The organism is Photobacterium sp. HL06 (assembly GCF_059552575.1).
In genome coordinates, this window is record NZ_CM183914.1 from 1,669,131 (window position 1) to 1,726,801 (window position 57,671).

At 45.1% G+C, this 57,671-nt stretch carries 55 protein-coding genes, 1 pseudogene and 1 riboswitch (2 of these 57 cut by a window edge); of the genes and pseudogenes, 23 read left to right on the top strand and 33 right to left on the bottom strand.

What is annotated here, in order from left to right; all coding sequences use genetic code 11:
• The 13 genes from AC51G0_RS07935 to AC51G0_RS07995 form a co-directional block, all read right to left on the bottom strand.
• Positions 1-1,190, bottom strand: partial view of an ABC transporter permease gene (locus tag AC51G0_RS07935; protein ID WP_496301510.1) — the 5' portion only. Its footprint begins 547 nt before the window's first position; 1,190 of the gene's 1,737 nt are visible here — the first part of the coding sequence; it begins with the start codon at positions 1,188-1,190; the stop codon falls past the left edge of the window.
• 56 nt (positions 1,191-1,246) lie between these two features.
• Positions 1,247-2,428 carry an ABC transporter substrate-binding protein gene (locus tag AC51G0_RS07940; RefSeq protein ID WP_496301511.1) on the bottom strand — a complete coding sequence of 394 codons (1,182 nt, stop codon included), beginning with the start codon at positions 2,426-2,428 and terminating at the stop codon, positions 1,247-1,249.
• 4 nt (positions 2,429-2,432) lie between these two features.
• Positions 2,433-4,649 (bottom strand): dihydrolipoyl dehydrogenase, encoded by a 2,217-nt coding sequence (gene lpdA / locus AC51G0_RS07945; RefSeq protein ID WP_496301512.1) that lies wholly within the window; start codon positions 4,647-4,649, stop codon positions 2,433-2,435.
• Between the two features lie 11 nt (positions 4,650-4,660).
• Positions 4,661-5,260 carry a carboxymuconolactone decarboxylase family protein gene (locus tag AC51G0_RS07950; RefSeq protein WP_496301513.1) on the bottom strand — a complete coding sequence of 200 codons (600 nt, stop codon included), beginning with the start codon at positions 5,258-5,260 and terminating at the stop codon, positions 4,661-4,663.
• A gap of 161 nt (positions 5,261-5,421) precedes the next feature.
• A complete protein-coding gene (locus tag AC51G0_RS07955; protein WP_496301514.1) occupies positions 5,422-5,814 on the bottom strand; it encodes a hypothetical protein in 393 nt (130 codons plus the stop codon).
• Positions 5,815-6,080: 266 nt separating this feature from the next.
• Positions 6,081-6,671, bottom strand: coding sequence for a TfoX/Sxy family DNA transformation protein (locus AC51G0_RS07960; RefSeq protein ID WP_496301515.1), 591 nt, complete (start codon positions 6,669-6,671; stop codon positions 6,081-6,083).
• A 127-nt stretch (positions 6,672-6,798) separates the two neighbouring features.
• Positions 6,799-6,903, bottom strand: a riboswitch (cyclic di-GMP riboswitch).
• Between the two features lie 195 nt (positions 6,904-7,098).
• On the bottom strand, positions 7,099-8,106 hold the full coding sequence (purR, locus tag AC51G0_RS07965) for an HTH-type transcriptional repressor PurR (RefSeq protein ID WP_496301516.1): 1,008 nt from the start codon (positions 8,104-8,106) through the stop codon (positions 7,099-7,101).
• A gap of 411 nt (positions 8,107-8,517) precedes the next feature.
• Entirely contained in the window at positions 8,518-9,345 is an 828-nt protein-coding gene (locus AC51G0_RS07970; protein WP_496301517.1) for a heme ABC transporter ATP-binding protein, read from the bottom strand.
• Complete coding sequence (locus AC51G0_RS07975) at positions 9,342-10,379, bottom strand: FecCD family ABC transporter permease (RefSeq protein ID WP_496301897.1); 1,038 nt, start codon at positions 10,377-10,379, stop codon at positions 9,342-9,344. The genes AC51G0_RS07970 and AC51G0_RS07975 overlap by 4 nt, the downstream gene beginning before the upstream one ends.
• A gap of 39 nt (positions 10,380-10,418) precedes the next feature.
• Complete coding sequence (locus tag AC51G0_RS07980; RefSeq protein ID WP_496301518.1) at positions 10,419-11,252, bottom strand: heme/hemin ABC transporter substrate-binding protein; 834 nt, start codon at positions 11,250-11,252, stop codon at positions 10,419-10,421.
• Positions 11,249-11,671 (bottom strand): ExbD/TolR family protein, encoded by a 423-nt coding sequence (locus tag AC51G0_RS07985; RefSeq protein ID WP_496301519.1) that lies wholly within the window; start codon positions 11,669-11,671, stop codon positions 11,249-11,251. The genes AC51G0_RS07980 and AC51G0_RS07985 overlap by 4 nt, the downstream gene beginning before the upstream one ends.
• The gene (locus tag AC51G0_RS07990; RefSeq protein WP_496301520.1) at positions 11,668-12,354 is read right to left on the bottom strand and encodes a MotA/TolQ/ExbB proton channel family protein; all 687 of its coding nucleotides are present in this window, start codon (positions 12,352-12,354) and stop codon (positions 11,668-11,670) included. The genes AC51G0_RS07985 and AC51G0_RS07990 overlap by 4 nt, the downstream gene beginning before the upstream one ends.
• Positions 12,355-12,357: 3 nt before the next feature.
• Positions 12,358-13,122 (bottom strand): energy transducer TonB, encoded by a 765-nt coding sequence (locus AC51G0_RS07995; protein ID WP_496301521.1) that lies wholly within the window; start codon positions 13,120-13,122, stop codon positions 12,358-12,360.
• Between the two features lie 393 nt (positions 13,123-13,515).
• Here AC51G0_RS07995 and hutW point away from each other — a divergent pair, with 393 nt between their 5' ends.
• The 5 genes from hutW (at position 13,516) to AC51G0_RS08020 (ending at position 16,992) form a co-directional block, all read left to right on the top strand.
• Positions 13,516-14,877: a heme anaerobic degradation radical SAM methyltransferase ChuW/HutW gene (gene hutW / locus AC51G0_RS08000; RefSeq protein WP_496301522.1), complete on the top strand. Its 1,362-nt coding sequence runs from the start codon at positions 13,516-13,518 to the stop codon at positions 14,875-14,877.
• A 206-nt stretch (positions 14,878-15,083) separates the two neighbouring features.
• Entirely contained in the window at positions 15,084-15,533 is a 450-nt protein-coding gene (gene hutX / locus AC51G0_RS08005; protein WP_496301898.1) for a heme utilization cystosolic carrier protein HutX, read from the top strand.
• A 2-nt stretch (positions 15,534-15,535) separates the two neighbouring features.
• A complete protein-coding gene (gene hutZ, locus AC51G0_RS08010) occupies positions 15,536-16,093 on the top strand; it encodes a heme utilization protein HutZ (protein WP_496301523.1) in 558 nt (185 codons plus the stop codon).
• 181 nt (positions 16,094-16,274) lie between these two features.
• A complete protein-coding gene (locus tag AC51G0_RS08015) occupies positions 16,275-16,670 on the top strand; it encodes a hypothetical protein (protein ID WP_496301524.1) in 396 nt (131 codons plus the stop codon).
• Positions 16,671-16,800: 130 nt separating this feature from the next.
• On the top strand, positions 16,801-16,992 hold the full coding sequence (locus AC51G0_RS08020; protein ID WP_496301525.1) for a hypothetical protein: 192 nt from the start codon (positions 16,801-16,803) through the stop codon (positions 16,990-16,992).
• 364 nt (positions 16,993-17,356) lie between these two features.
• On the opposite strand, the gene AC51G0_RS08025 is transcribed toward AC51G0_RS08020, so the two are convergent.
• Positions 17,357-17,716 carry a winged helix-turn-helix transcriptional regulator gene (locus AC51G0_RS08025; RefSeq protein ID WP_496301526.1) on the bottom strand — a complete coding sequence of 120 codons (360 nt, stop codon included), beginning with the start codon at positions 17,714-17,716 and terminating at the stop codon, positions 17,357-17,359.
• A gap of 109 nt (positions 17,717-17,825) precedes the next feature.
• On the opposite strand from AC51G0_RS08025, the gene AC51G0_RS08030 reads away from it, so the two are divergent.
• Positions 17,826-18,236, top strand: a complete 411-nt coding sequence (locus AC51G0_RS08030; protein ID WP_496301528.1) for a GFA family protein — start codon at positions 17,826-17,828, stop codon at positions 18,234-18,236.
• Positions 18,237-18,343: 107 nt separating this feature from the next.
• Positions 18,344-18,715: a VOC family protein gene (locus tag AC51G0_RS08035; protein ID WP_496301529.1), complete on the top strand. Its 372-nt coding sequence runs from the start codon at positions 18,344-18,346 to the stop codon at positions 18,713-18,715.
• A 277-nt stretch (positions 18,716-18,992) separates the two neighbouring features.
• Here AC51G0_RS08035 and AC51G0_RS08040 read toward each other — a convergent pair whose 3' ends face one another.
• A complete protein-coding gene (locus AC51G0_RS08040; protein WP_496301530.1) occupies positions 18,993-19,559 on the bottom strand; it encodes an outer membrane beta-barrel protein in 567 nt (188 codons plus the stop codon).
• A 188-nt stretch (positions 19,560-19,747) separates the two neighbouring features.
• On the opposite strand from AC51G0_RS08040, the gene AC51G0_RS08045 reads away from it, so the two are divergent.
• The 4 genes from AC51G0_RS08045 to AC51G0_RS08060 are packed head-to-tail and all read left to right on the top strand — an operon-like array spanning position 19,748 to position 24,293.
• On the top strand, positions 19,748-21,397 hold the full coding sequence (locus tag AC51G0_RS08045) for a hypothetical protein (protein WP_496301531.1): 1,650 nt from the start codon (positions 19,748-19,750) through the stop codon (positions 21,395-21,397).
• 1 nt (position 21,398) lies between these two features.
• Entirely contained in the window at positions 21,399-23,009 is a 1,611-nt protein-coding gene (locus AC51G0_RS08050; RefSeq protein WP_496301532.1) for an ATP-binding protein, read from the top strand.
• Between the two features lie 31 nt (positions 23,010-23,040).
• Positions 23,041-23,724, top strand: coding sequence for a response regulator (locus tag AC51G0_RS08055; protein ID WP_496301533.1), 684 nt, complete (start codon positions 23,041-23,043; stop codon positions 23,722-23,724).
• A gap of 59 nt (positions 23,725-23,783) precedes the next feature.
• The gene (locus tag AC51G0_RS08060; RefSeq protein ID WP_496301534.1) at positions 23,784-24,293 is read left to right on the top strand and encodes a DUF6653 family protein; all 510 of its coding nucleotides are present in this window, start codon (positions 23,784-23,786) and stop codon (positions 24,291-24,293) included.
• A 234-nt stretch (positions 24,294-24,527) separates the two neighbouring features.
• On the opposite strand, the gene AC51G0_RS08065 is transcribed toward AC51G0_RS08060, so the two are convergent.
• Together AC51G0_RS08065 and AC51G0_RS08070 are read right to left on the bottom strand one after the other, a co-directional pair.
• Positions 24,528-25,901, bottom strand: coding sequence for a hypothetical protein (locus tag AC51G0_RS08065; protein ID WP_496301535.1), 1,374 nt, complete (start codon positions 25,899-25,901; stop codon positions 24,528-24,530).
• Positions 25,902-26,672: 771 nt separating this feature from the next.
• The gene (locus tag AC51G0_RS08070; RefSeq protein ID WP_496301536.1) at positions 26,673-27,638 is read right to left on the bottom strand and encodes a transposase; all 966 of its coding nucleotides are present in this window, start codon (positions 27,636-27,638) and stop codon (positions 26,673-26,675) included.
• 732 nt (positions 27,639-28,370) lie between these two features.
• Here AC51G0_RS08070 and AC51G0_RS08075 point away from each other — a divergent pair.
• Positions 28,371-30,296, top strand: coding sequence for a PKD domain-containing protein (locus AC51G0_RS08075; RefSeq protein ID WP_496301537.1), 1,926 nt, complete (start codon positions 28,371-28,373; stop codon positions 30,294-30,296).
• A gap of 167 nt (positions 30,297-30,463) precedes the next feature.
• Here AC51G0_RS08075 and nhaA read toward each other — a convergent pair whose 3' ends face one another.
• Together nhaA and AC51G0_RS08085 are read right to left on the bottom strand one after the other, a co-directional pair.
• On the bottom strand, positions 30,464-31,657 hold the full coding sequence (nhaA, locus tag AC51G0_RS08080; protein WP_496301538.1) for a Na+/H+ antiporter NhaA: 1,194 nt from the start codon (positions 31,655-31,657) through the stop codon (positions 30,464-30,466).
• A 271-nt stretch (positions 31,658-31,928) separates the two neighbouring features.
• A pseudogene (locus tag AC51G0_RS08085) lies at positions 31,929-32,033 on the bottom strand (transposase); the annotation flags it as partial.
• Positions 32,034-32,180: 147 nt separating this feature from the next.
• On the opposite strand from AC51G0_RS08085, the gene AC51G0_RS08090 reads away from it, so the two are divergent.
• Entirely contained in the window at positions 32,181-32,498 is a 318-nt protein-coding gene (locus AC51G0_RS08090) for a MazG nucleotide pyrophosphohydrolase domain-containing protein (RefSeq protein WP_496301539.1), read from the top strand.
• A gap of 43 nt (positions 32,499-32,541) precedes the next feature.
• A complete protein-coding gene (locus tag AC51G0_RS08095; RefSeq protein ID WP_496301540.1) occupies positions 32,542-32,889 on the top strand; it encodes an SH3 domain-containing protein in 348 nt (115 codons plus the stop codon).
• A gap of 310 nt (positions 32,890-33,199) precedes the next feature.
• Here AC51G0_RS08095 and AC51G0_RS08100 read toward each other — a convergent pair whose 3' ends face one another.
• The 5 genes from AC51G0_RS08100 to torC form a co-directional block, all read right to left on the bottom strand.
• Positions 33,200-34,501, bottom strand: a complete 1,302-nt coding sequence (locus AC51G0_RS08100) for a hypothetical protein (RefSeq protein WP_496301541.1) — start codon at positions 34,499-34,501, stop codon at positions 33,200-33,202.
• 140 nt (positions 34,502-34,641) lie between these two features.
• A complete protein-coding gene (locus AC51G0_RS08105; RefSeq protein ID WP_496301542.1) occupies positions 34,642-35,208 on the bottom strand; it encodes a hypothetical protein in 567 nt (188 codons plus the stop codon).
• Positions 35,209-35,409: 201 nt separating this feature from the next.
• Positions 35,410-36,063, bottom strand: a complete 654-nt coding sequence (gene torD / locus AC51G0_RS08110) for a molecular chaperone TorD (RefSeq protein ID WP_496301543.1) — start codon at positions 36,061-36,063, stop codon at positions 35,410-35,412.
• 216 nt (positions 36,064-36,279) lie between these two features.
• On the bottom strand, positions 36,280-38,811 hold the full coding sequence (gene torA / locus AC51G0_RS08115) for a trimethylamine-N-oxide reductase TorA (RefSeq protein WP_496301544.1): 2,532 nt from the start codon (positions 38,809-38,811) through the stop codon (positions 36,280-36,282).
• A gap of 75 nt (positions 38,812-38,886) precedes the next feature.
• Positions 38,887-40,053, bottom strand: a complete 1,167-nt coding sequence (gene torC, locus AC51G0_RS08120) for a pentaheme c-type cytochrome TorC (protein ID WP_496301545.1) — start codon at positions 40,051-40,053, stop codon at positions 38,887-38,889.
• A 200-nt stretch (positions 40,054-40,253) separates the two neighbouring features.
• Between torC and torR the strand changes: the two genes are divergently transcribed.
• Complete coding sequence (gene torR / locus AC51G0_RS08125) at positions 40,254-40,967, top strand: two-component system response regulator TorR (RefSeq protein WP_496301546.1); 714 nt, start codon at positions 40,254-40,256, stop codon at positions 40,965-40,967.
• A gap of 478 nt (positions 40,968-41,445) precedes the next feature.
• On the opposite strand, the gene panP is transcribed toward torR, so the two are convergent.
• The 6 genes from panP to AC51G0_RS08155 form a co-directional block, all read right to left on the bottom strand.
• A complete protein-coding gene (panP, locus tag AC51G0_RS08130) occupies positions 41,446-43,095 on the bottom strand; it encodes a pyridoxal-dependent aspartate 1-decarboxylase PanP (RefSeq protein WP_496301547.1) in 1,650 nt (549 codons plus the stop codon).
• Between the two features lie 162 nt (positions 43,096-43,257).
• Positions 43,258-44,238 carry a DUF2860 domain-containing protein gene (locus AC51G0_RS08135; protein ID WP_496301548.1) on the bottom strand — a complete coding sequence of 327 codons (981 nt, stop codon included), beginning with the start codon at positions 44,236-44,238 and terminating at the stop codon, positions 43,258-43,260.
• A 209-nt stretch (positions 44,239-44,447) separates the two neighbouring features.
• Complete coding sequence (locus AC51G0_RS08140; protein ID WP_496301549.1) at positions 44,448-44,960, bottom strand: hypothetical protein; 513 nt, start codon at positions 44,958-44,960, stop codon at positions 44,448-44,450.
• A gap of 260 nt (positions 44,961-45,220) precedes the next feature.
• The gene (locus AC51G0_RS08145; protein WP_496301550.1) at positions 45,221-45,328 is read right to left on the bottom strand and encodes a MetS family NSS transporter small subunit; all 108 of its coding nucleotides are present in this window, start codon (positions 45,326-45,328) and stop codon (positions 45,221-45,223) included.
• 2 nt (positions 45,329-45,330) lie between these two features.
• A complete protein-coding gene (locus AC51G0_RS08150) occupies positions 45,331-46,812 on the bottom strand; it encodes a sodium-dependent transporter (RefSeq protein ID WP_496301551.1) in 1,482 nt (493 codons plus the stop codon).
• 389 nt (positions 46,813-47,201) lie between these two features.
• Positions 47,202-47,804 (bottom strand): hypothetical protein, encoded by a 603-nt coding sequence (locus AC51G0_RS08155; RefSeq protein ID WP_496301552.1) that lies wholly within the window; start codon positions 47,802-47,804, stop codon positions 47,202-47,204.
• 146 nt (positions 47,805-47,950) lie between these two features.
• On the opposite strand from AC51G0_RS08155, the gene cydH reads away from it, so the two are divergent.
• Both cydH and AC51G0_RS08165 read left to right on the top strand, forming a co-directional pair.
• Entirely contained in the window at positions 47,951-48,040 is a 90-nt protein-coding gene (cydH, locus tag AC51G0_RS08160) for a cytochrome bd-I oxidase subunit CydH (RefSeq protein ID WP_496301553.1), read from the top strand.
• A 106-nt stretch (positions 48,041-48,146) separates the two neighbouring features.
• A complete protein-coding gene (locus tag AC51G0_RS08165; RefSeq protein ID WP_496301554.1) occupies positions 48,147-49,367 on the top strand; it encodes a patatin-like phospholipase family protein in 1,221 nt (406 codons plus the stop codon).
• Between the two features lie 82 nt (positions 49,368-49,449).
• Here AC51G0_RS08165 and AC51G0_RS08170 read toward each other — a convergent pair whose 3' ends face one another.
• Positions 49,450-50,355 carry a manganese-dependent inorganic pyrophosphatase gene (locus AC51G0_RS08170; RefSeq protein ID WP_496301555.1) on the bottom strand — a complete coding sequence of 302 codons (906 nt, stop codon included), beginning with the start codon at positions 50,353-50,355 and terminating at the stop codon, positions 49,450-49,452.
• A 450-nt stretch (positions 50,356-50,805) separates the two neighbouring features.
• Here AC51G0_RS08170 and AC51G0_RS08175 point away from each other — a divergent pair, with 450 nt between their 5' ends.
• From AC51G0_RS08175 to AC51G0_RS08185, 3 genes are all read left to right on the top strand, one after another.
• The gene (locus tag AC51G0_RS08175; RefSeq protein WP_496301899.1) at positions 50,806-52,068 is read left to right on the top strand and encodes an alpha/beta fold hydrolase; all 1,263 of its coding nucleotides are present in this window, start codon (positions 50,806-50,808) and stop codon (positions 52,066-52,068) included.
• A 117-nt stretch (positions 52,069-52,185) separates the two neighbouring features.
• A complete protein-coding gene (locus AC51G0_RS08180) occupies positions 52,186-52,548 on the top strand; it encodes a hypothetical protein (protein WP_496301556.1) in 363 nt (120 codons plus the stop codon).
• 368 nt (positions 52,549-52,916) lie between these two features.
• Positions 52,917-53,516, top strand: a complete 600-nt coding sequence (locus AC51G0_RS08185) for a GTP cyclohydrolase II (protein ID WP_496301557.1) — start codon at positions 52,917-52,919, stop codon at positions 53,514-53,516.
• 113 nt (positions 53,517-53,629) lie between these two features.
• On the opposite strand, the gene AC51G0_RS08190 is transcribed toward AC51G0_RS08185, so the two are convergent.
• Positions 53,630-54,001, bottom strand: coding sequence for a nuclear transport factor 2 family protein (locus AC51G0_RS08190; protein WP_496301558.1), 372 nt, complete (start codon positions 53,999-54,001; stop codon positions 53,630-53,632).
• A gap of 114 nt (positions 54,002-54,115) precedes the next feature.
• On the opposite strand from AC51G0_RS08190, the gene AC51G0_RS08195 reads away from it, so the two are divergent.
• Positions 54,116-55,039 (top strand): LysR family transcriptional regulator, encoded by a 924-nt coding sequence (locus tag AC51G0_RS08195; RefSeq protein WP_496301559.1) that lies wholly within the window; start codon positions 54,116-54,118, stop codon positions 55,037-55,039.
• Positions 55,040-55,335: 296 nt separating this feature from the next.
• A complete protein-coding gene (emrD, locus tag AC51G0_RS08200) occupies positions 55,336-56,544 on the top strand; it encodes a multidrug efflux MFS transporter EmrD (protein ID WP_496301560.1) in 1,209 nt (402 codons plus the stop codon).
• A gap of 85 nt (positions 56,545-56,629) precedes the next feature.
• Here emrD and AC51G0_RS08205 read toward each other — a convergent pair whose 3' ends face one another.
• Positions 56,630-56,956 carry an HI1450 family dsDNA-mimic protein gene (locus AC51G0_RS08205; RefSeq protein WP_496301561.1) on the bottom strand — a complete coding sequence of 109 codons (327 nt, stop codon included), beginning with the start codon at positions 56,954-56,956 and terminating at the stop codon, positions 56,630-56,632.
• 209 nt (positions 56,957-57,165) lie between these two features.
• On the opposite strand from AC51G0_RS08205, the gene AC51G0_RS08210 reads away from it, so the two are divergent.
• A protein-coding gene (locus tag AC51G0_RS08210; RefSeq protein WP_496301562.1) for a nucleotidyltransferase domain-containing protein crosses the window boundary here: on the top strand, positions 57,166-57,671 show its 5' portion. 268 nt of this gene lie beyond the right edge of the window; 506 of the gene's 774 nt are visible here — the first part of the coding sequence; the start codon lies at positions 57,166-57,168; its stop codon lies beyond the right edge, outside the window.

Below are 57,671 nucleotides of genomic sequence, written 5' to 3' on the forward strand. Positions count from 1 at the left end.
ATTAACCAGCTGGGAATACCACGCTGATATTTCTGGCGATATTCGAGACAGGTAATGGCCAGTACCAGCGCACAAAGGCTGCTGACCAAGGCGAAACAGATACTGTTGGTCGCGAGCTCAACCAGCGTGAAAGACTCCTGCTGCCAGAAACGGGTACTATATCGGCTGGGTAGTAAATCGGGAAAACGCCAACGTTGGGCAAATGACCAAAGCACCAATATCGGGATGACAAGCATCGGAACCAACACAAAGGGGGCGTAGCTAGGGAAGCGACGATTGGTGTTATTTGGCGAAGCTTCACTGAAACTTACGTATGATTTCAAGCGTTTCGGACCATTAATCTGCCATTGGCGGCAATGCTGCAGCAGGTACCACTCTACTGTGCGGATGATACCCAGTGCCAGCACGGCAAACACTAATAGCACGATAGCCCCAACCGCCGCCCGTGGCAGCAGCGTGAGCTCAGGTTCGTTAAACCATTGCCAAACCAGTACCGAAAGTGTTGATGGCCTTGCCGGGCCCAAAATTAAGGCGACGTCGACCACAGAAATACCATAGGCGGCAACGGCGAAGATTGGTAGTCGCATGCCTGGCAACCACTGGGGCAGTATGACTTTAAGCCAGCTTTCATTATGGTTATAACCCAACCCTGAGGCGACGGCCTGAAGCCGGTTTACTTTGATTTGTTGGAGAACAGAAATGCTCATCAGTAGTAGAAAAGGGGTTTCTTTTATTGCCAGGGCAAGCAGGAGGCCAATGCCATATTGATCCTTTATCAAACTGAACCAGCCATTGGTGTCAAACCCGGCTGATTCAAGGAGGCGAAAAAACCAACCTGTTGGAGCGAATATAAACGCAAAACCGATAGCAAAGGCGACGTGTGGCATGGCCAGCATAGGCGACAGAGTGTGTTCCACATGCTGCCAGCGGGGGCTATTCCAGTATTGCTTTAGGATCAGAAAGCAGAACAAAATTGCCAAGGCAGTACTGCCTAAGCCGGTAAACAGGGTGAGCAGTATGGACTCTGCTAATCCAGGCCATTGGGCAACAGTGACAAAGGCAGAAATATTGGGTGTCGTCAGCCCTAACGAAGGCAGCCAGGAAAATGCTGGAATCACAACCCCTAACACCCCAGGCACGAATGGCAGAGCGCAGAGGAGTAGGGTGAAAAGGTACAACAAACGAATCATAAAAAACCTAGTGAACAGGTATTAGCGCAAGTATCAGCGCTAATACCTGTGCAATTTTAGCTACCGTAGCGCTTTTGCCACTCTAGTTCCAGCGCTGTAAGCCAGCTAGGGTGAGGCTCGGGAATAGACTTAAACAGCGAGAAGCCCCGTGCCCCTCCGTTTGCCAGTGCACTTTGCTTCAAAACAGAAGGATCGCCCCAGATGGCGGCATTGGCCTTGCGGGCTTGTGCCTCTGGGCTCATCAAGAAGTTGATCGCAACCAAGGCGCCTTCTTTTGCCGATGCATTCCAGGGAACGGCCAAAAAGTGAATATTGGACAATGCACCCTGATTGAATGCATAAGTCTGTGCGGTTTCTACCAGGTTGCCATGCTCAATGGCCGCATTGGCTGCATTGGGGTTGAAGGTAATCGCCAGCAATAATTGTTGGTCATCCAATAGCTGGATTGTTTCGCTGGTGCCAGATGGGAAGCGCTTGCCTTGCTGCCAGGATACCGGGTGGAGTTGATCTAGGTACTGCCACAAGGGTGCGGTGACCTGGTCAAACTTGGCCTTTTCGGTTTTTGCATCGACTGGCTGATATAACGCGTCTTTGTTGTCAGTTAGCTCGATCAATGCAGCCTTGAGAAAACTGCTGCCGTGAAACTCAGGCGGTTGCGGATAGCTGACTTTCCCCGGAAAGGCTTTTGCCAGGCTAAGTAGCTCGCTAAAACTTTGCGGGGGGTTATTCAGCGTTTGCTTATCGTGGATAAAGACCAGCTGACCGACACCCCAAGGTGCTTCAAGGCCATTGGTTGGCTCGGTAAAGTCCTCATCGATAGGCAGCGATTTATCAACAAACTCCCAGTTTGGAAGTTGCTCAGTAAAAGGGCCGTAAAGTAGGTTGCTTTGCTTCATCGAACGGAAGTTTTCGCCGTTGATCCACACCATATCGACACTACCGCCGCTATTTTTTCCGGCGGTTTTTTCCGCCAGCAAACGCTGGGTGGTTTCTGCAATGTCGGCAACTTTGACGTGCTTTAGCGTAACGCCATATTGCGCCTGAAGCTGTCGGCCCGCCCAACGTAGATAATCGTTGATCTCCTGGCTGCCACCCCAGGCATTAAAATACACCGTTTGGCCCTGTGCTTTGTCAACAGTTTGCTGCCAGCTCGTGGCCGCTGGTGTCTCGGCAGAGGCTTGCACTGCCGGTAGGCTAGTGGCTAGCGAAATGGCTAACCCTAATAGCAGTCTCTTCATCTGATCAGATATCCCTTTCTTCTTTTAGTGTGGTATTGGAAGGTACTTCGTTTACCTTGTTGTTGTTTTCTTTGCGCATCCAGGTGTGGTATTTCTCTACCCAGGCGAGCAGGCCTTTGGGAGCATTGGCTTGTTTCCACACTCCAGCCGTATATTTCACCGCCTCGCTCATCGTCGGGTAAGGGTGAACAGTCCCTAGGATTTTGTTCAGGCCTAAACCATGGCGCATTGCGAGGGTAAATTCAGCCAGTAGCTCTCCGGCATTGTTGCCGACAATGGTTGCTCCGAGGATTTTATCCTTTCCTTTTGGCGTAATCACTTTAATAAAGCCATGATCTTCACCATCTGTGATGGCACGGTCAAGATCATCTATCCCATAAGTGACGACTTCATAATCAATACCTTGCGCCATGGCTTCTTTTTCATTGATGCCAACTCGGGCTACTTCTGGTGAGGTGTATGTCGCCGCCGGAAGCACCGAGTAATCGGTTTTGAATTTCTTAAACTGACCAAACAGGCCGTTAACCGCGGCATACCATGCTTGGTGAGCGGCAGCATGGGTTAATTGGAACGGTCCGGCAACATCACCGACAGCAAAAATATTTGGATATTCTGTCTGCAAGTATTCATTTACTTTTACGGTACCACGCTCTGTGGCCGTGATACCTAACTCTTCGAGGCCAAATCCTTGCACATTGGCAACCCGGCCCAGTGCCAGCATGACGGCATCAAACTCGACGATGACTTGTTTTTCATTATTGAAATCAAGATAGGCACGCTGGGCACGATTACCATCTTGGTCAGTCACGGATTCAAACCGCATTGCCCGGTGACCCAGCTTGATGTCTACGCCGTCATTTTGCAGGCTTTGCCTGACAAGCTCAGATGCCTCACTGTCCTCGCGGATCAGCAATTGGTCGACCATTTCAACTAAGGTTACGTCACTACCCAAGCGGCTGAAACTCTGGGCCAGCTCACAGCCAATAGGGCCACCTCCCAATACAAGCAGGCGTTTAGGTTGCGTTTTGAGCGACCAGATAGAATCGGACGTCAGGTAGTTGACCGTGTCTAGCCCCGGAATATTGGGTACCAGTGGGCGTGCTCCGGTGGCGATAACGATATTGCGCGTTGTGATGCGCTCGCCATTGACTTCGACTTCCCATGGCGACAGGATCCGCGCATCCCCTTTAATGCAGTTGACGCCCAGCTTGGAGTAGCGTTCTACTGAGTCATGCGGTTCAATTTTGGCAATGACGTTGTGAATACGTGCCATAACTTGTTCAAAATCTACCTCTGGCTTGCTCGTTTTAATACCAAACTCCTGCGCTCGTGAAATTTCAGCCATTGTATGTGCTGCACGAATGATCGCTTTTGAAGGAACACAGCCGGTATTTAAACAGTCGCCACCCATTTTATGACGCTCGATGAGTGTTACTTTGGCTTTTACCGCTGCGGCAATATAAGAGCTGACCAATCCACCGGCCCCGGCGCCAATCACAACCATATTTTGATCGAATCGTGTAGGCCGCTGCCAGCTCGCATACACACGGCGTTGGTTGATCATATTCATGACAAATTTGGCAACGAGAGGGAAAACACCCAGGAGTGCAAGGGAGATCAGAACTGGTGCCGAAATGATACCGCTTAGCGAGTCAATTTCGCCTAATTGGGTACCGGCATTGATATACACCATGGTGCCAGCCAGCATCCCGACTTGGCTAACAAGGTAGAACATACGGGTGCTAATCGGGGTTAACCCCATTAGCAGGTTGACCACAAAGAACGGGAACACCGGGATAAGGCGTAAGGTGAACAGGTAAATGGGACCATCTTTGGCAATGCCTGCATTAATCGGAGCCAGGCGGTGGCCAAATTTATTCTGGACCCAGTCCCGTAAAATGAAGCGGCTGAACAAGAAGGCCAAGGTTGCCCCGATAGTACTGGCGAAAGAAACCAATAGTAGGCTCCACCAGAAACCAAATAAAGCCGCTCCAAGCAGTGTCATAATGGCCGCGCCAGGTAGCGACAGGGCCGTCACAACCACATACAGGACAAAATATACCGTACTAGACAAGATTGGTTGTTGGGCAATGGTATCCTGCAGGGCAACCTGCTGGGCTTTTGCCTGCTCAAGGGTGAAGTACTGACCAAGATCGAAGGCAAACCACAGACCAATAAGGCTGGTTATCGTCCCGAGTAGTAGCAGTTTTTTTCTGTCCATGACTTCACCTTTTATTTATTGTCGGAAGGAGAGGCTAACGATTTCTCTCCGGACTTGTCCGTATCACCGGGCTGAATAGGCAGTGAGCAAAATCCTTGTGCCGGTACATCAAGCGCGGTATTGAATTTGGCTGATAGGTTCTGGAATGAGATTAATGCTGTTAGCTCAACAATCGCATCATCGTCATACCACTGTTTTAGCTGTGCAATCATTGCTTCGTCTACGCGCTGACCAGTGATGGTAATCGCTTCTACATAGGCCAGTACGGCACGCTCTTGCTGATCAAAAAGCTCGCTGTGCTGCCAGTTGGCAAGGGCCTTGATTTTCTCCACGGAATCGCAGCGCTCGGCTAATTTCATTCCATTGGCATCGACACAAAACGCGCAGTCATTGAGCTGTGACACCCGGACGCAGACTAAGGATCGGACAACGGGTGTTACGGGGGAGGACTTGCGATCGAGGTAGCCGAAAAATCCAGCGACAAGCCAGAATAGGGTAGGACGTCGCCCCCAGAGCAATGCCGGGTTTAGCACGTTGCCATAATGGCGCTTTTGCAGCCAAAGAAGTGGCTTGATAAGAAAAGAATAATGTTGTTTGGCTGGAATACGCACATGAGCCCCTTAATGATGCCTGTCTGGCTGTAATTTATGCTACAGCGAGTATATCAATCTAATCGATGCAATGATCGGGTAAAATACTAGATTGGTATGAGACAGAGACCGAATAACGGGCAAGAAAATTTCAGGAAATCGAAAAAATTCTTTAAATTCTATTAGTTGAGCGAAATATGAACAGCTTGGGTTTTCTGTTGTTTGGCCATATCCGGAACATCCGGTTGCGATAGTAGTATATAGCCGGATGCAATGACAGGTAGCATTGCTAGGAGCATGGTTTTACCAATATGGTAGTTGCGATACCAGTACTTTCTTGAGCGGATTTTCAGTAATAACCCCCAGAAAAGCAATAATAGGTTGAAACCTGCCGTGAGGGTAAGTGCATCGTCAAGGGCTGCCACCGGAGCAAGTTGCCTATAAACCATAAACAAGATTGCAAAGGGGGGGATCAGGCTAATTATCACCAGAGCACGCATGAGCTTTGGCCACTTGCAAAACTTGTCTTTGAACATCTGGTCTGCTTGTCCAGGAAAAGGCTTGGAACAGTGCATGACAACCTCCTGTGTGAACGACAGCCTCATTCTACTAATGCCGATATTGAAGAAAAGGATATTGATGCATTTATGAACAGCTTTGTGAGAGGTATCAATATTTGACGTTCTATGACAAAAAATTGTCATAAGAGAGGGCATAAATTTACAACGAAACCAATATGCTCGTTCGGCAATGTGCTTAATTTCACTGGTCTTGGGTGTGTATTTGAGTGCAGATAATAAAAAGAGGTGCATAGCACCTCTTTTTTATCGATGTCTCTAACCTATGGCAACTCAGATAGGAGCTCTGAGCGGCGTTGCTGAGTAATGACCGACCAATGCTGGCCACTTACGGCACCTTCTAAGGCCCATAGCAACTCGATATTGACCGACTCCTGGTGAGACTGCTGTAACGCCTTGTAAGCATTCAGGGCACCGGCTTCAAAGAGCTCGTCAACCGTAGTAATACCTGCTTTTTTCAGCATACGTTCGTTGGCTAAACGGAGGTTTGGTAAGTCTTTAATACGACTTGGGCCTGATTTGCTTTTGGTTTCTTTATCTTGTTTGGCGGCAGTAAAGGAACGCTTAGCTTGGCAAAGAATTTTATCGGGTTCACTCCACCATTCTTCTGGAATAGCGTAGTGCTTAGTTACAACAGGAAAGCCGCGCTTTTTATACACATAAGGTGTAAGCCCTGCTTTTTTAAATTCTTTTTCATTTTCGGCATTTGCACGAAGGTGTAACTTGTCATTTACCACGAGTGCAAACATAGTTTCACCCGCGAAAATGCCAAAGCCACCAAACATTGAGCGAGACTTTACATTCTCGAAACAACTGAATAATCGTAATGATTCTTTAAGTACTGGTTTGTCCATGCTTCTTCTCGGTGAAATATTTCTTGGGTCACCTAACAACAGAGCGAGGATTTCAGATTAGCAAATTTCACAAAAAAGTTATGTCAGGATAATGTCAGGATTCATGACATGACTTTTTGCTAGATCCATCGGCGACCCCGCTACCATAAGAGACTTAGTTGTTGAAAAACTAACCACTTTTAGGCCGGAAGCTTTGCGTCCCACCCTTTCGGGAGGTTTGCCTTGTTCGTGACTTAATAAGCATATCCCATATAATATTTTTGAACTTGCTCCCACTTTTAAAAGTGTGATATTGCTTCAATAAATATGTCTATGTTTTTAGTGGCAAAAAATATATTTGCCTCAAAATCAATGCATCACAACCGTCATTTAAGACATAAAAAAACCGATAAGTAATATCGGTTTCTATGGGTTGCGACTTGGTTGATTAGGCGTTCAAGTCTTTGACTGACTTGCGAACAACCAGTTCTGGTGCCATCTCAAAAATACGGCGTTCATGTTCTTTATCTTTGACTCGTTCCATCAGGATCTCAATCGCCGTTTTGCCCAGGCGGCGCTTAGGCTGGTGAATCGTCGTCAGGGGCGGAGAGAAGTACGGTGCCAAGTCGATGTTGTCATAGCCAATAATTGAAATATCATCAGGAACGCGTATGCCTGCCTGCTCGAAAGTACTGATCAGCGCCATTGCCATAATATCGTTAAAGCAGAAAATTGCTGTCGGGCGCTCTTTCATTTCAATGAACTTATTGGCGGCGATAACCGCTGACTCACACTCGAAATCACCTTCAAGCAGCCAGTCTTCATTGACACTAAGCTGCGCTTCACCCATCGCTTTATAAAAGCCCTTCAGACGTTCTTGGCAGGTCGATTTGTCTGAGTGGCCTGACAGGCAACCAATTTTAGTGTGGCCGTGTTCGATAAAGTACTTGGTTGCAACGTAGCCGCCGAGCTCTGCATTATCCTGAATTTTATCCGTATGCGGGCTTTCCGGGCCCCAGTCCATGATCACCATTGGTAAGTCTTTCTTGCGCTCAAGGAGTTCAAGCAGCTTCTCGTCCAAGTCAGAACACATTACCAATAGGCCATCTACACGCTTTTCAGCGAGCATGCGTAGATAGTCACGTTGCTTATCTAGGTTACCTTCAGTATTGCATAGGATCAGGGTGTAGCCTTGGCCATAGCAATGCTCTTCAACCCCATGGACCACTTCGGCAAAGAATGGATTGGTAGACTTGGTTACCAGCATGCCGATGGTGCGGGTTGTGTTACATTTTAGGCTTCGCGCAACAGCACTTGGCGCGTAATTTAGTTCATCTACGGCCGCTAATACTTTTTTCTGTGTTGCTTCTGCAACAAAGCGTGTTTTGTTGATCACGTGAGAAACTGTTGTGGTTGATACACCAGCCATACGTGCAACATCTTTAATCGTTGCCATACTTATTCTTCTAATAATTTAAGATCAGAGGTCAGAGCCGACCATTTCATAATCACTTGTAATTGAAAGTACCAAACAGAGTAATTATCTGACTGTATCCAGATAATTGTTCTGTTTGGTACAGCGTACAAAAACGCCAAAAAGCCGCTTCAGTCACGAGCGGCCTTGTTCTCTCGTCTTTCCCGACGTTGCATTGTGTAATCGCTTGCGTTCACATTCTACTGAGTGTAGCGCACAGTGCAACGTTTCTGTATCCCAACCCTGTAATTCTTGATAGATATCAACAAACTCACCGCAATTTTACAACAATTTAGTGCATATGACGTGCAATCTGGTTCGATGATTTTGCTTTCTGGCAAGTAAAAAACCTCAGCTTTTGGGCTGAGGCTGTCCTGCTAAAATAGGATTAACTTATACTGCTTTTGATAACTCTGCAGACGAGATCGCAGGCATCACAACAGGATAGTTATCGGTTGGGTGCTCGCCGATGTGTACGGGCCAGCCATAGACTCGGCTGATCGTGTCTTTCTGTAATGCTTGTCGGGGGGGACCATCAGCCTGGATCTTACCTTCATTGATAATAACAAGGCGATCAGCATATTGAGCCGCTAGGTTCAGATCATGGATCACTACGATCACGGCAGCCCCCGATTGCGCAAGGCCTCGGGCGACTTGCAGAGTTCTATGCTGGTGGGCGAGATCGAGCGCCGAGGTCGGTTCGTCGAGCATCAGCATACACTGCTTGCCTGCCTGGCTTAACTGGGTAAGCACCCGTGCATAGTGCACCCGTTGCTTTTCACCGCCGGATAGGGAAGGGTAGAGCCGATTTTTGAGCGACAGCACATCAACAAGCTTCATTTTCTCAGTGGCGATTGTTTTGGTTTGCACATTGGGTATTTGCAGTGGCAGGCTACCGAGCTCTACCACTTCTTGTGCGGTAAAAGCAAAACTCAAATTGCTGTGCTGTGGCAATACACCTAAGTGCTTGGCAAGCTTTGCCTGCTTGAATTCATTACGTGCTTTACCGAAGAAGGACACTTCGCCGCCTGCATCGATTTCCCCACACAGTACCTTGAGCAACGTACTCTTACCGGCACCATTGGGGCCCAGAAGGGCGGTTAGTTCGCCGCTGGCAATGGTTAAGTTGAAGTTGCTCAGCAGTGTTTTTCCACCCAACGTCAGGTGCAGCCCTTTGGCTTCGATAGCAGCAGGCTTGTTCTTTTCTGTTGCAGTGTTCATGACATTCTTCCCTTTTGGTTTATAAGTAGGAAGATAAAGAATGGTGCGCCGAGAATAGCTGTGATGATCCCGACGGGTAATTCTGCCGGGGCGGCGACAACACGAGCCAGCATATCGGCGATGAGTAGGATTAACGCGCCAAGTAGTGCCGACAATGGCAGCAATGTTTTGTGATTCGGCCCGGTAAGCATTCTTCCTAGATGGGGAATAATTAGGCCGATAAAGCCAATGACACCGGTTAATGAGACCGTGACACCGACCCCCGCGGCACAGAGCAAAATAAGCAGCCTTTTCAACCGCTGAACATTTACGCCCATATGGCGAGCTTCGGCTTCGCCCAGCAAGAAAGCATTTAACGCATTGGCATTGCGGTCGAACAAAAACAACAAGCTACCTAGGGTAACAAAAGCAAGTATGATCCCTGGCCATGTCGCACCAGCAAGTGAACCCATGCTCCAGAGAGACAAATCGCGCAGAGCCTGATCATCAGCATAGTAGTTCATCAACCCAAGGGCGGCACCTGACAAGGCGCCAATAGCAACACCGGCAAGCAGCATGACAGTGACAGAAGTGCCGTTTTTATCTGTGCCAAGGCGGTAGACAAGATAAGTACTGGCCGCACCGCCAATAAAGGCAAAAATCGGTACCGTTCCAAGAGTTAGCAGTTGCGGGAATGATGTTGCCAGCGGTGCAAAAACAACAATGGCAAGGGCGGCACCAAGGCTAGCGCCGCCAGACACGCCAATGATACCGGGATCTGCCAGGGGATTACGGAACAGCCCCTGCATGACCGCGCCGCAAAGGGCAAGTATTGCCCCAACCGCCATACACAGCAGGGTACGTGGCAGGCGGATCTGATGGATAACGATCTGAATGTGGGCCGGAAGATCAGATTGCCATGGCAAAAGCACCTTAACACTGTCAGAAAAGCTGATTGCCATCGGCCCGACAACCACCGAGGAGATGATAGCGATCGCAAGTAGTAAAAAGCCCAGTGGAAAAACAACACTAACAGGCATGCGGTGGATCTGCATAATTCTTGATTGCATAGATAGCCGTATCTAGGTTGAGGATCAGTTGTAGAACACGTTATTCAAACGCTCAGCTTCACTCAGGCTCTTCAAGCCAAGGCCGCCAATCAGCGCTGTGCCGTCAATGGTTGCCAATGCTTTGTTTTGACCTGCTGGTGTCGCAGATAATAGCGGTATCTTTTTCAGCAACTCATCAGCATTGCCGATTGTGCTCAATGTCCGTGAGCTGATCAGGATGATATCGGGTTGCATGTCGACCATGGCTTCGGTCGAAATCGGTTTGTAAGACTCAACAGCATCAGCAGCGGGGTTGATGGCCCCTGCAAGTTTGATCACGGTGTCGGCGGTGGTGTTACGGCCAGCAACGTTGGCCGGGCGGCCGTCATGGATCATGAGGAACAGAACTTTTTTGCGCGTTTGCTGTTTAGCCAAAGTGGCATTGATCGTGGCAACTTTTTGTTTCACATTAGCTTGCAACTGAGCCGCGTCTGCTTCTTTGCCTGTAATACGACCTATTTCCTCAATGCGAACTAATAGATCATTAACGGTTTCACCCGAGTTGAGGATATCGACATTGATCCCAGCTTGCTGGAGAAGCTCTAACGTCGTTTTCGGCCCCATTTCATTGGAGCCTAAAATCCGGGTTGGGTTGAGGGCAATTAGGCTCTCTGCAGAGAGCTGGCGGTGGTAGCCCAGCTTAGGAACCGAGCTGTCAACCATCGACTTGCTGGTAATATCAACGGCTGCGAGCTGTTTTTGTGCACCCATGGCATTGATAAGTTCGGTAATTGCAGCGCCAGCACTGATGATGCGTTCATTGGCCCAGACGGAGCTCGCTGTGATAAGTAATGCTGTAGCCAGAGCGATACGCTTCATGATTTGTCCTCTTCCATTAATAGTTGTGTTGCTTTTATTTCTTGCTGTTGCAAAAAGGCGAGTAATTTCAGCATGTTCTCGACTGAGCCTGCTTTGTCTGCACCAATAACAACAGGCTTGTCTGGGTTAGCCTTTACTTCTTTGAGTAAGGCCTGCGTGAATTCATCCCAACTCTCAACAGGGCGACCTTGTAGTGCCCAATATGGCACTTGTGCGGTCAGGTTGACGGTGACAGGATCCGATTCAGTAGTTTGCAAGGTCTGGGTTTCTGTCTGTGGCAACTCAACCTCAAGGGATTGCAATTTGACACTGGCTGTAAGCAATAGAAAAACCATCACAATGAAGATGATATCTAGCAACGGAGTAAGATCAGGCTTGAGTTCATCATCAAACTGGCTGCTGTTACCGACACGGATCATTGGGCAACCTCTTTGAGGCTGGTTGTGGATCCGGGCTTAGGTTGGTTGCCAGGGGCAAGATCTAAGCCTTCGAGCCAAAGGTTGCAATAATTTAAGGTGTGCTCGAGCTTGGCTGTTACCTTATCAGCCCAGAGCCCGAGTAGCTGCGCGGATGTAATTGCCGGTAAGGCGATAATTAGGCCAGCAGCCGTGGTGCGCATCGCCAGCCCCAAGCCATCAGCCAGATCATTGGGAGTTACAGCCCCCGTCGTTGCAGCAATCCCTTCGAACATGTCTATCAGGCCTAAAACGGTACCCAGTAAACCGAGCAATGGGCTAATCACCCCAATCAAAGTCAGCAGCCTGATGCCGGAACGCAGCTGTGTACGTTTCTGCTGAAGCCAGATCCCGGCGGCATCTTCACGTAGTGGTTTGTTGAAGTGGCGATGGGAGATAAGCATCGCCACACCCTTGTATAGCAGCGGCCGTTGATTGCTGAGGTCATCGGCAAGCCGATCGAGATCAGTGCCGTTGTTACGGTTCCGGCCAGCAAGCAGGGCATTGATTTTACTTTTACCAACACCAGTGCATAGCAGCACCTGAATGCACCTTTCCAACAAAATCATGACGGTCAGGGCAGAGCAGATAAGAAGTGGCCAGGTCATAAGGCCAAATTGATTTTGCAATTGTTCAATAGTGTCCATTGTTTAATCCAACTGAAAACGAACAGGAATTTGTACACGGTGCGCAATGGCTTGCCCGTCAACAATATGTGAGGAGAAATGCCAGCGCTTAATGGCTTCCAGAGCGGCTTTATCAAGCACTTGGGCACCAGAAGATTTCACTAGGCTGTGTTTGACTTGTTTACCTTTTGGGTCTAGCCAAACCTCAATCATGACTTGCCCTTCAATGCCCCGGCGCTTTGCCAGTTTTGGGTATTTAACCGGGCTTGGTCGGGTTGTAAATGTTGGACGGCTAACAAGCTTGGGAGAGCTATTTACCCCGGCTGCATCTTGAGTTTTCACTTCCGGCTTGGGTGTTGGCACCGGGCTGACCTTCTTAACGGTTTCGGATTTTGCTCTGGTAACTTCTTTGATGGGGGGAGCATGCTCTATGCTCTTTGCCTGTTCGAACTTTGGCTTTTTGCCAGGAGGTTTCGGAGCCGTTTTAACCACTTCTTTGGCTGGCTTCTTTTTTACAGCCTCTGGCTTTTTCTTCTTTACCAGCTTTTTAGCCTTAGTTTTTTGCTCAATTGGCTTAGGCTTGGCGACAGGAGCAGGTTTATGAACGCTATTTTTCTCAGCTGGTGGTTGCTGGGTTGGTTGAGGAGCAGAGACAAGGTTCAGTGAAACTCGAGTAGACTCGGCCCCGACTGGCATGGCCATAACGATTTTGTTTGGTACCGCTGACAAAAGAACACTGTGGATGATGATTGATGCAGCCCCTGCAATTGCGTATCGTTTTGTGTTCATTTCTTGTTACCTATATCAATGCTATTCATTACTCAGAAATAACTTGTATTTGCCAATCATAGATCTGACATATAAGTAAGTCGCTGATTTATAAGCTCAAAAAATAACTGAGCGATTTGTCAAAAAATACCGCCAGACAAGATGGTTTTTCATTATCCATGAATTGCGAATAATATCAATTATCATTTGCAATCTCATTTTTGCGTGATTATGATGCTCGCAAATAAGATTTATTATCATTTAGTGGCGCTTTTTCGCTTGGTGGTAATGAAAAATGAAAGTAGTCAGGCAAGTTGCTCAAAGCTGAATTCGACACCTGTTTAGATGATGGACTTGATATCCAGTAGAGATACTGGGTGAGGAGGAGCAAGCCTCTGCTAGCTCGTATTACCTATGAAAATAGAACGACAAATTGATCCCGAAAGCCTTGGTGCTGAGATTACAGGTAAAAATACACCTGATCCTTTGCGGTATTCATTTCAGAACAAACGTTCCGCGCATGCGGGAGGTATGGTCGCTATGGTGCCGGAAGAGGAGCGCCAGCTGAAGGCTATTGGTGTACTTCAAGCGCAAGCTACTGGTAAACGCTGCCTGTATATTCACATTCCATTTTGCCGTGTGCGTTGTACCTATTGTAATTTTTTTCAGTATGCATCGAGCCAGTCGCTAATTGATGCTTACTTTGAAGCCTTAATGAGCGAATTACTGTTCAAGGCGCAGCTGCCTTGGACACAATCAGCTCCCTTTCAGGCTGTCTATATTGGCGGGGGAACACCAACGGACTTGACATCCGATCAGATCACCCGCCTTGGTAAAATGGTGCGTCAGCATTTTCCGTTAACGACAGACTGTGAGCTAACTCTAGAAGGGCGTATTAACCGTTTTGATGATCGTATGTTTGATGCGGCATTAGAGGGTGGGTTTAACCGTTTTTCCTTCGGCGTACAAAGTTTTGATACCCAGGCACGCAGAAAGGCCAAACGGCTTGATGACAGGGAGGTTGTCCTTGAGCGTATTCAAACGCTGAGTGCAGCCAATGCCGCCCCCATTGTGATTGATTTGCTCTATGGCTTGCCGTATCAAGACTTAACTACCTGGTATCAGGACCTCATTGATTTTTTAGACAGCGGCGCTCATGGCGTTGATCTGTATCAGTTGATCGAAATGGGAGGGACCCCGATGAAAGACATGATTGAACAAGGGCGGCTGCCGGAACCCGCTGATACGCCGACCAAGGCAACGATGTTCGAAAATGGTGTGAATTTTATGGCCAAGCACCATCTTCGCCGATTGAGTGTGAACCATTGGGCTCGAGATAACCGAGAGCGCAGTATTTACAACAGTTTAGCCAAAACGTCAGCCGAGGTTTTGCCTTTAGGTGCGGGGGCTGGCGGTAATGTTGGCGGCTTTGGCTTTATGCAACATCGCAATTTAGATACCTATATTGCAGCCGTCAAGGCGGGAGAGATCCCGCTGGCGATGATGACGCAAACCTCCCCGCAGGCCGCATTGCATTCAGAGATTAAAGCTAGTTTTGACCGTGGCTTCCTGTCTGCCAGGGATTTTGTGACAAAGTTCCACCAAGATGTTTTTCATTATTGTCGCCCACTGTTTGCCATTTGGCAGCAGAACGGATTAGTTAACCTGAAAGGTAACTACTTGTCGCTGACACTGGCTGGTGAATTTTGGTCTGTCTCGTTGGCTCAGGCGATGATTGAGGTTGTGCAAAAAAGCCAACTGCCGAAAGCCGCCTAATATTTAGCTATAGCATTAACAAAGACAGAGCCATGGATATAGGGTTCTGGATAACGATAAAGCCATGCCGTTGGCAATATGAACTTCCTAACTAATCATTGTGAAACGGCGCTATCTGGAGAGTAATTGTGTTCGAGAAAATTTCATTTGATGCATTGAAGTCACAAGTTGCCGAGCAATTGGCCGCAGAGCCCAAATTGCATGCTATGGCCATTGCCGAGGTTCTCGATGTGACAGAAGGTGAAGTTGTGATGGCACTTCCGGAAGAGTTAGTGGTGCCTGTTCCAGGTGAGAAAGCAAAAGCTATCTTGGAAGATCTACCTTCTTGGGGCCCAGTTACCACGATTGTCCATTCTATGGGCTCGATTTTTGAGGTGAAGGCTCCGTTTCCCAAAGGAAAAGAGGCTCGAGGTTATTATAACCTGATGGGGAAAGCGGGTGAGTTACACGGTCACCTTCGCTTAGACCTAGTGACTGACATTGCTCTTGTCAGTAAGCCATTCATGGGCCAGGAGAGCTACTTTATCGGCTTCTTTGCTCACAGTGGTGAATGTGTATTTAAAGTTTACCTCGGTCGCGACAAACAACGTCAGCTATATCCCGAGCAAATTGAAAAATTCAAACAATTAAAACAAGAAAATCTTGGAGAAAAGTAAACATGAATCAAGTAAAGCAAGAACGCCTTCAAAACCGTCTTGGTCCTGAAATTGCCGAGTTTCGCGAAGCTTGCCTCACTTTGCAACTGGCAACCGTTGATGCTGACGGTAAACCGAATGTGAGCTATGCGCCGTTTGCTTTGCTGGAGGACGGCTACTATGTACTGATCAGCCAAATCGCCAAGCATGCACGAAACTTGCTGGAAAACCCACAAGTGTCATTAATGATGATTGAAGACGAAGGGATGTCTAAAACGATTTATGCCCGCAAGCGTTTAACGTTTGAGGCGAATGTTGTGGTGGTAGAACGAGAGACCGAGCGCTGGGTTGAAGCCGTAGCCGGACTGAAAGCGCGCTTTGGTGAGATAGTTGATGGCCTGAGCGGGTTGGAGGATTTTACTATGTTCCGTCTTGAGCCAACCCAAGGCTTGTTTGTGAAGGGCTTTGGCCAGGCATTTCAGGTAAGTGGTGACGACTTGGTCGATTTTGTGCACCTGCAAGAAGGCCACAAGCGAGTGAAAGACGGCAATGAAGTCACAGAGCCGACTGAAGAGCTGTAACAGTCTAGTTTTTTGTACTTAAGGCCTGGTTTTAAACTCAGGCTTTTGTTTGTTTAGGGTGTTATAACGGACTCTAGCGGAAACGCTTGATCCGGATCATCGGAATACTTGGGCTTGCTTGATGTGCCTAAAATACGTGTGATAATTATCATATTAATGACGATGATACCGGGTCAAATTTATGTCCAGCGATAATAAAAGTGGTGTTCGTTTTGCTTATATTGCAAGCTTTCTGACACCTTTTACCTTTATGATTTCAGGCATTGTTGCCATTATTTATTCGGCCTACCAGCTGAACAAGGGCACCGATGAACTGGCATACAGCCACTATTACACCATTATTCGTACTTTCTTCTTATTCTTTACCTTCTTTGTGGTATTGGGTGTAACGGCGGCGACAACAACGGGTATGGTTGCCGGTGCGGAGTACTGGGTACATAGCGATTTTCTTGATAAGGTGCTGAACGCAATTCCGGTTGTCGGCCTTGTTATTGCTGCACTGGCCATTGTGAAATGGTTTGTGAAACACATTCAAGGGATGAAGCTGCTCAGCGAGAATAAAGCTATCGAGCTGTAATTGACCTCTTATGTAATTTAACTGAGAGACACTGAATCCGAAGCGAGAGATCGTTTCGGATTTTTTATGTCTGCTGAGGAGAATTCGACCAAACTTAATAGTGATAGGTCAGCGAGATGAGGGAATAGCAATGGCTACAGATCAAATTCTTCGTGACGATGAGCAATCCAACCGGGTTGTCGGGGGTAGCAAACCAATGAGCATGCATGAAGGAATCGCACCATGGTGTGATTGCTGTGTGTGCGAAGCCGAGCCATATTGGGCCGAGGTGGCTGAAGAGATGGGGATCAGCCTAAGTGATTACGAAGATATCAGAAAATAGCGTGATCAAGATAAATATCCCATATCGTTACTTTTCCGCTCCAAGAAAGATAGGCTCTAAATTAAGATGATGACATGCAAAAGCAGTCGCCTTTTTTGTATAGGATTTAATCCAGGCGTAGAAATTCTGATGCTTGGAAACTCCAGTAAGTGAGCCAAATGACTTAATCGAGATCTTAGGCCAAGTTCGCCTCATTCAGTGATAGTGGATTTGCTTTAACCTACAACCCCGGGTCTTTTCCGAAGTGTCCAAGTTAGAGCGTAAGATCACTGCTCTGGCTCGAACAGTGTTAGCAGCGTGCCTAAGCGGCCATCTATAACCTGATGGCCAACATATTTTATCACTGACTTAGTTATGCTAAGTACTAGGCTTCCATAAACCAATCTGGTGGTATCCAAGAGCCTTCTATATATTTATTACCCCACCTTGCTAGCTCTTGAAGAATAGGCAGGATATCTTTGCCCTTTGGAGTTAATAGGTATTCATATCTTTTGGGGTGATTTTGGTATGCAGATTTAGAAATCATGCCCTCAGATTCTAGCCGCTTTAATCTTTCCGCTAGCCTATTGGTTGGTATCTTTTCCGGGGAGTTCGCTAAGTCGCTATAGGTTTTTTTTCCACAGTGAAGGTCTCTGAGGACAACTAGTGTCCACTTATCTCCTAATATATCCAGGCTGTTTACTATTGGGCAGCCAGAGCGTTTAAACGGAGAGTTAGTATTCATTGCATTCTCTTTTAATGGTAATACCTCTGTATATTAGTATAGTCACTTGCATTATTGAAGCTTCACTACTACCATTAACTTCAATAACGTAAGTGACTAGGGGATGAACATGGAAAAGTTATCTGGTGAGTGCTTATGCGGTGCTATTACGTATGAGTGCACGGAAGGTGTTGTCATGGCAGGGCATTGTCAATGCAGTGATTGTCAGAAAATTAGTGGGGCGGGCCACATTTCAAACATAGCGGTTCCTAAGGGTAGTTTAAAGATCACTGGGCAGCTTAGTTTTCATGAGAAAGCGGCTGAAAGTGGCAACGTGGTTAAAAGAGGCTTTTGCCCTCACTGTGGTTGCCATATCTATGCAGAAAATAGTGGCATGCCGCAGTTCGAATTTATTCGGGCAGGTAGTCTGCATAATTTGGAGTTATTTCGCCCTGACATGGTTGTATATGCGAGTAGTGGAGCATCTTGGGACTATATTGACCCATCATTGCCAAAGTTTGAAACTATGCCTGAAATGTAACCAAACTGATGCGTTACCCTCGTGATTTTGAGTCGGAGCGGTGTGTTTGGTGAATATAGTGGGGCACATATGTTTGCAGTCTATGTGCCCAGAGCGAGAAAACTGAAATGATATCTAATATTATTCTTGGAACGGATGACTTGGAAAAGTCAGAAGTGTTTTATGACTCGCTGCTAGCTCTATTTGATGCAAAGCAGGTGATGAAAAGTGACCGCTTCATTTTGTGGAAATCTGAAGCCAGCGAAGTCGGAATAGCAGTGTGCATTCCATATGATGGCCAGGCTGCAACAAATGGTAATGGTGGTATGGTTGGGCTCAAGGCTGGTTCCATCAGTGAAGTTGAAAAAGTTTATGAAACGGCGCTGACATTAGGAGGCAGTTGTGAAGGTAAGCCCGGTGAACGAAAACCCGGTGTTTTTGCTGCCTACTTTAGAGATCCTAATGAAAATAAATTCGGCGTGTTTTTTGTTAGTCCGTAACTAGGCACATACAACACATTAAGGAACCGAGTTACACTGGACGGCTTTGGTTGAAGTTTAGTGTACTTGATTGTAGTTCATATGGGCTTCAAGGCTATGTTACCTATTGATAATACACGTAATCCATTCCCAACTTTGCTTCGTAATGCCTTCGTCATTTTTTGAGGTTGCCTAAGGTGGTTGCAGGGCAGGCCGTTATTGATTTTATCTTTCTGATTGAACAGAGAAAGAAGCTAGAGTTTTACTTCTTTCTCTGGACTTTTAAAAATTTTATTAACTACCAGTGGTATCCGATAAGCAAGCCGCTTTGAAAGCCGCCGGCCTCAACCTTTTTCTCAAAAAGGTCGATATCAGCTTGTGAATATCGTAAATCGAAACCGATATTTAATTGTTTGACTGGCCGCCAGTAGACTCCCGTACCAATCCAGGTCCCCATTGCTGTATCGTCATCATCTTGTTTTGTATCGTCAATGACTCTTTCTTGATAGCCACTATTATAAGCTATACCACCGCCGAAGTAGGGACTAAAGTTGCTACCATTAAAGCGCCAAATCTTTCGTATTCCCAAGTGCAAGGCTCCCGTTGAAGCGTCAATATCTTGGGAGTTTGTACTATCGTCTTCACTTACGGATAAAAGTGCGTCTGCAGCAATGCTGACCGGCCAGCTTCTCATTTTAAAATCGGTAATCAAGCCGAGAGTTCCTTGGCTATCTGTATTTTCCCAATCATTGTCATCTAGTGATTTCTTTCCAATATAACCGCTGACATTGCCTGAAAATTCTCCGGCCGATAATGGTCCGTTAATAATAAATAGGATAGCCATGCATACTACTGATTTTTTCATGATAATACTCTTTTGTTTTGTGTTGTTAAGCTGGAGATTAGAGTATCAAAGAGCTCTGTCGGGCTCGGTCGAGTTTTGTCGTAATTTGTAAGTTGCACTGTAAATAACCGAACAAGTCTATATACTCAAAAATACATTGAAGGTGTGATTTTTATAATTAGAGGCTTAGGGACAGTGGAGAAGCCAAGTTGAAAAAAAGCTTTTTTATTCAGTTGTACTTTGTGGTGTTATTTGCTGCGGTATTGATTCCATCTTTTATTGCACCAGAAGTTTCGCGAAAAGCTATAGAACCTTTTCAAGAGCAGCTGCATCGTTTATATGTTTCCAGCAGCGTTGAAGCTTTCGCGGAACTCATGAATTCATCTGAGCCTTCTATGCGTGCAGTGTTAGTTGAACAGTTAATGAGTGATTTTCCTTATCAAATAGAATTGTTAGACTTCGATACACAGAAATTTGATGATGAAGAATTAGTACAGCTCTATCGGGGCAATATCGTCTACCATAAACTCTCTCATGATTTATTTAGATTGCTAGAGGACAAAAAAGAGTTAATAGTCATTCGCAATCCAGATCAAGCACCCCCGCATAAGCTTTCCCATGCACAGCGGGAGGTCATGGGGACCTTGGCTTTGTTACAGCAGAGCCTTCGAGCCCAGCCGCCGGGGCTTTGGGGGCAGATTATCAAGCGCAAATCCGAATACTTCAGCTACCCCCTATCCTTGACGTCGTTCGATAACCTAAAGCTAACTGACATTGAACGGAATATTCTGGCCGATGGCAGAATTTTAACCCGACTTAGCCAACATCAGGTCAAGTACGGCTCAGGGGTGGATTATTTCTATCAACGAGTAGCAGGTAGCAATCAAGTCATCAGCGCTGGCCCGATTAGCCCATTTATTAACGATCAAATAGAGCAATACCGCAATAGCAACCTGTGGTTAATCGCCGCTTTTATGGCATTGGTTCTTTGCTTATGGTTGTTTCCAAGCTGGCGTTCGGCACTCGATATTTCGAATGCTGCTAAGCGCTTTGGTAATGGCGAGCTATCCAGTCGTAGCCAACAATACACGGCTAGTAATCTTAATAAAATGACACAGATTTTTAATGATATGGCGTCGAAAATACAGCAATTATTTGTCAGCAATCAAGCGCTAATGCTGGCAATGATCAAAGAACTACGATTACCGATTTCAAAAATCAAACAGTCGGTCGAGTCGCTTGAGGCCGGGCAACCGGGTTGTAGTCAAAAGCAGGCGATTGAATCGACTCAAATAGCAATCGATGAATTAACAAAATTAACTGGTAACATTTTATTTTATGCTAAAACTCAACAAGAGCCTTTGTCGCTTCAAGTCGAAAGTGTCGCGATATATTGCTGGCTTGAAGAGCAAGTTGAGGTGGCTGCCAGAGAGCTTTCTGTACCAGACGGTAAGCTTGTTTTCGAAAAGGAAAATTCACATAACCTTCAAGTTCAATTCGACGCAGATAATTTTGGGCGGGCGATCCGAGGACTGCTTTCTTATTTGGTTGAAACAGGCAGCCGTAAAGTAATTGTCAGCTGTCGCCTGCTTCATAATAACTGGCTTATAGAGCTGAAAAATACGATTTCCGGTGATGATGAGTTGATGAAATCATGGAGAACCAGAACACTGGATCTGATTGATGATGATAGTGATAAATTGGGTAAGAGAGACCATCAAATTGAAGAACTACCTTATTTAATTGCTACCAAGGTAGTCGAAGCTCATCAAGGAAAGCTTGAATTTTCGACTGATAACCATGGATATAAGATCGTTTCGTTGAGTTTACCGATTAGCTGTCAACAAGAGGCGAATTGACATGAATCGAACATTTTTTATCCAGCTTCTATTGGTTGTTTTATTAATTGTATTACTCGGTCAGTTTTCTCTATTAGGCCGATTCTTCGACTTATGGCGTCCTCATATGGAAGCCATTGAAAAACACCGCGCCTACGGAGTGGTCGAATTGCTTTTAGAGCAAATTGACCACTTAACAGAAACCGAACAACGACATCGCTTGCAGCTCTTGCAAAAAGATTTTGGTTACGGCATAGCGCTTACCAATAAGGCAGAACTCAAACTATCAGCTCGTCAGGTTAACGAGCTTAACAACGACTTAGTGGTCTTTAACAAAGAGCGACTGGAGCTTTATCGTCAATTGCAAAATGGTCAACTACTCGTTATTGCGAATATGGACGCACCCGCGCAGCACCTGCAGTCAGATGTCGATTTAGCAATTGTGGGCAGCATTAAATTGCTACAACGGATTTTAAAGGAAGCTGATGAAGCCGAATGGCAGGCAATAATTGACCGAGTTAGCTTAGAAGAAGGGGTCAAGATTCAACTGCAAGATCTGACACAAGTTGACTTAAATTCTGAAAAAGCTCTACGGCTTCAACAAGGCGAATTAGTGTATATTGAAAACGCTGGTTCACAGTCGCTTGAGCTGCCAGCAGAAGTGATTTACCAACGCATTGGGGAGAGCCAAAAGGTCCTAAAGCTAGGCCCACTATCTCCATTTATTAGCAATCTTATTCATCATAGTAAGTTGGTGAATTATGCGCTACTTAGCGTGTTGATCACTTTGCCAATAATTTTGTGGTTTCTACCAACGTGGATTTCGGCGAGAAACTTAAACCGGGCAAAACAGAAATTTGGAGAAGGTGATAATCATGCGCGAATTTCCCCTGTTTTTGCCAGTAATCTTAATCCTCTGGTGCCCATATTTAACCAGATGGCGGAAAATGTCGAAACATCATTGACTTATAATAAAGTTTTAACCCACGCAATTTCTCATGAATTGAGGACACCACTCACCAGTATTGAGTTTGCCCTTGAGCTATTTGATGCTAATCAATCAGAAGACAACCGCAATAAACAACTTAACCGGATGAAGGCGAGTATTCAAGAGCTTGAAATTATGGTACGTGAACTGTCGGATTATGCCCGCTTTGACCAACGCGAGCTCAAGCTAGAAACTCAAGTGACTGATGTTATAGAATTTATAGTGGCGACAGTGAACAAGTGGCAAGCTACGCCCAGGAAGATAGTCTTGTCAGTAACTTTAGAGTCGAATATATATTTGACTCGCTTCGACTCTTATTTTCTGGGGCGGGCTGTCGATAATATACTTCGTAATGGATTTATTTACGCCGATAATCGGATCCATATTTATTTAGAGCTGATACAAAACGCTTGTCGGATCTGTATTGAAAACGATGGTAAACCCATTTCACAAGCGGATAAAAAACGTTTATTTGTTCCGTTTGTCAGGTTGAACGATAGCCGTGACAGAGATTCGGGTGGTACTGGGCTTGGGTTGGCCATTGTCGCTCAAATTGTTGAAGCTCATGAGGGGCAGGTGTGGGTCGAAGACAGTGAGTTGGGTGGAGCAAAATTTGTTATTCAATTGCCTGATTGTATAGAATAAAACGAGTTATTTTGTTTCAGTAGTGATTAATATGCAAAAGATTTTAATGGTTGAAGATAATGGTTCTCTCGCGGCGACTGTTAGTGAGTATCTCGAAATGGAAGGGTTTAAGGTAGCAATCGAAGATAACGGTGTGGTTGCCGAAAAACGTATTTTGGCTGAAAACCCGGATCTGGTGATCCTAGATTTGATGCTTCCCGGTAAAGACGGTATCAGTATATGCCGGGATATCCGGCATGCATATTCCGGTATGATATTAATGTTCACGGCAAAAGAAGAAGAGGTTGATCATATTGTCGGGCTTGAAGTCGGTGCAGACGACTATCTCATTAAACCAGTTCGGCCACGGCTATTGTTGGCAAAAATCCGCTCTTTACTACGACGAGAAAGTACAGCCGAAGCAGGGCGCAGAAAAAAAGTTTTCGGTTGTTTACAGGTTGACGACGAAGAGCGGTTAGTGACTCTCAACGGGACTAGAGTCTCTTTGACAAGTATGGAGTTTGAGCTTTTGAGTTTATTGACGTCTTTCCCTGGTGAAATTTTATCTCGTGATTTTATTGCACAACGGCTAAAAGGTCGCGAGCATGATGGCCTTGAGAGAAGCACGGACAACGCTATCAGCCAGCTGAGACGAAAACTACATGATAACGGGCGGGAACCAAAACGAATAAAGACGATTCGCGGCAAAGGTTATGTATTCATCCCCGCAGTCTGATCTGAATACCAATTATCGCTTACCAATAGAGTTTAGGCGTTATGATTTATGGAGAGAGAATGGACTTTACAAAATTATCCGAAAAAATTATGTTAATGGATGAAGAAAGTTGGCAAAGGCACTCTAATCCATGGAGTGTATATTCTCGATTTACTATACTTCCGTTATTATCTATCGCCTTTTGGTCTCGAGAGTGGATTGGTATTTATGCATTAGTACCAATTTTATTGTCTATTTTCTGGATTTGGCTCAATCCTCGAATATGTACTTCACCCTCGAAAACAGATAACTGGGCATCTATGGGAACATTCGGTGAACGAATTTACCTTCGAAAAGCAACTGATAAAATTCCCACTCATCACTTACAGATGGCCAAGCTATTACAGGTTATGTCAAGCATCGGTGTACCGGTATTAGCTTATGGACTATTTATTCTCGATATTTGGGCTGTATTGTTGGGGAATGTAATGATAATGGTTTTTAAGGCATGGTTTGTTGATCGTATGGTTTGGTTGTATTTAGACGTAAAAGATAGTGATGTCGAATTTCAAAAATGGTTCAAGTCATAAGGCGATCAAGGTGATGCATTACAAATGGTATTTTTATTCTCAGTTAATTAGAATAAAGGCTAAAGGTAGAAAATTCGTCGCAATGACAAAACATAAATAACGATTGGTGAGATTGCTATAAAAATCTCTTGCATGAGAAGTATCGAAAATCTCTATTTAGGTAGCTAAATTTACTATGCCACGACAGTTATGTTCCATGCACTACCGTGGCAGACTACTTCCTCTCTTTGACTGTCACTTATTTAACCACTTTCTGTATATTAACTTAGCAAAATTCTCATCAAATATAATCAAGTTTTCATTTACTAGAGCATTACTACTATGATTCGTTGCTACAGAGAGCTCATTAAATACAAACACCATTTCCAATATCATCGAATTTTCGTGTTTTAAACTGGCTCTATCTTGCTGATCTTCTGGAAATTCGATATATATTGTTCGGTACGTCTCATTATTATGATTTGTCCAATCTTTGACCTGCCAAAAGGCAGCGAAGCCTTCCTCACCTTCAGGTGTTACTATAACGTTGTTTTTACTATCAAACTCCAACTTTGTCAGCTTTGGTAGAGGGTTGTTGATGTCTGAATTATTTATGTCTCTTAGATGATATAACGTTTTTCCAGCCACAAAGTTGTCTTCAATCTGAATCGTAGGTATCAAAATGGAATCTTTAATCCACAATCCAGGATTGTTATCTTCGGAAAGGCTAAAAAGATAATTCTCATTTATTATTAAAAAAGTGAAATGACTATTTCCATATAGTAACGCGTTGCCGTTTAGTTGATACGACTCCTGATTACCCAAGTAACTTATGGTGCCATCGTTAAATGAAATGGTATTTTCATAATCATAGGGACCATTAGCAATGTAGTGGTTACTGAATATAGAATAAGTAAAGGACTGTCCGCTAAGATGTGATTCAACACTTGTTACTTTTGGTTTTGAGTAAAATACACTTGATTGAGCATCGTAACTTATGTCAATGGCAGATAAATCCACGCCTTCGTTTACTTTCTTATGAATAAGCTCCCTAATCTCACCAACTTTTTCATTTAGAGTTAGCAAATCATTATTAATTATCTGTTTGTCCAAAAGTGGTGTAATAGATCTGGCTAGTAGATGTGCTACCTGTGATTCATTCTGTTTATCGTCTACGTAATCGTTACTGATAGCATGATAGTCAACGTCTATCATTTCAGCTAATTCTTTCAGGGACAAATTACCAAGGTGGGCAAGTGTTGAGAATGGAGTGATATAGTCAGCATTAGCGGGGGCGATTAACTCATATGAATGAGTTAATGGTGTCACTTGATCGCTATCTTTAGTGACCCCTGCTTCTGCCTTAGCAATTATCGGATACTTTGCATCAGCCAAATTGATCTTGATTTGTCCTAACTCATTCGTTTTTGATGCTTTTTCTTCATTTAATTCACATATCTTATTTCTGTTTTTATCAATGCAAATGCTGGCATTGTGAAGATAGCCATCAATGACTGTGACTGTTTTCGTTTTTTGACCGACTGAAGTGCTAGGAGTATCTCCACCACAACCAGTAGCTAACAAAGGAAACATCAGTGTGACAGCTCTTAATCGTATATTGTATTTCATAAAATTCCTTTTATTGATTGAAGTTTGTCGTACATATGATTTCAATCTTTTATTGGTAAAAGCCCTGCTTAATCATGATGTTCTAACCCTAATGTTACTTGGATACGCGTTGCCTCCTAAACGTAGTGAGCTTACTGAATCCGGATGATTTATTACTTAACCTCTAGGGCACAGGTTATATAATCACTAATAATGTAATCAGCTTCTCTGGCGAGCGTTTCAAGCTTTTATTAAAGCAAGGAAATAGGCTATAGGGTTAGTACAGACTGGCTGTTAGCCGGGTATAACAGAATGAATCGGTCAGGATTTTTAAAGTGCACAGCACGGATTACTGATTTCAGGTAATTCATCACTTAACCTCAATCACTCGGATTATCTGACTGTTAGAAAATGCAATCTGTTTCTATGATTAACTTAAAGCTAAAACTAAACACAGTATTAAGCTTGTTGACCGGCGACCGAAGAAATACTTATTTTTGTATTCATATTAGGACAGGCATTATTCATATTAGGACAGGCATAGTTAAAATATGTTAGTAAGACTGGCATTAACATATTCATATTAGGACAGGCATTATTCATATTAGGACAGGCATAGTTAAAATATGTTAGTAAGGCTGGCATTAAAGTGCCTCCGGAATGGGATTGCTGTTTTTCTTACCTGTAATAGTTTGGCGATGATGCAGTTCATCACGGATTTTTGCATATTGGAGGGATGGCTTATCCTTCTGGGATCAGAATTAGGTGGGTAGCTTTGATTTTAAAGGTGATTTACGAGGTGAGCCTGTAACCCCGCGTACGAGCACGTTTGAAATTTATTGTAGCGCTTTGAATAGATCGCGATGAGCCAATGAGCAATGCACGTTGTCGTTCAAACTGGCTGCAAGCTTTCAACCAGTCTTGCTGCGCAAAATTCAAACGCTGAAGGATTGGAGGTGTATTGGATCCAATATACCCTGTTTTACCTTCCCGAAGCTGTCGACCCGTCCAGTCAACAAGTTCTATATAATCCATCAATCGCATTGGGATCCCTTTGATGATGGGGTTGGTTGGGTTGCCAATGAAAGGGTGAAGTGAAGGGGCGGTTAGCTTCTCATCTTTCAGAGCTTGGAGCCTTGCTTTTATCGACGTATAGCCAGAGCTTTCCAGCGTTTTGGCAGTACCAGCACGGATAGGATTTAAATCAACGTAGGTCATTGCGGCAGCCAGCGCTTGTTCATCCAGCAATGCCTGGCACTTAAAGCGGCTTTCCCAGAAATGCCCGGTACACTTATCTTCTCTATTCGCCCGCGAGGCGATATCTAAATTGATCTCCCGCATAAACCAACTGAGGTTAGCAAGCCGAGAACGCCAACCGTCGATGATGATTTTACAGGCGTTGAATTCGGCTTCGCTATTGGTGTCACCAGCTAACAACCGTTGGATCAGTACTGGTTTGTTGTGAAGGGAGCACCAGCGATCAATGATTTCCTGATCTGTTAACGCTTGTACTTTCTCTTTATCAATATGTACCACGAGGTGGTAGTGGTTGCTCATAATCGCGTAGGCACAAATATCAACACAGTAGAGACTGCTGAGCTGTTTGAGCTTCGCTTCAATCCATTCACGCCGGTGTTCAAAGGACGTTTCAGTTGCGTCATCGTAGCCACAGAGGAACGTGCGCCGCACACAACGTGATACACAGTGGTAATAGCACGTTGATTCTAGGCAAATTTGTTGTTTTCTGGCGGTGGTCATTATTCATTCCTTGCTGGTTGAATAATGACCATAGACTATGAGTTGGGCTTGAAAAAGGGTAATGGTTCTGATTGGGATTGGTGTTGCTCTACAGTGAAATTAATAGGGTTGATGGTTTCTTAAGTATGCCTGTCCTGTTATAAGCTTTGTTATAAGCTTTCCTGTCCTGTTAATAATTTCAGTTGCGTCATCGTAACCACAGAGGAAGGTGCGCCGAACACAACGAGAAACACAATGGTAATAGGGCGTTGACTCCAAACAAATTTGTTGTTTTCTGGCGGTGGTCATGGTTCATTCCTTGTGGGTTAAATAATGACCACAGCTTATGAATTGGGCTTGAAAGGGATAGTGATTCAGATCGAGGTTGGTGTTGCTCTACGGCGAAATTAACAGGGTTGATGGTTTCTTAAATATGCCTGCCCTATTAATACTCCTTTTTAATATAAACAATAATGCACTCTTATTTTGTATATATTTCAGTTGCCATGTTTGAATCCCACTAAGTTGTAATCCATTACAGCGAAGTCCAAATTTAACACGAGAACAATAACGTTTATAAAGTTTCATTTCACGCCTTACACTGCTAAATATTTTATTTTTAAATACTTGCACATAAGGTGGCGGTTCTCACATAAACACTGAATCCAAATTGATTTTGGAAGTGAATTGGATTAAATACTCAAATTGTCAAGAAATATATAAATAACAGAATGTTTAACAAGGCAATTATCAATGAGAATAAAACTTATCTCTGTGGTTTGGTTGACTGGGATTATTACCGGATGTGGTGGTGAAAGTGGGGATAGCAATGGCTTGACTGCATTAAACCAGCAGAATGCTGTGGTTTCGGCGAACAGTTTGGAAATGCTTGAACATCCAATAGCTATGTCTAATTTTATAATAAGCGCTTTGCACCAACTCAAAGTAAGTAATGGAGAAGTAACTGGAGGGTGTAATGCTACTCTTGATAACACAGGTAGCTACTTTGCAAAGCTAAACGACCGAGTACTGTCTATTGAATTGAATGACTGTGACATAACGGGTAAAGAAAAAATATCTGGCTCAGCGACTGCCAGATTTAGTCATTTGACGAAGAGTGGGCAATATCTGGAGTTTGATGGAGAGCTGGAAACGAGGCAACTCCAGTACGATGAATATGGCGAACAATATACAGTAAGCTATAGTGCTCATCTAGTTCAGGCAATTGAATCACCCCATAAGGTTAAGTTGAATATGACCTTGAGTGGCAATGAGTCAATACTGATTAATGGCGTACCATTTTTCTTTGAAAACAGTAATGCCACAAAGGTGCTTGACTACAACCTCGGTACCTATGCTGTTACAGCCAAAGCTGATATTTCTTCACCAGCAACGTTTAACGGGAAATTGGCGTTACGCACACCGGTGCCACTTAGTGGGGCAATAGAACAGTATCCGACAGCAGGGCACTATGAGATTCGTGGTGCAAATAATGACGCAGTATCGGTCAGCCCGGGGAGTACTGGTGACTGGGCCAAGATTACAGTCAACGCTAGCGGGGTAGTGGAGAATACTGAAGTGAGTTGGTCACATATGATGTCGGGGGCGATAGTGGCTTTTCCTTCTCGTCGTGGCATCAGTACCGGTGATTTTTACCGTCCTGTAAGCGCTGATGAGCATTGGTATTTTCCGGAACAGTCACCGCCAACCTTAAAGACAGCCGAGCATCCACTAAGGCCAATTCATACTTTATTTGTTGTTCCGGCGCCAGAGCCGGAAGACCTTTTGGACGCTGAACTGGACAATACTTACCAAAGTACACATCTTTCAGATGAAATGTATAAAATATCAGCCAATGGCCCTTGGGTAACAGTAAGGTTCTTAGACGATCTACCTGTCGATAGTACTTTCTCCATGTCTCTAAAAGATCATGAGGGAAACTATTTTGCTAACTACTCATTTGATACAAAAGAAACCTTTGAGGTTTCAGTAACTAAAGACCAAGTAATTCAAAGTCATGAACTTTTTCTATTAGAGCCGATAAAGGTAACAGATGATAGTCAGTCCTTCTCTATCGACTGGAGCCAATCATTTGGCGACAAGACGATAACGATTAATCAAATCAACACAAAGCAAGCATCCATTGATCCAAGTGAAATGACGCCTGGAAATGTATATAGGTTTAAAGCTCAAATTACCGATCCGTTTGGCCGTAAATCAAGTTCAGAAGTCGCTCTTATCGTTGAAGACCCTGTTAAAGGCAGTTCATATTTCTCGATTGAAACAAATTCACAGTACAGACCCGATCCGAATGTAAGTATATTTAATGTTATTAAATCTTCAGGAGCGATAAATAATAGAAATGCAGAAATACACAGTATCGATGATTCTGGGTTTGAACACTCGTATGCTTTGGTAGCCGACGGACTTAACAATGGCTATGTTGATAAGTCGATGGGAAAGAGCTTTTATCTAGAGACAAGTGGTAAAACATGGACATACAATTGTAGCCATTCAACGTTGCAGCTGGACGTATTGCAAGACGAATGGGTAGATGAAGGTATTGATAGTGAAAGCGGACGCCTTTCCGGTTATCAAAAATTGGCACTTGATTTTACCATTACCTGTGACGGAGGAACTCTAGCGGGTAAAATACGCTCTAACTCGCTAATTAAATGATTGTTATCGTGTGAATGCGGCACAGTCAATATACTTTTCGTGCTAAATAATAGTCCTTTACTCCCCCCCCGCTCTAGTACGAGTGTGGGAGGAGAGCCGTATCATCGGAGGCACCAGTGAATGATTTCATGCGTAAAGTGTTTCCATTTGAAATCGGGATAACACTTTCAATCAGGCATCGTATTAGCGGTCTGATTTCTTGAATTGTTAGAAATTAAGCTGGCGCGGAGTAACAAATAACCAACAATACCTGATGCCAATGAGCCGACAATAATACCCAGTCGCTCATCAAACAAAAGGTCGACACCTGTTTCTTCAAATGCCAATGATCCTATAAACAAGCTCATAGTGAATCCAACACCGCACAACGTTGCTGTACCATATAGGCTTTGCCAATTCGCTCCGCTTGGCAACTGGGCTACTTTCAGTTTGATGAATAACCAGCAAAGACCAAAAATGCCGATTTGCTTACCGAAAAATAAACCAGCGGCTATTCCTAAGGGAACTCCGTGTAATGCTTTATCCACTGTAACTTCCGACAAGCTTATTCCAGCATTTGCAAAAGCGAATACGGGCAGTACGAAGAATGCCACCACATAGTGCAAATCATACTCCAGCTCTTTCAACGGAGAAGCATTAGAACCATCACCAGGGCGTAGGGGAATAAACATGGCTAATAACACACCAGCAAGCGTGGCATGAAGACCAGATTTAAGCATTGCGACCCACATTATCACCCCAATAAGGATGTAAGGGCTTTTGGCTAATACCCCAAATTTATTAAAAAGGAATAGAACAGGTATACAACAACCAACGATTAGCAGTGCGTCAAGTGAGATATGTGCGGTATAGAAAAAAGCAATGATTAGTATTGCACCAATGTCGTCAAATATGGCTAAAGATACCAAGAATACTTTGAGTGAATTTGGTACTTGGTTTCCCAATAAAGCCAATATACCCAAAGCGAATGCAATATCTGTTGCAGCAGGAATCGCCCAACCCTGCAGCGCTACACTGTCACCCCAATTTAGGAAAACGTAAATTGCTGCTGGCACCAGCATGCCGCCAATGGCACCAATACCAGGAAGAATAATATTTCTCTTGTCAGACAACTCACCTTCGATTAGCTCCCGTTTTAACTCCAAACCGATAAGGAAGAAAAATACAGCCATCAATCCATCGTTGATCCAGAGCAGTAACGGCTTTGCTATCTCCAGGTTCCCGATACGGACTTCAACTGCAGTTGACAAAAATAGTTGGTAGTATGTTTCAAGGGGGGAATTCGCGAATAGAATTGCTGCAAGCGCCGCAAGCATCAAGATAATTCCACCTGTTGATTCTTTTTTTAGAAAGTCAGACATGGAATGACTCTGCTCCAGTGATAGGGTTCATATTGAAATTTAACAATTATAATAGATTGCTTATCATAATCTTATTATCTATACAGCATGCGCCATGGTTCGATGCGCCTAATTTGGGTATCAAAAGTGTCATACGATCGAGCTAATAATAGTTGATAAACTGACTGCCGGGCTTTTTTATTTTTGGGATACTATGCTGATATATGGGCCTGATGGGGCTTTGTCGCAAACCGGATTGGTAGCTTGGGTATATTACAAATTTTAATTTTTTCGACGTATAGTCAGAGCTTTCCAGCGCTTGGGCAGTACCAGCCCGGATAGGATTTAAATCAATGTAGGCTATTGCGGCAGCCAGCGCTTGTTCATCCAGTAGCGCTGTTTCTCCCAGAACCGAGCAATATTTACTTATCCCATAGGGTAATAACTCCTTATAAAGATGCTAACTGATAGATAGCATTTGATCTTCTTTGTTTAAGTATGCATACTGTTTTTTCATACAGTGTGCTTCAAAGGATGGTGTAACGTGCCAGAATTAAAGAACAATCCGACATTAGCTGATTTCCAGCACTATGTTTCCGAGCTAGAAATAGAGCGTGGGTTCACGGATCAACCAGCTAAAGACAAGTGTTTACTTCTTGGCGAAGAAATTGGAGAACTATTTAAGGCGATCCGAAAGGCTGAAGGTATTGCGACAGATCCAAAGTCTAAGGTTGGTGAAATTCAGGATGAATTAGCCGATATTTTTATCTATATGTGCTCTATTGCCAATAGATATGACATCAATCTAGAGCAGGCCTTTTTAGAGAAGGAAGAAAAAAATAGAAAGCGTATTTGGTCATGAAGACAAAGTGCTAGGATATGTGAATTCACAATTAGAGAGGCTTATGAAGTACAGGGTTGTTAAAGAATATAATGATGCTCCTGATGAACCAATAAAAATCGTGACAGGGGAAACTCTCCAGTTTGTTGAGGAGTCAAATCCCAACGGTGTATGGGCTAATTGGGTATTCTGCAAAGGTATTGGTAAAGAAGGTTGGGTTCCTAAGCAGATATTAAATATTGAAGGGAACCACGTTACATCGCTACAGGACTACCATGCGAAAGAGCACAATTTGACTCTTAATGAAACCTTAATAGCAAACTATGCTATCAATGGTTGGGTATGGGGTGTTAAAGAAAGCTCTCCTGATGTATTTGCTTGGGCTCCCCTGAACCATCTCAAAGAAGAATAAACTCAGTATAAATAGGTTGAAATAATTTGGGAAAAGTATTTGTATTTGGAACTCTTAAGAAAGGTTTTCCTATAGGTGGTTAGGCTCCATGCGCTTGTTATATGGCAGAGCTCTGCTCGGTTCTTCCCGAAAGCAGTCATCAGATATTCAATCAAATGCAACGACCTCTGGATATTTGCGATACCAGAGGTTATCCGAAGTGTTTATTAGGTCATAAGATCTAACTTGGAAATGTACCACTCCTTGAAAGATGTAGTCACAAATGTCTAGATTAATTCATAGCTTCAACAACTGGATCCAATCTTTGTTGTCAGAAGGTATGCCCAATGAACATCTGAACATTGCCTTCTTCGCGGCCATAGGCAAAATCGACCCGAACCACCACACCTTCAGCATCCAGTCGAAGTCCTAACCCGTAGTCCCATTTCATATCTTTATGCAGCTCTGAGTAGTCCCATTCATTGTGCACCCGCCCCAATTCGCCAAAGGCCACCACCTGCCACCAAGGAATGTTCAGGTTATTCAGAAGCGGAATGCTTGGAAACGGATTGTAAGCTGGCATATGGCGATATTCGACACCGTAGTAAACCGCCGAGCGGTCGTTAAATCTTGCTGAGGGATAAGCCTTGAGCCGGTCGAGTCCTCCCAAAGTAGAGCCAGCGAAGGAAGGGGGACGATGAAAAACTGTTTTGCCATTGTCAGTGTGGAACGAGTCCCAGGTGGGCGAATCGGAATACCAGAGGTTCGCTGCGATGACACGCTGGAGTGCAGAGTCCGTAGCCCCCAAGCTAAAGAACTTAGTGGCTTCAAATTGAATGGCCGTCCAAGGTGCGCCTTCGTCATCCATGATGCCCCAGTCCCGCGTCAAGGAAATCGATTGTCGGCTACCACGTGTTGGGTTGCGGTAGTAGTCAGTGTTGTCATAGTCCAAGAACAAGGTAACACCTGCTGTTTTAAACAGCGTGTTATTGTCGAAGCTATCCGTGAGGTCTTGCTCTCGATAGAACAACTCGACATCAAATCGAGTCCGACCACTGGTGAATGGGTTCCATGCCTGCCCACCTGCTGCATAGCCATCGACAAGTAGGCCCATGGAGTCCACCGCAAAGGTATGCAACGGATTACCCTGACCATCACCTATAGGCAACAAATAGCGAAAATTGATGCGATGATAAATATCATCGCCTTCTGCCACAATGAAGTTGTTTTTGCTCGAATCGTTGCTACCAGCGCGCTCATTGGTAAAATCAGGGTTCCCTTCCTGATAAGATTCCAGTTCTCCCCAACTTCCTGTCAGCAATTTAAGGTCAACAAACCAACGGTTGGTCAGACGATAATCTTGAAGGTAAAAAAACAGGTTTTTTGAGTCATTGGTAGACACAAAAGCATTTGCCACCATTAATGTCTGAGGCTGCAAATAACCTATACCAAAAAATGCGGCAGCGACGGCAAAGTCAGTCGAGTCGTTATAAAACGCATAGGGCAACAACGCATGATGCTGTGGAACCGGCTCATCCTCATGCCCCTGCTGTTTGATGAGGTTGATAGCTTGGCTCTGACTTGATAACAGTGTAAAAAGCAAGACAGTAAAAAAGCGCATTCGTTTGTACACAGCAAACTTCCGTTAACGCTTTGAATAATCGTTTAGTATGGTCTAGGGTTTTGACCCTGTCACGGAAAGAGCTGGTTGATTAAAGTAGCCCACTGCGGGCGGATTGCCGCGGTGAGCTACTCGGGGGAAGTTTCGCGTTGTTACTGAATAGCCTTTACCAGGGTATTTAGTTCTTCAACCAGCTGCTCAGTTTTAGGATCCTGAGCTTTCATTGCCACTAGGGTATCTTCTTGAAGTTTATTTTGCATCGCCATCAGATCTTTATCTGCAATGATTGCCTGGCGTTGTTCAGCCATTTTTTGCTTGGCGGCTGCAAATTCTTTGATCAGCTCAGAGCGCTCTTCTTCACTAATAGATGTGTCTTTAACTTGCTCTTGAATTTCTTGTGCCTTGGCGAGGAACACTTCTGGTTCATAACCGACTTCGTCAGCCTTTTTCTGGAATTCACTTTCCAGCTCCTTTGCTTGCTGTGCCAATTCCGGCTTGGCTTGTAGGGTTTGCTGGCGAATACTGGTTAGATCCCGTTGTATGGCGTTGATACGGTTCACAGTCTCTTTCTGAGTTGAGAGTGAATCTGCTGATATGTTACTGGCATTGACCTGCGGAGCCAGTAGCATCATAGATAAAAGAACCAGAGGCAAAGACATTTTAATAAACCAGCTCTTCATGGCAGGGGATTGTTTCTTTAGCGTAGTGATATTATGCATTGCTGATATCTCTTTGTTGTCTGTGTGGCTTTAATTTATCGAAGCCGAAAGCAACAAATGTCAGTTAAATGTCATGAAAGCTGTGTGTAAGCTGAACAGGTAGCAGCAAGGAGAGCGAGGAATAATAGGCAGAAAAAAGCCGGCAATCCTTTTGCCGGCAACATGAGATAGTGATTTCAGCCTTGGTGATGGCTGACTGGATTATTGTTCTTCGCCCGCAAGAAATGCGGTATCTAATTGGCAGAAGGCAACCAGCAGGTTGACGGCTGCGGCATAAAAGCCGAACTTATCACGTGAATTACATGCTTGGGCAAACGCAGGTAGCCAGTTTAATAGCATGGATTCGATAAATTTATGCTGTGCCTGCATCATTTCTTCGGCTTTTTGCTCGTTTTCTTGATGGTTGGCAAGAATGATCAGATTGCCCATGAAATCGAGCTCAACGGCAACGTGATCGGCTGGCTCATTAAATTCTTTACGCTGGGCAATGCTATATTCTTCCATTAGCTTGTTCATGTCCTGCGCAGGTTTATCGTTAAGCAGGCCGCTTTCGCCAACGTACATGGATGCGTAGGGAAGGGCACCTGTTTTTGGGGTGCTTAGGAATAAGCCACAGAAATCAGCGGCAAGCTCAAGTTGTGCATCTTCACGCGTCTTAAGGCGGTTCAGGGCATCACGGAACGCTTCAACAGGCTGTTTCAGTTCAGGTGTCATGCCTAAGCCTGACAAGAATGTTAGCATCTCGCCGCCGTGGTACTCAGCAATATCGTCTTCTGTCAGCTCGCGAGATAGAAGAGATGACATCCACCAGTAAATTTCTGCACGTTGTTCGTTGAAAGCAATAAACTCTTGCATGGGTACTCCAGAGTAAAGCAGAGCCGACTTATTAGGTTTTTATCCTGCCGGTTGCATAAAACATATTCAGATAGAACATTAAACCAATCAATGATTATATGTGAATAGGTTTTGTTTGGGGAATAAAAGGTAATGAAAATGTAGACATTACCTTTATTAATTTAGTTATTAGTTACCAGAGACAATATAGTTTCTGGTAACTAACAAAATTAAGGCTTACGCCAGATCCATTGCCGGGAATAACGGGTTAATATCCGTTACTTCTTCCGGGCCGTTGAAACCTGTTACTGCTGGCACTTTACCGGTATATTTTTCAATATTTACCAGGGCGGATGCTGCAGAAGTCGCCTGAGCCAGTTTTGATGAGCCAACATCCTGAGTCAGTACGTTAGGATCGCCGTAAGTACAGATTGTACCGGGCTTGCCACCTTCTAACGGACTGTACCATGCACCTTCGTGAATACGGCAAACACCTGATTTGTAGTCGTCAGTAACGACGGCACCAGCTAGAACTTCGCCGCGGTCGTTAAATACGCGAACGATATCTCCTGATTTAATACCGCGTGCTTTCGCATCTTCAGTACTGATGTAGATAGGTTCACGGTCAGCAACGGCGTAAGTTGCACGGTGTTCGGTTGAAGAACATAGCTGTGAGTGCAGGCGGTGGTTCGGGTGTGTGCTCTGCAGGTTCAGCGGGAACTTGTTTGAACGTGGGCCACCGTGGCTACGCTCGTTCTTCTCAAACCACATTGGGTGGCCTTGACAGTCGTCGTAGCCCATCTCAGCAATCGTCTTACAGTAAATTTCGATAAGACCAGATGCTGTACCAAGCGGCTCAAGATCCGGTTCCTTACGGAATGACTCGTGACGGACCCATTCTTTGCCTTCAGGGAATTCAACAAAGCCTTCGCCTTGCCAGAATTTCTTGAAGTTAGGCATACGAACACCAAGGCCACGGCCCTGTAGACGCGCCCCGTTGTAGATATGTTCAATCCATTCCATCTGCGTTTTGCCACCCGTGAACGCTTCTTCACGATCATAACGGCGGCACAGCTCACGGAAGATATCGAAGTCGTCTTTCGCTTCGAACATCGGCTCTACGACTTTAGGCAGTGCAATCACACCCGCGTTAGAGTGGTTACCGTATTGCTCGATGTCGTTACGCTCGTGCGTGGTTGTTGCCGGAAGAACAATATCGGCAAAACGACAAGTTGCTGTCCACTGGTGGTCAACAGAAACAACCGTTTCCAGCTTGCGCCACACCTTGATCATCTTGTTGCGATCCTGGTGGTGGTGGAATGGGTTGTTACCACAGAAGACAGCCATCTTCATTTCAGGGAATTTCACATCGTGACCGTTCCACTGGATGGTTTTGCCCGGGTTCTCGATACAGTCAACAAAACGCGCTACAGGAATGTAGGTTGAGTAGCCGTTGAAAGAGCCGTTGTGGATAGGGTCAACACCTGTCACACCACTAAAGCCAGACATTAGCGGGCCGTTCGAGGTCGTAGAACCTGCATCGTTATAGTGCCAGCCAAAGCCGAAACCGCCACCTGGCAGGCCGATCTGACCAAGCATTGCTGCCACAACAACCAGCATCCAAGCGTACTGCTCGCCGTGCTGCATACGCTGCAGACACCAGCCGCCGATGATCTGGGTACGACCCGAAGCCATTTGACGTGCAAGGGCACGAATATCATCAGCTTTGATGCCACAGATCTTTTCTGCCCACTCAGGTGTCTTTTCAACACCGTCTTTCTCACCGGTCAGGTAAGGAATGAACTTATCGAAGCCTGTTGTGTAGTCAGCGATGAAGTCTTTGTTGTACAGGTTCTCGGTATACAGGGTATGCGCGATAGCCAGCATCAACGGTACATCGGTCTGCGGGTTTACAGGCACCTGCTCACCACCGACCACTTTTTGCGTTTCAGAACGAACGGGATCAATGTAGATCACCTTGATTTCGTTGTTCTTCACTTTTTCAGCAAGCTGTTGGTAGTAGGCATAAGGGCTGTGATCAGGTATTAACCAGCCAACCTGTAGGTTTTTAATTGGGTCTGAACCCCAGATAACAATTGTGTCTGAGTGCTCAAGAACCAGAGGCCATGAGGTTTGCTGCTCGTAAACTTCCATCGCACCGGCAACGTACGGCAGAACGACCTGTGCGGCGCCTGTTGAGTAGTCACCCATTTTACCCAGGTAAGTACCGTGCAGGCCGATAGCACGGCTCATCATTGTACCCGCTGAGTGTAGTTTACCTACTGACTGCCAGCCTGTATGGCCCGCGTAAAGTGCGCTTGGGCCGTATGAGTTCTGAACGCGCTCCATTTCGTGGTAGAAGAAGTCAAGTGCCTGAGACCATGGCACACGTACGAAACGGTTGTCGCCACGCTGGGTAGTGTCTGACTTGAAACCATGCTTCAGCCAGTCGATACGTACCATTGGGTACTTAACACGAGCAGGGTTGTACACCACCTCACGAACACCATTGATCATAGTCGTCGGGTGTTTGTCTTTCTCGAACGGAACGGTATCTACCCAAACGCCGTTTTCAACTTTGGCGCGGAATGCACCCCAGTGTGAACCCGAAAGGACCTCACCAGTAAATGCCGCTTTAGTTTCTGTTGCAGCCATTGCTTTGCGTGGTGCAAGCAGGCTAGTACCGACTACTGATGCGGCACTTGCTGCAACCATACCAGACAGGAAGCGACGGCGTGAAACGCCTTTATTTAGAATTTGAGTCGCCATAGATAAATCCTTAAATTAAAATTCTTTTTCGAAAGGCGGCGGGGGAGCTTTAGCCGTACCCACCGCGTTCAGGAATTAGTGCGCGCCAGCGCCGCCAGTATCTTTACCGTGGTTCTGCAGGTACTTCAGCAGAGTACGTTCTTCTGTTTTGCTAAGGCGGTAATATGCGCTCATTGCGTTAAGGCCAGAGATCCAGCCGTTCGCAGTAAAGTGAGCCGGGTCTGGAGCGGCATGGCAGGCATTGCAAGTTGAACCGTACATGTCTTCGGCGTAGTTCCAGATTGGCTGAATGTTATCAATCATGTCTTCAGCCGTGATCCATGCTTCAACTGAAACATGCTGCCATACAATGTCAGTAGCGCTATCAGTCTGCTCTTCGATCAGTTGCTCAGTGGCTTTAACATCACCACGGATTGTTGCCTTGAAGACACGTTTACCCATGTATTCGGTCATCACGCGGCCTTTGCCTGATTTCTCAAGCCAGCCGTCAACCTTGATTTTCAGCATGTCGTCTTTGCGCTCAAGCACAATGATTTCTGATGCAGGAAGTAGTTTGCCTTCCGCTTTGCCGTTTGCGTCAGCAGTTGCGTATAGGTTCTTTTCGCCTAGAGAATAAAGTGTTTCAGCTGCAGCGCCTTGAGTGTTGGCCGTTGTCTGAAGCTCTTGGAAGTCTTTTTGGAAGCCGCCTGCCATGTTTGGTAGTTCGTGGGCAATACCTTTGTGACATTCGATACAGTTCATATCTGCAGCCGCTGCTTTTTTCATTTCCATTGCCGCTTTAGCTGATTGTTTGCTGTGATCCATATCGTCATAAGAGTGACAGCTCTTACAGGTTTTGGATTTTTGACCGCTCATGCGATCCCATACGGTTTGTGCCATGTGAAGACGGTTGTCTTCAAATTTTTCAGGGGTGTCAATCTTACCGGTCACAAAGTGGTGGTAGAGATCTTTCGCCGCCTCGAGTTTGCGGAAAACTTTGCCAGGGAAGTCTTTTGGCTGGTGACAGTCAACACATACTGCTTGAACACCGGAAGCATTTTTGAAGTGAACGGTTTCTTTGTATTCGTCGTAGTTTTGCTGCATGGTGTGGCAAGAGGTACAGAATTCGATAGTCGACGTGACTTCAAAGCCTTTGTGGACAACAAATGTGCCCGCAAGTGTAATACCGATACCGACTAATACCAGCGCAAGAATTGGATACTTGCTGCTTGGTTTAATCAACTTTTGCCAAAGTTTTTTCATAGTGGAAGATTCCATAAAAGAATGAATGCCTGCCGTAAACCACGGTGACGTATAATTTTTTATGGTTTAATCTTAATTCCGCGATATGAATAAGGTTATGGGCGGGGGTTAACAGGATAGTCGCCTTTATGACAAATTGTGAATAAAGGCGTCTTGTGCTACCGTTTTAAAGACTGCCGAAAATAAATAAAGAGATAAAAATGAGTCATCACGTACTTGTTGTAGAAGATGAGATTGTTACCCGCACAAAGCTTGTTGGGTATTTTGAAAATGAGGGTTATAAAGTCAGCCAGGCCGAGAGCGGTGATCAAATGCGTGAGATCATGGCAAGTGAAAAAATCGACCTGGTAATGCTTGATATAAATCTGCCAGGTGAAGATGGCTTGTTATTAACCCGTGAACTGAGAAGCCGTTCTGAAGTTGGTATTATATTGGTCACCGGTCGTACCGACAGTATTGATCGTATTGTTGGTTTAGAGATGGGGGCTGATGATTATGTCACCAAACCTTTTGAACTGCGTGAGTTGCTAGTACGAGTGAAAAACTTGTTGTGGCGCATGTCGTTAGTAGAAAAAGCACGTGATGAGACCATGGTTGAAATGCAAGAAGACAGCATCATTCGCTTTGGTGACTGGCAGTTCGACATCAATAAGCGTGCACTGACCCACAATGGCGTGCCAGTTAAATTAACTAAGGCCGAGTATGAGCTTCTCGTTGCTTTTTCCTCGCATCCTAATGTTGTTCTTAGCCGTGAACGTATCTTGAATATGCTAAGCCATCGGGTCGAGGCACCCAATGATCGTACCATTGATGTACTGATTCGAAGAATGCGTTCGAAGATGGAAATTGATCCTAAAAACCCACAAATTTTTGTTACAGTTCACGGTGAAGGTTATATGTTCGCAGGAGATTAATTCTGCCTTGCAACGGTGAAAATCGTGTATATTTACTTTGCTGAACATTGAAATATTTTGAAATAAATAAGCCGGTATATTGGGTGTGCCGGCTTTTTTAATGGCTTTAAACTGGGGGTTTTATTGATCCTGGTCAAGGGTTGTTAATTGTTGTTAATAAATAAAGTGACAAAACAAGTATATCTTTATCGGCTTGGGTGATGGATGTTGCGAGGGTATTATTAAGATCTATATGTGGGGCTCGCATATTTTAAAAAAAGTTTATATTTTACAAACTTAAGAAAAGCCAATATATGTGACTGACTAAAACAATTGCGTTAATTTTGGCATTTGGTCAGTATTGTAAATGTAGTGATGGTATAAATTGCAGGCAATAAGTTGCTTGCATTGTGAGCAGTCGAACTGTTGGTATAAAAAAATAGCCTGGCTTTCACCAGGCTATTATTGCAACCGACGCTCTATTTCTAGGGTAAAGCGCCTATTGTTTGGCTAAAATTTGTTCAGTTAACGCAACAATTTTAGGGAAGCTCAATTCACTTTCGCGCGCTAAAGCTTGCTGTTCTTGCAATACATCTTGCAAAATATTATCTGTAGTCAACGGATTCGCTAATACCACCCTCAAAACCGTAGTTATTTTCCGGTCCCATTTCTCTGGGGTAAGGCGAGTACGGGATACAAATGACTTACCTGATTCACGTTGTCTTTTCTGAATAAACTTTGTGAGATCGTTGAGTGCATCCAATAACACAGACTTTTGTTCCGGAGTGGCAATTTTCAGTGCCCGTTGGGTGCCTTCGGGCACATAACGGTATGTCAGTAGGCACAACTCCGGCTCGGAGATCAGCTCAAAATCAGGGTGCGCCTCGATCAACTGAGCAAAGTACTTGGCCTTTTCGATACTGTTGTTAATCAGCATTTCATAGCCCGGACGGCTAATAATATTCATGCTCGCAAATAACAACATGGCCATACCACTTCGTGAGCCTTCTAAAGTATGGCTACCAAGATCTTTAGACCCTTTACGAAGGATATACTCGGCGTGATGCTCAATGGCTGTCATCAGTGCCGGGTTTTTGAAGATGACCATCCCCGCGCCCATCGGAACGTAAAGCTGCTTGTGGGCATCAATGGTGACGGAATCTGCGCGCTCAGCTCCTTTTAGGAGGGGGCGATATTTCTTCGACATTAATGTTGCACCGCCCCAAGCGGCGTCAACATGAAAGTGGCAACCATGTTCTTCGGCAATATCAGCGAGTTGATCGAGTGGATCGATATTGCCCGTTTCTGTTGTACCTGCAACGCCAACAATCGCAAATGGCTTGATGTTACGTGCTTTAAGCGAAATGAGTGTTTTGTTTAGTTCTTTAATACAGACACGGTTGTTATCATCCGTCTTTATCGAAATCACACTCTCACGGCCAATGCCTAGGACATCAGCGGCTTTTTTCAACGAATAGTGCCCACGTTCTGACACCAATACCGCGAGATCATCATAGCCGTAGTGTTTCATGGCACGGAACAGGCCTTCCTGCGCGACACCACGAAACTCACCATCGGGTTTGAGCACATTATTGCGCGCAACCCACAGGGCTGTGATATTGGCAATGGTGCCACCGGAGCAAAATGCCCCCAAAGAGTGGTTGGCACTGTGCATCCACTGTTGGTAGAACTCATCTTTTTCATCGTAGATCAGATTATGAAGCATGCCCAGAACCTGACGCTCAAGCGGGGTAAATGCTTTCGATGTTTCAATTTTGACCAGATTTTGGTTCAAACCGATCATGATCTTTGATAACGGCATTAAAAAGTAGGGTAGTGCCGATGTCATATGCCCGATAAAGCTCGGCGCAGAGGTATGTACCGACTGAGCAACGAGCTTATCTAGCAAGAAATGGGTGTGATCAGAGACGAAAGTTGGATTTTCCGGAATATCCGCAGATGAGAAATCCTTCTCGATTTCAGCCAGCGGTTTTTCTCGGGCCGCAATGTGTGTTTGTAAAAACGCATTGAGGTTTTCCGATATCTCTTTCTCAATTCGGCCTAAGGTCGAATCGGGTGCCTCTGGCACTGTAAATATGCGATGCAGCGACTCTTCGGAAGCATCGGCTTGTCTGTTATCCACTGCCATATTTAGCTGTTACTTAAGGTGAAAGTTGGCAAATTGTTGCTAATTTAATGCAATTTGCCATGCTTGTCTCGAAAAAATTGACTCAAAATCACTGTTCGACTTAACAGTTTCTAGAGAATCAGGGGCGAAAACAGGCCTAGAATGACCTCTTTATAGTTCATATCAGAACTGGTAGTTGATGCCAGCACTGATAAGCAAGGCGTCTTCATCGTAGAAGGTAATGTTGGAGTTACTTTCATTATATCCCGCTAGAGATATAAGCCCCCAATCCTCCCAGCCAAAGGGTTCACGGTATTCATAAGCTAGAAATACACCCCAGCGATGGTCTTTTTGACGCTGGTCGAAAACAGGATTAGTTTCGTCAAATTCAGCTAGGTCATAGCTTAAGGTCAATGCAAGACTTGAGCTTGGAAGCATTTGAATGATGCCGATTTCAGCACCGTATGTATCATTGGCCATGGCACCCCCGTCTGCATCCAGGCGGGTGTAGCTGACAGCGCTACGCAGGATCTGATCGCGAGTGATCGGCTTCATATAGCTTAGCTGGGTGAACAGGATATCACCTTCACGCACTAGCAAGGCTTGCTCTTCCGGGCTAAAGCGTTTTTGGCCACTCTTCTCACTGTCGATTTCCTGCTTGCCGCCAGAAAGCTCGATAGAAAAGTTAGAGCCTAGAATTCGGTCATATTGCAGGCGAAGGCCTTTAATTGTGCTATCTGTTTCTTTTCGGGGCCTATTGGTGGCAAAGGGATCTTCCCAGGTATCGCTCGAAAGCAGACCTGGGACATAGCTGACGCTGATCTGGCCGTTGCCAGAAATACGTTGTCGGTAGCCCAGTTCGACATGAAAGCGGCCTAGAGCAACATCAGAGCGGCTGGTACCAAAATAGACCTGCTTGTCAGCTTGTTCTGAGGTGTAGCTGATTGTACCGAGAGGGCTGAAGACAGCCTTACCTTGAGAGTCCCCGTTATTATCGAGATCCGGCGTGACTTTATTGTCCGTATTAAATTGTGAGGTCGTCTCGGTGTAGCCTGCGAGAAACGAGATATCTCCACCGAACCCCGGTGTCCACCCTTTGCCAGGGTTGGCAAGTGCCGTTGTTGAAACAATACTGGCTAGCAGGCACAGTTTGAAAGGCTTCATTATTGCTCCTTGCGAAAGCCATAATTACATTAAGGTTATGACTTTACTAATAAAAAGCCACTTATACGTCAACCTAGAATACGCGATGTCAATGAAAGGTCAAATCATCAATTTAAAATAAAAACGATGCGGAGTATGGAATAAAAAAACAACAGGGGAAGGGGCTGCACCGGGAATGCAGTCACAACCCCGGTGGCTAGTATTATGGTTTATTTACACTCAATGGCTGCAATCGCGTTCATTTTTTCATTGTACGCATTTAAGGGCTTATCAATGTTACCCGGATGGGTCAGCAGATCGGCAAATGCACTACGTAATTCATAGTTCTTTGCGTGCGGTTTGCTTTGGCGATCATCAAAGGATTTTTTTGCAAAGTGACCCAGGTCATTATCTTGTTGAGAAAGGGCTTTTACGTCTTGCTGGCTCAGTTTCAACCATGATTCTATCGGCTGGGTAAGATCAAGCTGATCTTTATCGTTTGCCAAATACCAGTCAACCGCTTCTCGGTTCAGTTCAAAATGGTGCTTGCGACCTTCAAGAAACCATTTTCCGACTTCTTCAAGCCCTTCATCTTTCTTGACAGCCAGATCAACCAGGCTTTGATACCAAGATAAAGAAGCATCGACATACTGATGGTATTTATCACTTTCACAACTGGTGGAAGAAGCCAATACCGAGGTTGGAAGTAGAGCGAGAGAGAGTAAAACAGCAGGTAACTTCATTGCCTTTCCTTGAATGTGACTTTTGTTAATTATAATTTCTTTGTGGGAAGTGATTGTAACGGCATGATTGAAATAAGGAAAAGGATTCTTTACTGGAATGAATCATGACTAACAAATTTTTTGCCTAAACCTTGTACCTTGTCTCCATTCAGGTGACTGTAGGTAACTGCGTAAGGCGAAGCAAACGGGGAACTGTTATACCACTGACAACAAAAAGAGGCTCCTAAGCGGAGCCTCTTTTTAACGGTATTGAGTAAATATTACTGTTGTTGGCGTTGCTTCTTCATGGCTATAGAGATGCAATATGCTGCTCCACCCCATGTAATACCAAAACCAAACAACATCATGATGATAGCACCGAATGTCATAATTATGCCTCCTGATGGGTTTGTGGTTTAGATGCCAGGTTGATAAGAACAGCAACAACAAACATTGCAGCAACCAGTCCCCAGCCTAGTAGCAGCAGGTCTGACATTGCGTAGCCACCGTAACCATCGTTGAATGTGTTTACTAGGTTTGTACCTAGAATAACAGCCAGCATTGCAGGGCTTAGGAAGCGGATACATACTTCGAACCATTTGCCGATGCTGAACTCAGAGATGTTGTTCACGTAGCTACGTACATCAGCAATCTTGAATAGCCAGCCCATAACAGCCAGTTCAATCAAGCAGCTTGTCAGCAGTGCAACGTTGTTGATGAAGTAATCCACCAAATCGAGTAGTAGCAGGCCACCGTTGGTTGCGAAGGCCATTGAAGCCGCGAAGCCGACACCACACACGATAGAAGCCGCCTTCTTACGTGACCAGTTCAACTTGTCGATGATGGCAGCGGTTACCGCCTCGATGATCGAAATGTGTGAGCTCAAACCTGCTACAACCAATGCCAGGAAGAACAGTGGGCCAAGAATATACGGAGCCGGTAGCAGGTTAATGGCTGCTGGTATGGTTACAAACGCCAGACCAACCCCTGCGGATACCACCTCGGTTAATGGTTTGGCTTGCTCTTGAGCCATGTAGCCAAGTACACCGAAGATCAGAACACCAGCAGTGATTGAGAAACCACAGTTGATTAACACTGTCATGAAGGCATTGTTATTGATATCTGATTTTTCTGGCAGATAGCTAGAGTATGCAATCATGATGGCAAACCCGACACTCAGGGTGAAGAAGATTTGACCATAAGCGGCAGACCATACCTTGGCATCCAGGATTTTGCTGAAATCAGGCTGGAACAGGTAGTTTAGACCGTCTAGTGCACCAGGTAGGAACACGATACGGGTGATCAGGCCTAGAACCATCAGGAACAGCAGGGGCATCATGATTTTGCTGGCGCGCTCGATACCACCTTTAACACCGGTAAAGATTGCTGCAAAAGTAATCGCCCAGGCAATTGCCATTGGGAGCGCAATGTGAAGCTGCAGGCTGCCAAGTTTGCTAGGGGAGTTATCACCTAACTGTAGGTATTCTCCAAAGAAGAAACCGTTGGTATCGCTTCCCCAACTCTGGGTGAACGAGTAGCTTAGGTAGGATATGGCCCAACCGATAACTGCAACGTAGTAAACAGCAATGATAGCCGCAATAAAGACTTGGAACCAACCCAGCCACTCTAGTTTACCGCCCATCTTGGAAAATGCGCGGGGTGCAGCACCACGAAGCTTATGACCAAGACTGAACTCCATGATCATAAATGGAATACCGGCAGTTAACATGGCGAAAAGGTATGGAATAAAAAATGCGCCGCCGCCGTTCTCGTAAGCCATATACGGGAAACGCCAAATGTTTCCTAGGCCGATTGCAGACCCTACTGCTGCAAGGATAAAACCTGCGCGAGAGCCCCATTGTTCGCGTTTCATAAACATCTCCTTATGTACTGCATTTCTCTATGAAACAGATGAATTTAAGTGAATTATGCTGGATTTTTACATCCTGAAACGTGGGATCTGGATTGAAAGACCACGTTAATGAGTTGAGATTAACCAGAGAAAAAATGTAAAGCAATAGACTATGGGTTTGTTAATGGTATGGTTCACTAGTGTTAACTTTTGCGATATTGGCTCTTTGCTGTATGAAGATAGAGCAGGCTTAACCGTGATACAGAGGAATCAACTGCTCGGGCGAATTATGGTAGGGGTTAATTTTATTTTTATGAGCGGAAGATTGTGACTGATAAATCACCAAAATATAGCTATTAAGGGTAGTCAGGAGAGAAAAGGCTAGATAATCCAGCCTTTAGAATAAATGCTCAAAAAGAAAAGGTAATACCGATATTTGTTTGCAGTTGGCTGAACCATTTTGAATCAAAGCGAATTAGGCATGTTTCATCCCCTGTGGGGAGCTGGCAAATCGCAGATGAGTTGCTGTCAATCAGGTTGGAAAGCCAGCGACCTTCAAATACCAGTTTGGTGCTATTGTTGATTCGGTATTCGGCCCCGCCGTAGAGCCCGGCAGAGAATAGCAGATCTTCATTGGTCCATGATGCATCAACAATTGTGCCGCCAAGGCTGGCTCCGAAAAGTGCGTCAAAATTAGTAGAGGTGTTGTATCGAAGAGAGCTTTGAAAATGCACATAGGTAAACGAGCCGTCACCTTGGATATCTTTAACCTCGTTAGGTTGATGGCTGACAAACAATCCTACTCGGCCGAGATCCATATTGGTTTCAAGAGCAAGTGCGACATGCGGATCGCTTTCGGTTCGGATCTTTATCCCGTTCTCGTCGGTGAAAGAGTCCGTAAAGCTATAACCTATATACGGTGTTAAATGGACAGTATTCTCAGCAAAAGCTGGCGTTGAAACGAAGGTGGCAAGGGCAGTACCAATGAGAGTTGCAATTATCGAAAGCTTCATTGTTCGACTCTATTCCTTTGATTCAATGTATATCTAATTGTGACAGTAATCTGAAAATAATGCTTTTTAATTAGTCATAAGCATGAACTCCCCCTAAACTAGAGTTAAAGTCATGTTAAAACATTGCATAGATTAGGGATATAAGTATGGAATTTGATTTAAAACTAGCTCTTTTCACTGCCGCTGTTGCGCTGACGGTAATACTGAGCTTCGGAATTATCTCAGTTACTGCATAACTGATTAATAAACTAGGGGTTATTTAGAGTGATGTTCCGTTTCAGTTAAACTAAGGATGGTACACTGTCGACAGTGAGTTCTCGTACTCTTTGATGTGAGTAGACTATGAAGAATCATCTGCCGTTTAGTTTGAGTGATTTAGATTTACAGCTTGTTAACGCCTTCTCAACGCAACTGCTTAACGTAAAAAAGAAAAAAATTGCGTTGGTTGTGCAAGGAGGGGGACAGCGGGGTATTTTTACCGCGGGGGTTTTCGACGCCTTCCTTGAAGCAGAATTTGATCCATTTGAGCTTTATGTCGGCACCTCGGCAGGAGCCCTGAACCTTTCTTCTTTTATCAGCCGCCAACCAGAGTTTGGTTATAACTTTATTGTCGATTACACCACCGACAATGAGTTCTTCAATCTTTACAAATATCTGAGTAAGCAAAAATCAATGAACCTGGACTGGGCGCTACAAACTGTTGCGCCCGGCGGCTCACTGCAGCTTGATATCGCGACAGCACGTCAGGTACTGAGGCACCGCTCAGCACTGGCTTGCGCGACACGGAAAGACACTCTTCAGGATATCTATCTGCCGATGTACCAAAAAGACTGGCGTGAAGTGTTACGTGCATCTTGCGCGATACCGGTAATCTATAACCAGCCTGTCAACTTGCGCGATCTGGAGTGGGTTGATGGAGGCGTCAGTGCGGCTGTGCCTGTTATAGAAGCATGGCAGCGTGGTGCTGACTTGGTTGTTGTTGTCCGTACCGAACCCGTTCAAAATGTGGACGAAGAAGCCGGGACTTTTAATGACTGGCGGGAGAAAATTGAAACGGCATTGCCGGAATATATTGAGAAGCTGAGCCTGAACCAATCCTTGGACAAGGTAAAGGCAATCCATAGTGATCTTACTCAACGTTTCGATCAGTGGAAGCTTTGGAACGATAAGTCATCTGACAAACCGGATCTTCAACAACTCGAACCGGATGAAGACAGCGGACAGATCATTACCCCGAGGAACAGCAACTGGAGATTACTGTCACCTGATAATATCGAGCGTTTTTTGTCGATAACCGGGAAAGGGAAGAGCTCAGAGATCATTGAAATGCTAAACCGTTACTATCGGACCTATGATGAGCTGAACAATTTTCTGCTTAACCCTCCGGATGGCCTGAAGGTGATCCAAATTGCCCCGGAACGATCACTAAGAAGCCGGGCCTTGTTGAGTGATAAGGATGATCTTGAAGTAGACTACCGGGAAGGGAAGGTTGTTGGTCGCCAGTTTGTTGAACATTTTTCTGAAATACTCAATGAAACAACAGCGTTAACACCTAGGCGCTAAATTATTCGATTTGGTATTAGGGGCGATTAAAAAAGGAACGCCATGGCGTTCCTTTTTAATTAATTGGTTTACAAAGGGAAGGTTACGCCAACACCTTCTGTAGCCACGGCCAGCCTTGTTTCTTACGGCTTAGTGTGTTTTCCATCATCAGTACACCATCGTTTGTGAACTGCTCAAGAGTTGCATTCCACTCACCTTTGAATAGTAGGCGTGTTGTGCTTGTCGTGATGTCTGTAAGCATAAGTGCTGCCATTGCCAGGCCTTCTTCGTCACAGCGGCGCTGTAGGTCAGCTTCTAGCTCGCCGATCATGCTGTCAACTTGCTCAAGAGTCGCAAGTTCGATCTGGCCAACAACAACATCACGGTTGTTGAATGGATAAGCTTTAAGATCTTTATCTACTAGTTGAGCAGCAGATAGACCCTGGATATCAGTTTTCGCAATTAGAAGCTCTTTGATGAACAGGTCTAGATCTTCAACACCAGCAAGAGGTGCTAGTTCAGCAACTGCATCTTTATCTTTTTGAGTACAAGTTGGAGAAGCGAAACCAACAGTATCACTTAGGATTGCAGACATCATTAGTGTTGCAAGCTCACGTGTGACTTCAGTGTTTTCCATCTTGAATAGGTTGAACATGATGGTACAAGTACAACCTACAGGCCAGATCCAAGCTTCCAGTGGATTAACCGTCATCACATCACCTAAACGGTGGTGATCAACAATACCTACGATTTCGGCATCAGCGATATCATCAGGAGCTTGTGCAAGATCTGAGTAGTCAACAAGCCAGACTTTCTCGCCTGCAACGCCAGTACACATTTCAGGCTGATCAACACCCGCTTGCTCCAGGATGTGCTGAGTTTCGCGGTTTAGTTCGCCTTGACGAACCGCTTTAGCTTCCAGGCCACGTGCTTTAAGAAGCTCTGCACCAACTAGTGCTGAACAGATGCTATCGCTATCAGGGTTTTTGTGCCCAACTACTTGAATCATGTTGTTTCCTTTACTGCGCCGAGTACAGCGTCACATGCTGTAAGACTGAATAAAATAGATCCGCCCGAGAGCTGTGCTCAAGATCAGGCCAGAAATAATAAACCGTGCAATTTTAGAGCTTTTGAAATAAATAACAATTGAAGTTGCGCAAAAAAGGTGTGGATGCTTAATTCAGCATCTAATTCACGATGTTATCGGCAAAATAGGCGTGTGCCGATGACTTTCTTCTGACTGATAATGTAGTACGTGCTGACCAGAAACTAATACTCAAATTTGAAAACCCTTCAAATTCAGCCAATTGAAACTTTTGTGCGAGTACATCCCGATACACTTTGAGTGCAATCGATGGTTAGCGTTGAGTTCTTTAGGTAAAATCATGGATAAAGGCCAATAAATAACAATCTAATAAATAGGGAGATTAAAGTGCAGCCAGCTCATTTCGTCGACAACATGCTGTGCCGACCGCATCAGTTTCTTTTACCGCTTGATTATGACAATCAAGCTGGAGAAAAAGTGACAGTATTTGCCAGGGAGGTGGTGCTGAAAGAAAAACAAGGTGCTGAACTGCCATGGTTGGTATACCTGCAGGGCGGTCCAGGTTTTCCTTCTCCCCGCCCTGATGCGAATAGCGGTTGGCTAAAGCGGGCGCTGCAGCAATATCGGGTGCTATTGCTGGATCAGCGTGGGACAGGTAACAGTCAAGTTGTTAGTGCGCAAACATTGGCAGACAAAAGTCCTGGCGAACAAGTGGCTTACCTTTCCCTTTTTCGGGCAGACAACATTGTTCGTGATGCCGAAGCCATTCGTGAGCAGCTCGGTGTTGATAAGTGGGCATTGCTGGGTCAGAGCTTTGGAGGCTTTTGTGCCTTGCATTACCTTTCTTATTACCCTGAAAGCCTGTCGAGAGCCTATATAACGGGTGGGATCCCGCCATTGAGCCATCATGCAGATGAAGTCTATCGGGCAACCTATCAGCGTGTTCTGGATAAGAACAACAAGTTCTTTAACGAGTTTCCGCAAGCCCAGCAGATATGTAACCAGATTGCCGAATACTTGCTGGCTAATGAAGTCAGGCTGCCAAACGGTCAGATCTTCACCGTTGAGCAGTTCCAGTTAATTGGTATTAATCTTGGGCGGAGCGGGGCAAATGCAGCGATGTACTACTTGCTCGAAGAGGCCTTTGTTGAGGTCGGTGGCAAGCCCCAGCTAAGCTATAGCTTCCTTAATACAATGTTGGCTGAGCAGGCTTACCAGACCAATCCAATCTATGCCATTTTGCATGAAGCTATCTATTGCCAGAATACGGCGTCCCGCTGGTCGGCTCACCGTATACGTTCTGAGTACCCGCAATGCCAGTATGAGTCAGGCAAGGATTTTTGTTTCACGGGTGAAATGGTTTATCCATGGATGTTTGAGCAGCTGGAAAGCTTGAAACCGCTACAAGCCGCTGCCGACATACTGGCTAATAAATCAGATTGGCCTCAGCTTTATGATCTTGAGCAACTCGCCAACAATAAGGTCCCGGTTGCTGCGGCAGTGTATGTCGAAGACATGTATGTTGAGTTTGATTATAGCCGTGAGACCTTAGCGCAGACTGCAAAGTCGAGCGCTTGGATGACTAATGAATATGAGCATAATGGCTTGCGTGCTGATGGCCAACGCATCTTATCGAAGTTGATTTTGCTTGCTGATGAGTTAGAACAGCTGCCGTAATGAGTTGTTCCTGTCGCGAAAGGGCCGCGAGAGTATTCTGGGGGACATGTTACCGGTAACTGGCTTTTTGGATCTTAAAGTTGTATATATATTGCAACTTTAAGGTTGGGGGTAAAAATGAATAAAGAAACAGGATCCTACAAACAGCTGGGCTTGCTGCTCCCTGTGGTGCTGAGTTTCTGGTTACTAGGTGCCCACTTTTTACGCATGGGGAATGTGCTTTTTTTCGTAGTATTGATCGTTTTTCCTGTGATATTAGGGGTGAAGCGGCCTCTGATCGCCAGAGCTATGCAGCTTAGTTTGATTGCTGCAGCACTCACATGGATGCAGATAACCTATCAGATGCTGATGACCAGAATGATAATGGGGGATGACTGGCAACGTATGGCCATCATTATGGGGGCGGTGATTTGTTTTACACTTCTCTCGGCATGTACTTTTCTTCATTCTAAGCTTGAATCTCGTTATGGCCTGAAATAATTGCTTTTTCAATCTTTGAAATCTAATGCATAATGAGATGTGGCGATAAATGTTATATTATAACAATTTATATTGTTGGTAACGGCCATACTAAAAGTAACAACCTGGTCGCTATCGCAACAAGAAGTGCTGTAATGCTGTTTTAGTGTAATAATTTTAGATATCATCTAAGCAATAAAGAGGAGTGCTCAAATTCCATACAAGTACTTTAAGATCAGAGTATTATGGCAATTGAGTATTTAGTAAGGTTATCTGCTTTTATGGGGTTGCGGCTGCAGTGCCAAAACCTACCACGATTTAGCGTCAGGTGAATCGTTCGCTGGTTCTCGTATTCCCATAACGGCAATTCAGAAGTACTTAGGAACAACATGGTTAATGTAAGGGCGCGAGTGCCTTTTAAAGTCGGCTTGAACAGTGACATAGCAGCAGATCTGCTTTCTTTTAACGGACTTGAGTCAGGTAAAGAGCATGTTGCCCTGATTTTTCAAGATGCTGATAAACAATCTGTACCCCCATTGGTCCGAATGCATTCCGAATGCTTGACTGGCGATGTATTCCATTCTTCACGTTGTGACTGTGGTGAGCAGCTTGACGAGACGCTTTCAAAAATGGGTGAGCAGGGTGGTGTATTGCTTTACTTACGCCAGGAAGGCCGGGGCATCGGTTTGTACAATAAAATCGATGCTTATGAATTGCAGAGCCAGGGTATGAACACCTATGAAGCCAATAACCACCTAGGTTTTGGTGATGATCTGCGTGACTTTACTGAAGCGGCGTTGATGCTGAAAGCATTGGGGGTTACGGAGATCCGCTTGATCACCAACAACCCTAAGAAGATTAATGAGCTAGAGTCGCTAGGTATTACTATCTCTGAAGTTGTCGGCACCAAGGCGCATGTTAAAGACGGTAACGAAAGTTACCTGAGGACAAAAGCAAGCCGCGGTAAGCATCGGTTTAATTTTGACTAGATAGATAAAAACCCCGTTTGAACGGGGTTTTCATTTATTGGTGTAGTATTTTTTATCGACATCGACATCGACATCGACATCGACATTGACGCGAAGAAATCGAGGCACGTTACCTACCGCTCACCCAGCACTTCAAAGTCATCATATTCTAACTTCGCAGTCCCATCTGCCTGCAGTACCCAGTGCTCTTCATGAACGACGCCAAAGCCTTTATTCATCGTCCATTCAGAGCGCAGAATAAAACAGCTTCTATCTTTTTGCTCCCAGCTGGTGTTTTGATATTCAACGTCTCGATAGCCTGAATCGATGATGTTTTGCCAGAACGCGCGTATTTCTTCAGTGCCGGTAAATGTCCCAAATGGGCGGGCATGCATGACGGCATTGGGCGAGTACTGGGCGGCGCATCCACTTGCATCCTGTTGATTAAACGATTTTTTCCATAGTTCAATGCCATGTTTGAAGGTGTTTGGTACTTGAGTTGTCATCCTGTTTTCCCCACGTTGTCTCGGTTTTTGTTGGATGAGATAAGCATAAAAAAGATATTAGCTGAGAAAAACAGAGTAATATGTAAATACTGTTTAATAAAACTGAACAATACTATGAATTACCTACGCCATATGGCTGTATTTGCCAAAGTTGTCGAGCGTGGCTCGATAAGTGCTGCTGCAGAGGAGCTGAGCCTGTCAAAATCGGTGATCAGCCAGCACCTGAAAGTGCTGGAGCAGGAGCTAGGTATCATGCTGCTGAAAAGAACGACTCGCAGGCAGACCCTAACACCTGCCGGAGCGGCGTTCTATGAGAAGTGTCAGCAGATGAATCAGCTTGCACAGGAGGCATGGGAAGGGGCGAGGGAAAGCCAACTGACGCCAACAGGTTCGGTAACGATTACTGCACCGCACGCATTGATGGGAAGTATTGTTGCCCCGGCTATCGGTGAGCTGGTTTCTGTCTACCCTGCGATTATCCCTCATTTAGTGGCTGATGACGGGCGGATTGACATTATCGAGCATGGTATTGATTTTGCCGTCCGTGTTGGTGAATCGTCTTCGAGCAGTTATCGTCAGCGCCGTATTGGCCAGTTTAGGGATGTCTTGTGCGGTTCACCGGAATATATCAGTCAGTTTGGCGAGCTACTCGATTATTCTGATGACTTATCGGAAAAGCTGTCAGCCTGCGACTATGTGGCAAATGTCTGGCAAGGTAAATATGTGGTGCATCACCTCCATCATCAATCACAGGCAGAGCCGGTGACGTTAATGTTGCACCCAACCCGATTTGCAGATTCACTGCCAACATCGCTGGCACTAATAGAAGCCGGGGCGGGTCTAGGTATTGTCCCTGAATTTATTTTTAGCCAGCGAGAACATGCCGGATCCCTGAAAGAAGCGATCCCGGGTAGCTACCTAGCTCCAACGTCTGTTTACGCTATGCATGCCTTCAATAGCTCCTTGCCGTTACTGGTCCGGCTCTGTATTGATGTTATCGAGTCCAGGTTATCGACCCCAGCCTCTACGATAGCGTAGCTTCATACTCATTATTGATATAAGCGCAGTAAATCATATTAAACTAAAATCCATTAGTTTTGCTAATCCAAATCATAATAAAGTCTCGTGCTTAGTAGCACGCTAAACCCTTGCCTGATAATGGTTTCCCGATTACTATCATCGCACCTAAAACCGAGCTTGAATCTGAGTTTCATACTCACTAAGAGTTATTTTTTATCAGTCACTTAGATTCGGTGTTTTATCCTGATCCTAGGCGGTTTTTTTCAAGGTACAACAAATTTTCTTTATTTTATTCTGTGATGAGGGTACAGGTTGTGATTCAGCAATCTTCTTCTGCTAACATGGCAAAACTGTTATTTTTAATAATCATTCTGGCTGCAGCTGGTCAGATGACACAAACAATGTATGTGCCATCGATCCCTGCAATGTCGGAGTTCTTTGCCGTTAAGTCTTCTTATCTGCAAGCCGTTATGGCGGCGTACCTTATTCCATATGGCCTCTCTCAGTTTATCTATGGCCCGTTATCAGACCGAATTGGTCGCCGTCCGGTGATCATTATTGGTATGGTCATCTTCCTTATTGGCACGCTTGGGGCTTTAGTGGCTCCGTCGTTCGAGTTGTTTTTGCTTGCCAGCTTTGTTCAGGGCTTAGGTACAGGTTGTGGTGGCGCGATGTGCCGGACTGTTACTCGCGATTGCTATGATGGTGCTGATTTGCATCGCGCGAATAGTCTTGTGAGCATGGGGGTGATTTTCTCACCACTCATTGCCCCGGTGCTGGGTGGTTATTTGTCGGCAACGTTTGACTGGACCGCCAGCTATATCTTCTTATTGGTTTTCGGCGCGATTGTTACCTTAGCCATGATGTTTATGTTTACGGAGACATTGCCTGTTGAGAATCGCCGCTCGGAGCGAGTTTGGGTGAGTTACCGTTATGTACTGAGCAACCGTCGATTTCAGGGTTATGTACTTTGCTTGATCGCTACTTTTGCCGGTATTGCCGTATTTGAGGCGGCAGCGGGGGTACTATTGGGGAGTGTGCTCAACCTAGATCCGAAAACAGTCAGCTGGTTGTTCGTATTACCATTGCCGGGCTATCTGGCGGGATCCTGGTTATCATCAATGTTAGTTAAGCAGCTTGGTAATGCCCGTGTAATGTATTTGGGGATGCTGGCGATCATTGCGGGTGCACTGGCGATCCTTATTCCAGGTATGGCTGGGCTCGTCACCGTGAGCTCATTAATTGGCGGTGCCTTTATTTACTTTATTGGTGCAGGCATTCTATTTCCCGCAGCAACAACGGCAGCAATTCAACCCTTTCCGCATCATGCCGGTACGGCGGGGGCTGTTCTGGGAGGCCTTCAGAATCTAGGGGCTGGTTTGGCGACATTGGCGGCATCACTAATGCGTGCTGAAGATCAGTACAGCCTTGGCGCTGTAATGACAGTGATGGCAGTGCTGGTGGTTATTAGCTTGCTATGGGTACGGCGTAGCCTGCAGCAAGATACACCCGTGTTGGCGTAATAATTACCAGAGCGTGTTTATTGTAGGTAAAAGAAAAGGCGGAGCATTTGCTCCGCCTTTTCGTTAACAGGTGTTTTTCTGCGGTTTAATCGCGTTTCCAAAGAATGTGACAGAACTTGTTCTCTGGATCTCGGCTTACAAGCATGCGTGCAAATACATCGTCTAGCTCATCGTTGTCTTCATTCACAAGGCCGATGCGTACCTCAGCAAAAACTTCTTTGTCGACATCAAAACCTACATGACCAGCCCAGTCGTCTTTGGTTTCGACTATCTCAGCCGCGCCGCGATCTTCAAATTGTGCGGTAAACAGAATAACGTCTGCAGGCTCTAGGCTGTCAGCAGCCATTTCAAGAAAAATATCGTAAGCCGCATCAATAACGTCGTCGTAAGAAATCAGGTTTGATGTATCCATGAACTACATAAATCTCTGGTATTAAGTGAGGCTGTATTATACCCATCGTAAGAATAAATTGGTAATTGTGTAGATCTGGCGAATGGTATGGCTGTTAGTATTCTGCTGAGAATGTTCGATCAGTAAAGTAATGATTTGGTAGAATACGCCTGACAGGGAGACCTGTAACTGAATGATAGTGTATGACAAATCCGTTGAAGGAAGAATGTGTGGCGAGAGCTCTACCGGTACTTGATGGCGAAACGCCTTTTCAACATGAATATTTACCTGTCTTGCTGGGGGCCGTGAAACAGTTGAAAGCTGGTTTAGGCGATACCCTGCATAGTATCTATGCTTACGGCAGCGTTGCCCGTCGGGAAGCCAAGGCAGGAAAGTCAGATTTAAACCTGACCGTTATTGTGAAGCGGCCCCTTACTGCATCAGAACAATCGGTTTTGAGTACAATACGCTGGCGGATACCTTCCCATTATCCAGTTGTACCGGTTGTGGATTTAAAAGTCGGGAATATCGATGAGGTGTTATCAGTTGCATCTATTTTTACCTGGGGATTTTGGCTTAAGCACTGTTGTATCTGCTTATACGGGGATGATCTGTCAACCCGTTTTGGCAGTTTCGAGGCGAGTTGGGATATTGCCAAATCACTTAACGGTGATATTAAGGACGAACTGAACGACTACCGACAGAAAATCATGGCAACAAAAGTGATTCAGAATTA

What these genes read in the sequence shown, in the direction of transcription:
- torC (WP_496301545.1), bottom strand. Translation starts at nt 40,053, where the DNA reads ATGAAAAAACTTTGGCAAAAGTTGATTAAACCAAGCAGCAAGTATCCA.
- AC51G0_RS07960 (WP_496301515.1), bottom strand. Translation starts at nt 6,671, where the DNA reads ATGGACAAACCAGTACTTAAAGAATCATTACGATTATTCAGTTGTTTC.
- AC51G0_RS08205 (WP_496301561.1), bottom strand. Translation starts at nt 56,956, where the DNA reads ATGGATACATCAAACCTGATTTCTTACGACGACGTTATTGATGCGGCT.
- AC51G0_RS08015 (WP_496301524.1), top strand. Translation starts at nt 16,275, where the DNA reads ATGTCCAGCGATAATAAAAGTGGTGTTCGTTTTGCTTATATTGCAAGC.
- AC51G0_RS08075 (WP_496301537.1), top strand. Translation starts at nt 28,371, where the DNA reads ATGAGAATAAAACTTATCTCTGTGGTTTGGTTGACTGGGATTATTACC.
- AC51G0_RS08055 (WP_496301533.1), top strand. Translation starts at nt 23,041, where the DNA reads ATGCAAAAGATTTTAATGGTTGAAGATAATGGTTCTCTCGCGGCGACT.
- lpdA (WP_496301512.1), bottom strand. Translation starts at nt 4,649, where the DNA reads ATGGACAGAAAAAAACTGCTACTACTCGGGACGATAACCAGCCTTATT.
- AC51G0_RS08140 (WP_496301549.1), bottom strand. Translation starts at nt 44,960, where the DNA reads ATGAAGTTACCTGCTGTTTTACTCTCTCTCGCTCTACTTCCAACCTCG.
- AC51G0_RS08145 (WP_496301550.1), bottom strand. Translation starts at nt 45,328, where the DNA reads ATGACATTCGGTGCTATCATCATGATGTTGTTTGGTTTTGGTATTACA.
- AC51G0_RS07990 (WP_496301520.1), bottom strand. Translation starts at nt 12,354, where the DNA reads ATGGACACTATTGAACAATTGCAAAATCAATTTGGCCTTATGACCTGG.
- AC51G0_RS07975 (WP_496301897.1), bottom strand. Translation starts at nt 10,379, where the DNA reads ATGCAGATCCACCGCATGCCTGTTAGTGTTGTTTTTCCACTGGGCTTT.
- AC51G0_RS07980 (WP_496301518.1), bottom strand. Translation starts at nt 11,252, where the DNA reads ATGAAGCGTATCGCTCTGGCTACAGCATTACTTATCACAGCGAGCTCC.
- AC51G0_RS07955 (WP_496301514.1), bottom strand. Translation starts at nt 5,814, where the DNA reads ATGCACTGTTCCAAGCCTTTTCCTGGACAAGCAGACCAGATGTTCAAA.
- AC51G0_RS08060 (WP_496301534.1), top strand. Translation starts at nt 23,784, where the DNA reads ATGGACTTTACAAAATTATCCGAAAAAATTATGTTAATGGATGAAGAA.
- AC51G0_RS08040 (WP_496301530.1), bottom strand. Translation starts at nt 19,559, where the DNA reads ATGAAAAAATCAGTAGTATGCATGGCTATCCTATTTATTATTAACGGA.
- AC51G0_RS08150 (WP_496301551.1), bottom strand. Translation starts at nt 46,812, where the DNA reads ATGAAACGCGAACAATGGGGCTCTCGCGCAGGTTTTATCCTTGCAGCA.
- AC51G0_RS08065 (WP_496301535.1), bottom strand. Translation starts at nt 25,901, where the DNA reads ATGAAATACAATATACGATTAAGAGCTGTCACACTGATGTTTCCTTTG.
- nhaA (WP_496301538.1), bottom strand. Translation starts at nt 31,657, where the DNA reads ATGTCTGACTTTCTAAAAAAAGAATCAACAGGTGGAATTATCTTGATG.
- AC51G0_RS08105 (WP_496301542.1), bottom strand. Translation starts at nt 35,208, where the DNA reads ATGCATAATATCACTACGCTAAAGAAACAATCCCCTGCCATGAAGAGC.
- AC51G0_RS08155 (WP_496301552.1), bottom strand. Translation starts at nt 47,804, where the DNA reads ATGAAGCTTTCGATAATTGCAACTCTCATTGGTACTGCCCTTGCCACC.
- AC51G0_RS08180 (WP_496301556.1), top strand. Translation starts at nt 52,186, where the DNA reads ATGAATAAAGAAACAGGATCCTACAAACAGCTGGGCTTGCTGCTCCCT.
- hutX (WP_496301898.1), top strand. Translation starts at nt 15,084, where the DNA reads ATGGCCATTGCCGAGGTTCTCGATGTGACAGAAGGTGAAGTTGTGATG.
- hutW (WP_496301522.1), top strand. Translation starts at nt 13,516, where the DNA reads ATGAAAATAGAACGACAAATTGATCCCGAAAGCCTTGGTGCTGAGATT.
- AC51G0_RS07940 (WP_496301511.1), bottom strand. Translation starts at nt 2,428, where the DNA reads ATGAAGAGACTGCTATTAGGGTTAGCCATTTCGCTAGCCACTAGCCTA.
- cydH (WP_496301553.1), top strand. Translation starts at nt 47,951, where the DNA reads ATGGAATTTGATTTAAAACTAGCTCTTTTCACTGCCGCTGTTGCGCTG.
- AC51G0_RS08050 (WP_496301532.1), top strand. Translation starts at nt 21,399, where the DNA reads ATGAATCGAACATTTTTTATCCAGCTTCTATTGGTTGTTTTATTAATT.
- AC51G0_RS08030 (WP_496301528.1), top strand. Translation starts at nt 17,826, where the DNA reads ATGGAAAAGTTATCTGGTGAGTGCTTATGCGGTGCTATTACGTATGAG.
- AC51G0_RS07970 (WP_496301517.1), bottom strand. Translation starts at nt 9,345, where the DNA reads ATGAACACTGCAACAGAAAAGAACAAGCCTGCTGCTATCGAAGCCAAA.
- AC51G0_RS08070 (WP_496301536.1), bottom strand. Translation starts at nt 27,638, where the DNA reads ATGACCACCGCCAGAAAACAACAAATTTGCCTAGAATCAACGTGCTAT.
- AC51G0_RS08025 (WP_496301526.1), bottom strand. Translation starts at nt 17,716, where the DNA reads ATGAATACTAACTCTCCGTTTAAACGCTCTGGCTGCCCAATAGTAAAC.
- AC51G0_RS08185 (WP_496301557.1), top strand. Translation starts at nt 52,917, where the DNA reads ATGGTTAATGTAAGGGCGCGAGTGCCTTTTAAAGTCGGCTTGAACAGT.
- torA (WP_496301544.1), bottom strand. Translation starts at nt 38,811, where the DNA reads ATGGCGACTCAAATTCTAAATAAAGGCGTTTCACGCCGTCGCTTCCTG.
- AC51G0_RS08190 (WP_496301558.1), bottom strand. Translation starts at nt 54,001, where the DNA reads ATGACAACTCAAGTACCAAACACCTTCAAACATGGCATTGAACTATGG.
- AC51G0_RS08165 (WP_496301554.1), top strand. Translation starts at nt 48,147, where the DNA reads ATGAAGAATCATCTGCCGTTTAGTTTGAGTGATTTAGATTTACAGCTT.
- panP (WP_496301547.1), bottom strand. Translation starts at nt 43,095, where the DNA reads ATGGCAGTGGATAACAGACAAGCCGATGCTTCCGAAGAGTCGCTGCAT.
- torR (WP_496301546.1), top strand. Translation starts at nt 40,254, where the DNA reads ATGAGTCATCACGTACTTGTTGTAGAAGATGAGATTGTTACCCGCACA.
- AC51G0_RS07985 (WP_496301519.1), bottom strand. Translation starts at nt 11,671, where the DNA reads ATGATCCGTGTCGGTAACAGCAGCCAGTTTGATGATGAACTCAAGCCT.
- purR (WP_496301516.1), bottom strand. Translation starts at nt 8,106, where the DNA reads ATGGCAACGATTAAAGATGTTGCACGTATGGCTGGTGTATCAACCACA.
- AC51G0_RS08020 (WP_496301525.1), top strand. Translation starts at nt 16,801, where the DNA reads ATGGCTACAGATCAAATTCTTCGTGACGATGAGCAATCCAACCGGGTT.
- AC51G0_RS08170 (WP_496301555.1), bottom strand. Translation starts at nt 50,355, where the DNA reads ATGATTCAAGTAGTTGGGCACAAAAACCCTGATAGCGATAGCATCTGT.
- AC51G0_RS08195 (WP_496301559.1), top strand. Translation starts at nt 54,116, where the DNA reads ATGAATTACCTACGCCATATGGCTGTATTTGCCAAAGTTGTCGAGCGT.
- AC51G0_RS08095 (WP_496301540.1), top strand. Translation starts at nt 32,542, where the DNA reads ATGAAGTACAGGGTTGTTAAAGAATATAATGATGCTCCTGATGAACCA.
- torD (WP_496301543.1), bottom strand. Translation starts at nt 36,063, where the DNA reads ATGCAAGAGTTTATTGCTTTCAACGAACAACGTGCAGAAATTTACTGG.
- hutZ (WP_496301523.1), top strand. Translation starts at nt 15,536, where the DNA reads ATGAATCAAGTAAAGCAAGAACGCCTTCAAAACCGTCTTGGTCCTGAA.
- AC51G0_RS08175 (WP_496301899.1), top strand. Translation starts at nt 50,806, where the DNA reads ATGCTGTGCCGACCGCATCAGTTTCTTTTACCGCTTGATTATGACAAT.
- AC51G0_RS07995 (WP_496301521.1), bottom strand. Translation starts at nt 13,122, where the DNA reads ATGAACACAAAACGATACGCAATTGCAGGGGCTGCATCAATCATCATC.
- AC51G0_RS08135 (WP_496301548.1), bottom strand. Translation starts at nt 44,238, where the DNA reads ATGAAGCCTTTCAAACTGTGCCTGCTAGCCAGTATTGTTTCAACAACG.
- AC51G0_RS08035 (WP_496301529.1), top strand. Translation starts at nt 18,344, where the DNA reads ATGATATCTAATATTATTCTTGGAACGGATGACTTGGAAAAGTCAGAA.